Annotated in this window: 49 protein-coding genes, 1 other RNA gene and 1 pseudogene (2 of these 51 cut by a window edge); 25 read left to right on the forward strand and 26 right to left on the reverse strand. The window is 27.7% G+C overall.

The window, feature by feature from the left end:
* Window positions 1-15 carry the 3' portion of a hypothetical protein gene (locus CRV03_RS01450; RefSeq protein ID WP_129083362.1) on the forward strand. It extends 987 nt beyond the left edge of the window, so the window shows 15 of its 1002 coding nt (coding positions 988-1002); its start codon lies off the left edge, out of view; it ends in the stop codon at window positions 13-15.
* Here the strand turns inward: CRV03_RS01450 and CRV03_RS01455 are convergent.
* Genes CRV03_RS01455 through CRV03_RS01470 form a run of 4 tightly spaced genes read right to left on the reverse strand, consistent with a single transcriptional unit; the run spans window position 5 to window position 5292 of the window.
* Window positions 5-1666 carry an efflux RND transporter permease subunit gene (locus CRV03_RS01455; protein WP_258238971.1) on the reverse strand — a complete coding sequence of 554 codons (1662 nt, stop codon included), beginning with the start codon at window positions 1664-1666 and terminating at the stop codon, window positions 5-7. The two genes, CRV03_RS01450 and CRV03_RS01455, sit on opposite strands and share 11 nt — an antisense overlap.
* Before the next feature lie 8 nt (window positions 1667-1674).
* Entirely contained in the window at window positions 1675-3204 is a 1530-nt protein-coding gene (locus CRV03_RS01460; RefSeq protein WP_129083363.1) for an efflux RND transporter permease subunit, read from the reverse strand.
* Window positions 3197-3952, reverse strand: coding sequence for an efflux RND transporter periplasmic adaptor subunit (locus CRV03_RS01465; RefSeq protein WP_129083364.1), 756 nt, complete (start codon window positions 3950-3952; stop codon window positions 3197-3199). The genes CRV03_RS01460 and CRV03_RS01465 overlap by 8 nt, the downstream gene beginning before the upstream one ends.
* A complete protein-coding gene (locus tag CRV03_RS01470) occupies window positions 3949-5292 on the reverse strand; it encodes a TolC family protein (protein ID WP_129083365.1) in 1344 nt (447 codons plus the stop codon). The genes CRV03_RS01465 and CRV03_RS01470 overlap by 4 nt, the downstream gene beginning before the upstream one ends.
* Before the next feature lie 228 nt (window positions 5293-5520).
* On the opposite strand from CRV03_RS01470, the gene CRV03_RS01475 reads away from it, so the two are divergent.
* Together CRV03_RS01475 and CRV03_RS01480 are read left to right on the forward strand one after the other, a co-directional pair.
* A complete protein-coding gene (locus CRV03_RS01475; RefSeq protein ID WP_129083366.1) occupies window positions 5521-5868 on the forward strand; it encodes a cupin domain-containing protein in 348 nt (115 codons plus the stop codon).
* A gap of 77 nt (window positions 5869-5945) precedes the next feature.
* Window positions 5946-8567: a transporter substrate-binding domain-containing protein gene (locus CRV03_RS01480; RefSeq protein ID WP_129083367.1), complete on the forward strand. Its 2622-nt coding sequence runs from the start codon at window positions 5946-5948 to the stop codon at window positions 8565-8567.
* Window position 8568: 1 nt separating this feature from the next.
* On the opposite strand, the pseudogene CRV03_RS01485 reads toward CRV03_RS01480, so the two are convergent.
* The 13 genes and pseudogenes from CRV03_RS01485 to CRV03_RS01545 form a co-directional block, all read right to left on the reverse strand.
* A pseudogene (locus CRV03_RS01485) lies at window positions 8569-8676 on the reverse strand (flagellar biosynthetic protein FliP); the annotation flags it as partial.
* Window positions 8677-8749: 73 nt separating this feature from the next.
* On the reverse strand, window positions 8750-9799 hold the full coding sequence (locus CRV03_RS01490; RefSeq protein ID WP_164968593.1) for a site-specific integrase: 1050 nt from the start codon (window positions 9797-9799) through the stop codon (window positions 8750-8752).
* A gap of 147 nt (window positions 9800-9946) precedes the next feature.
* Window positions 9947-10489, reverse strand: coding sequence for an antirestriction protein ArdA (locus CRV03_RS01495; RefSeq protein WP_129083370.1), 543 nt, complete (start codon window positions 10487-10489; stop codon window positions 9947-9949).
* Between the two features lie 261 nt (window positions 10490-10750).
* Window positions 10751-11146, reverse strand: coding sequence for a hypothetical protein (locus CRV03_RS01500; RefSeq protein ID WP_129083371.1), 396 nt, complete (start codon window positions 11144-11146; stop codon window positions 10751-10753).
* 203 nt (window positions 11147-11349) lie between these two features.
* A complete protein-coding gene (locus tag CRV03_RS01505) occupies window positions 11350-11976 on the reverse strand; it encodes a hypothetical protein (protein ID WP_129083372.1) in 627 nt (208 codons plus the stop codon).
* Window positions 11977-12011: 35 nt separating this feature from the next.
* Entirely contained in the window at window positions 12012-13424 is a 1413-nt protein-coding gene (locus CRV03_RS01510) for a S1C family serine protease (RefSeq protein WP_129083373.1), read from the reverse strand.
* A gap of 52 nt (window positions 13425-13476) precedes the next feature.
* Entirely contained in the window at window positions 13477-14190 is a 714-nt protein-coding gene (locus tag CRV03_RS01515) for a hypothetical protein (protein ID WP_129083374.1), read from the reverse strand.
* A 578-nt stretch (window positions 14191-14768) separates the two neighbouring features.
* A complete protein-coding gene (locus CRV03_RS01520) occupies window positions 14769-16853 on the reverse strand; it encodes a hypothetical protein (protein WP_129083375.1) in 2085 nt (694 codons plus the stop codon).
* A gap of 209 nt (window positions 16854-17062) precedes the next feature.
* Window positions 17063-17800: a flagellar type III secretion system pore protein FliP gene (fliP, locus tag CRV03_RS01525; protein ID WP_129083376.1), complete on the reverse strand. Its 738-nt coding sequence runs from the start codon at window positions 17798-17800 to the stop codon at window positions 17063-17065.
* Between the two features lie 65 nt (window positions 17801-17865).
* A complete protein-coding gene (gene mrdA / locus CRV03_RS01530; protein WP_129083571.1) occupies window positions 17866-19644 on the reverse strand; it encodes a penicillin-binding protein 2 in 1779 nt (592 codons plus the stop codon).
* Window positions 19644-20084 carry a hypothetical protein gene (locus tag CRV03_RS01535; protein WP_164968594.1) on the reverse strand — a complete coding sequence of 147 codons (441 nt, stop codon included), beginning with the start codon at window positions 20082-20084 and terminating at the stop codon, window positions 19644-19646. The genes mrdA and CRV03_RS01535 overlap by 1 nt, the downstream gene beginning before the upstream one ends.
* A 57-nt stretch (window positions 20085-20141) precedes the next feature.
* Entirely contained in the window at window positions 20142-20447 is a 306-nt protein-coding gene (locus CRV03_RS01540) for an EscU/YscU/HrcU family type III secretion system export apparatus switch protein (RefSeq protein WP_129083378.1), read from the reverse strand.
* Window position 20448: 1 nt separating this feature from the next.
* A complete protein-coding gene (locus CRV03_RS01545; RefSeq protein ID WP_164968595.1) occupies window positions 20449-22320 on the reverse strand; it encodes a flagellar hook-length control protein FliK in 1872 nt (623 codons plus the stop codon).
* Window positions 22321-22462: 142 nt separating this feature from the next.
* Between CRV03_RS01545 and fliW the strand changes: the two genes are divergently transcribed.
* From fliW to ftsZ, 6 genes are all read left to right on the forward strand, one after another.
* Window positions 22463-22837, forward strand: coding sequence for a flagellar assembly protein FliW (gene fliW / locus CRV03_RS01550; RefSeq protein ID WP_129083380.1), 375 nt, complete (start codon window positions 22463-22465; stop codon window positions 22835-22837).
* Window positions 22838-22855: 18 nt separating this feature from the next.
* The gene (locus tag CRV03_RS01555) at window positions 22856-23209 is read left to right on the forward strand and encodes a hypothetical protein (RefSeq protein ID WP_258238972.1); all 354 of its coding nucleotides are present in this window, start codon (window positions 22856-22858) and stop codon (window positions 23207-23209) included.
* Window positions 23210-23211: 2 nt separating this feature from the next.
* Complete coding sequence (locus CRV03_RS01560) at window positions 23212-25512, forward strand: AAA family ATPase (RefSeq protein WP_258238973.1); 2301 nt, start codon at window positions 23212-23214, stop codon at window positions 25510-25512.
* A 68-nt stretch (window positions 25513-25580) separates the two neighbouring features.
* Complete coding sequence (locus CRV03_RS01565) at window positions 25581-27044, forward strand: peptidylprolyl isomerase (protein WP_129083382.1); 1464 nt, start codon at window positions 25581-25583, stop codon at window positions 27042-27044.
* Window positions 27045-27047: 3 nt separating this feature from the next.
* Window positions 27048-28457 (forward strand): cell division protein FtsA, encoded by a 1410-nt coding sequence (ftsA, locus tag CRV03_RS01570; protein ID WP_129083383.1) that lies wholly within the window; start codon window positions 27048-27050, stop codon window positions 28455-28457.
* Window positions 28457-29599, forward strand: a complete 1143-nt coding sequence (gene ftsZ, locus CRV03_RS01575) for a cell division protein FtsZ (RefSeq protein WP_258238974.1) — start codon at window positions 28457-28459, stop codon at window positions 29597-29599. The genes ftsA and ftsZ overlap by 1 nt, the downstream gene beginning before the upstream one ends.
* A gap of 11 nt (window positions 29600-29610) precedes the next feature.
* Here ftsZ and CRV03_RS01580 read toward each other — a convergent pair whose 3' ends face one another.
* Window positions 29611-29991: a heat shock protein transcriptional repressor HspR gene (locus CRV03_RS01580; protein WP_129083384.1), complete on the reverse strand. Its 381-nt coding sequence runs from the start codon at window positions 29989-29991 to the stop codon at window positions 29611-29613.
* A 16-nt stretch (window positions 29992-30007) separates the two neighbouring features.
* The gene (locus tag CRV03_RS01585) at window positions 30008-30892 is read right to left on the reverse strand and encodes a DnaJ C-terminal domain-containing protein (protein WP_129083385.1); all 885 of its coding nucleotides are present in this window, start codon (window positions 30890-30892) and stop codon (window positions 30008-30010) included.
* 271 nt (window positions 30893-31163) lie between these two features.
* Between CRV03_RS01585 and CRV03_RS01590 the strand changes: the two genes are divergently transcribed.
* From CRV03_RS01590 to CRV03_RS01605, 4 genes are all read left to right on the forward strand, one after another.
* Complete coding sequence (locus tag CRV03_RS01590; RefSeq protein WP_129083386.1) at window positions 31164-31481, forward strand: hypothetical protein; 318 nt, start codon at window positions 31164-31166, stop codon at window positions 31479-31481.
* 4 nt (window positions 31482-31485) lie between these two features.
* Complete coding sequence (locus tag CRV03_RS01595; RefSeq protein WP_129083387.1) at window positions 31486-32652, forward strand: FAD-dependent oxidoreductase; 1167 nt, start codon at window positions 31486-31488, stop codon at window positions 32650-32652.
* A gap of 56 nt (window positions 32653-32708) precedes the next feature.
* Window positions 32709-33302 carry a hypothetical protein gene (locus tag CRV03_RS01600; protein ID WP_129083388.1) on the forward strand — a complete coding sequence of 198 codons (594 nt, stop codon included), beginning with the start codon at window positions 32709-32711 and terminating at the stop codon, window positions 33300-33302.
* Between the two features lie 126 nt (window positions 33303-33428).
* Window positions 33429-34007, forward strand: a complete 579-nt coding sequence (locus tag CRV03_RS01605; RefSeq protein WP_129083389.1) for a superoxide dismutase — start codon at window positions 33429-33431, stop codon at window positions 34005-34007.
* Window positions 34008-34039: 32 nt separating this feature from the next.
* Here the strand turns inward: CRV03_RS01605 and CRV03_RS01610 are convergent, their stop codons facing one another.
* The 5 genes from CRV03_RS01610 to mltG all read right to left on the reverse strand — a co-directional run bounded on the left by CRV03_RS01610 (window position 34040) and on the right by mltG (window position 39284).
* Window positions 34040-34420 (reverse strand): STAS/SEC14 domain-containing protein, encoded by a 381-nt coding sequence (locus CRV03_RS01610; RefSeq protein WP_129083390.1) that lies wholly within the window; start codon window positions 34418-34420, stop codon window positions 34040-34042.
* Between the two features lie 67 nt (window positions 34421-34487).
* The gene (locus CRV03_RS01615) at window positions 34488-34778 is read right to left on the reverse strand and encodes a heavy-metal-associated domain-containing protein (RefSeq protein WP_129083391.1); all 291 of its coding nucleotides are present in this window, start codon (window positions 34776-34778) and stop codon (window positions 34488-34490) included.
* 55 nt (window positions 34779-34833) lie between these two features.
* Entirely contained in the window at window positions 34834-35781 is a 948-nt protein-coding gene (gene mdh / locus CRV03_RS01620) for a malate dehydrogenase (protein WP_129083392.1), read from the reverse strand.
* 91 nt (window positions 35782-35872) lie between these two features.
* Complete coding sequence (locus tag CRV03_RS01625; protein WP_129083393.1) at window positions 35873-38065, reverse strand: NADP-dependent isocitrate dehydrogenase; 2193 nt, start codon at window positions 38063-38065, stop codon at window positions 35873-35875.
* 118 nt (window positions 38066-38183) lie between these two features.
* Window positions 38184-39284 carry an endolytic transglycosylase MltG gene (gene mltG / locus CRV03_RS01630; RefSeq protein ID WP_258238975.1) on the reverse strand — a complete coding sequence of 367 codons (1101 nt, stop codon included), beginning with the start codon at window positions 39282-39284 and terminating at the stop codon, window positions 38184-38186.
* A 64-nt stretch (window positions 39285-39348) separates the two neighbouring features.
* On the opposite strand from mltG, the gene CRV03_RS01635 reads away from it, so the two are divergent.
* Entirely contained in the window at window positions 39349-42129 is a 2781-nt protein-coding gene (locus tag CRV03_RS01635) for an AsmA-like C-terminal domain-containing protein (protein WP_164968596.1), read from the forward strand.
* A gap of 7 nt (window positions 42130-42136) precedes the next feature.
* On the opposite strand, the gene CRV03_RS01640 is transcribed toward CRV03_RS01635, so the two are convergent.
* Window positions 42137-43345, reverse strand: coding sequence for an ABC transporter permease (locus CRV03_RS01640; protein WP_129083396.1), 1209 nt, complete (start codon window positions 43343-43345; stop codon window positions 42137-42139).
* A gap of 1 nt (window position 43346) precedes the next feature.
* The gene (secA, locus tag CRV03_RS01645; protein ID WP_129083397.1) at window positions 43347-45965 is read right to left on the reverse strand and encodes a preprotein translocase subunit SecA; all 2619 of its coding nucleotides are present in this window, start codon (window positions 45963-45965) and stop codon (window positions 43347-43349) included.
* A gap of 96 nt (window positions 45966-46061) precedes the next feature.
* On the opposite strand from secA, the gene lolA reads away from it, so the two are divergent.
* From lolA to CRV03_RS01700, 11 genes are all read left to right on the forward strand, one after another.
* Entirely contained in the window at window positions 46062-46589 is a 528-nt protein-coding gene (lolA, locus tag CRV03_RS01650; protein ID WP_129083398.1) for a LolA-like outer membrane lipoprotein chaperone, read from the forward strand.
* A 25-nt stretch (window positions 46590-46614) separates the two neighbouring features.
* Window positions 46615-46942: RNase P RNA component class A (gene rnpB, locus CRV03_RS01655), an RNA gene on the forward strand.
* 140 nt (window positions 46943-47082) lie between these two features.
* Entirely contained in the window at window positions 47083-47361 is a 279-nt protein-coding gene (locus tag CRV03_RS01660; protein WP_129083399.1) for a hypothetical protein, read from the forward strand.
* An 82-nt stretch (window positions 47362-47443) separates the two neighbouring features.
* Window positions 47444-48154 carry an endonuclease gene (locus CRV03_RS01665; RefSeq protein ID WP_129083400.1) on the forward strand — a complete coding sequence of 237 codons (711 nt, stop codon included), beginning with the start codon at window positions 47444-47446 and terminating at the stop codon, window positions 48152-48154.
* A gap of 1 nt (window position 48155) precedes the next feature.
* A complete protein-coding gene (locus tag CRV03_RS01670; RefSeq protein WP_129083401.1) occupies window positions 48156-49490 on the forward strand; it encodes a site-specific integrase in 1335 nt (444 codons plus the stop codon).
* Entirely contained in the window at window positions 49480-51351 is a 1872-nt protein-coding gene (locus tag CRV03_RS01675) for a hypothetical protein (protein ID WP_129083402.1), read from the forward strand. Before CRV03_RS01670 ends, CRV03_RS01675 begins: the two co-directional genes overlap by 11 nt.
* Before the next feature lie 3 nt (window positions 51352-51354).
* Window positions 51355-53265: a hypothetical protein gene (locus tag CRV03_RS01680; RefSeq protein ID WP_129083403.1), complete on the forward strand. Its 1911-nt coding sequence runs from the start codon at window positions 51355-51357 to the stop codon at window positions 53263-53265.
* The gene (locus tag CRV03_RS01685; RefSeq protein ID WP_129083404.1) at window positions 53258-53635 is read left to right on the forward strand and encodes a hypothetical protein; all 378 of its coding nucleotides are present in this window, start codon (window positions 53258-53260) and stop codon (window positions 53633-53635) included. Before CRV03_RS01680 ends, CRV03_RS01685 begins: the two co-directional genes overlap by 8 nt.
* 214 nt (window positions 53636-53849) lie before the next feature.
* On the forward strand, window positions 53850-54776 hold the full coding sequence (locus CRV03_RS01690; protein ID WP_129083405.1) for an SIR2 family protein: 927 nt from the start codon (window positions 53850-53852) through the stop codon (window positions 54774-54776).
* Window positions 54773-57484, forward strand: coding sequence for a hypothetical protein (locus tag CRV03_RS01695; protein ID WP_129083406.1), 2712 nt, complete (start codon window positions 54773-54775; stop codon window positions 57482-57484). Before CRV03_RS01690 ends, CRV03_RS01695 begins: the two co-directional genes overlap by 4 nt.
* Before the next feature lie 99 nt (window positions 57485-57583).
* A protein-coding gene (locus tag CRV03_RS01700) for a DUF2971 domain-containing protein (protein ID WP_129083407.1) crosses the window boundary here: on the forward strand, window positions 57584-57671 show its 5' portion. The gene runs 809 nt beyond the window's last position; the window shows 88 of its 897 coding nt (coding positions 1-88); the start codon lies at window positions 57584-57586; its stop codon lies off the right edge, out of view.

Raw genomic sequence — 57671 nt, forward strand, 5'->3', positions numbered from 1 at the left:
CAGTTTAAACAATAATCTTTTTTACATGGTTTTTGATAATTACTGGAACAAAGAACATTGATACAACATAAGACATCAATGTTCCTCCAATAAGAGCAACACCTAAGCCACCAAATACTGCATCTGTTGCAAGTAAAGTTGAAGCAAATACCATTGTTAAAACAGTTAGAATAATAGGTTTTGACCTTGTTGCAGTAGCTCTTGCTATTGCTTCATTTATACTAAGGCCTTTTTCCTCTACTAACTGTTTAGAAAAATCAATTATAAGTGTTGAATTTCTTGAGTTAATCCCAATTAGACCAATGAATCCAATCAAAGAAGTTGCAGTTAAATAGAAAGTATCTGTTGTTATAACATCCATTATAATATGTGCAAAAATAACTCCAATAATAGAGACAAAAGAGGCTAATACAATTCCACCTGAAAGAGCAAAGCTTTTATAATAAACAACCATTAAAAAGAAGATTAATACTAAAGCTATAATAAATGCTCCACCTAAATCAATAAAAGTATCTATAGTTACCTTTAACTCTCCATCCCATATAAGTTTGAATTTTTCTTTTGTTAGTTTATGGGTAAATTCAAGGTTTAACATATCTATTTTTGTAACTTCATAGTTATCATCAAAATCTTTTAAAAACTGTGTTCTAGCGTCTAACAGAGGGTATATTTGACTATCTTTATTTGTTTCAGCAATTACATTAATCATTTTTGCAAGATTCTTAGAAGTTAGTGTTGCTTCTTTTTCTACTTCTTTAATACGTACAAGTTCACTAAGTGGTACTTTAAAGCCATGTTTATTTATTAGTTTTAATTTTGAAAACTGCTCTAAGATAGCTTCTTTGCTATTTTCATTAAAAATTCTATTATTATCAAGTCTTAAAAATATAGGTATCTGACTTTGTTTATCTTCTTCATTTACAACAGCAACTTCTAAACCTTCAAAGCTTAAATATAGAGTGTTTTTTACTTGTTCTAAAGAAAGGGCACTTTGGATTATCTTATTATTATCTAGACTTACTTCAAACTTACTATATAAATCATCAGCCATAACATCAACATCTACTAAAGTCTCTTGATTTTCTAAAACTTTAGCAACTTTTTGTGCAAATTCTCGTCTATTTTCAAAAGAGTTTCCTCCATAGATTTCAGCAACAATAGAGGCCAAAACTGGTGGTCCAGCAGGTAGTTCTATAAGTTTGATATTTGCCTCATACTTTGAACACTGGTTTTGAAGTTCTTCCCTAATATTACTTACAAAATTGTAGCTTTGTATATTTCTATTTGAGGCTTTTTTTATATTTACCATTATCTCAGCTTGAGATTGTTTATCTTTTAAAGCACTTTGTTTAACAAGAGCAGCAAAATCTAAAGGTTGACCCTCTCCTATAAAAACAGAGATATTTGTTACAAGCTCTTTATTTATAAGTATCTTAGAAATACAAGATGTTACTTCTTTTGTCTGTTTTGTTGATGAACCATCTTTTAAATCAACATATACCGAAAAAGTATCTGAGTCTTTACTTGGAAGCATTTTAGCTTTTGTGATTTCTGTAGGAAAGGTTAAAATACTTAAAATAAAAAGTCCTAAGGTTATTGCATAAACAACAATAGATTTAGAAGGATTTTCAAGTATATTATAAATAAATTTTTCTAATTTCATCATCTAAATCCTTACAGAAACTTTTTAACTAAATATGGTGTAAACACATATGCAACAACTAATGACACAACAAGTGCAATAGGAACAAAAACAGGAAGAGGGTGCATAAATTGTCCCATCATTCCTCCAACAAAAAACATAGGAATAAAAGTCATGATAATGGCTACTGTTGCAATATTTGTAGCATTCCCAATCTCATTTGTAGCATTTATTGATAAGGCTTTTATATCAAGCTTTTCCTTATCTTCTTTTTTGTGTCTAACTATATTTTCAATTACAATAATAGCTGCATCTACAAGCATACCAAGACTTACTATTAGTGCAAATAGTGTAATTCTATTTATGGTTTCATCTAATAAAAATCCTACAAATAAAGTTAGAGATAAAATCATTGGTACAAGAAGTGAGACTATCATTGCTTCTTTTACTCCTAGTGTAAAGATAAGTAAAATAGCAATGATTAAAATAGAAATTAATAGATTTTGTACTAAAGAGTTTACAGCATTGTTTGCTGTATATCCATCATCCCTTGTAATAACATATTTTATACCTTTTTTTGCTAACTCATCTTTTTTTGTTTCCATGTAAGAGAATATCTTTTCATTTATAGTAACTGAGTTTGAACCTTTTAATTTTGAAACTGTAAGAGTTGTTTGAGAAATACCATCTTTTAACTCTTTTGTATAAAGTATTGCTTCTTTTTTATTTTGTATATCATATGATTTTTCAATATTTGCAACATCTTTTAAATAGACAGCCGCACCATAGTTGTATGAGATAATTATGTTTTCTAAATCCTCTTCTGACTCTATTGCATTTTTGATATTTAAAATTGTTAAATCATTTTGCAAGTTGTCACTTTTTATGCTTGGCATTGTATGAGCTAAGGCTTTTATTCTATTTGCAATTTGTCCTATAGATAGGTTATATTGAGAAAGTTTATTTGCATCAATTTGTACATTGTATTGATCTTTTTTCTCTCCTTTTAAATCAACTAAGGCTACATTTTCAATCTTGTTTATTTCATGGCCTAATTTATTTACTTCATTATATAGTTCTGCTTGGCTTAAAATCTTATCATTTGTATAAAAAGCAAGGGTTGCAATAGGAATATCTGTATCAATATCCATTGTTTTAACTATCGGAGGTAAAGCTCCTGTAGGTAGCATATCTATATTTTTCATGATTTGGTCATATAGCTTTAGGTTTGATTCTTCTTTATCTTCTCCAATATAGTATTGAACTTGTACTATTCCCACTGAGTCTTTTGCATATGAATAAATATATTCAACCCCTTTGATTTCTTTAGTTTTCTTTTCCAGTGGTTCTATTATTACCTTTTGTATTTCATTAGGTTTTGCTCCTGGAAGTGCAACTATAACTGCTCCTCCACTAACTTTTATTTGAGGGTTTTCTTCTCTTGGCATAAACTCTAAAGAGATAAATCCTAGCATAAGTATAAAGATTGATAAAATAAGTGTAAGCGGGTGTTCTATAAAGGTTTTTGCTAGTTTCCCTGCAATATTTAAATTATCATTCATTATTTAGCTCCAAGTATACCTTTGTATACATTCCTGGATAGACTTGTTTATCTTTTTTATCAAATGAAAGTTTGATGATAAAAGAGTGAGTCATACTGTTTGTATCTGGAATTATAGAAGTTACTACACCTGTAGTTTGAAGATTGATTGATTCTATATTAACTTTTGCCTTATTTCCTATTTTAACTACTTGTAAAGCTGATTCTGAAATTGAAGATTTTATTTTTAAAGAGTCTAAATCTGTAAGAATAAAAGCAGGCATAGAGGGTACTGCTATTTCTCCTTGTTTTACACTTTTTTTAATGATTAAACCATTATTTGGAGCTTTTACCTTTAAATAATCATACTGTTTTAGAACTTCTTTTACCTTTGCTTTTGCAATATTCAATTGACTTTTTGTATTTTTGAATTTAAGTTCTAATTGCTCTAAATCATATTTTGATACTAAATCTTTTTTATATAATCTTTCATATCTTTCATAGTTTAGTTTTATATTTTCAAGACTATTTTCTAAGATTTGTTTATTAAATAGGGCTTCTTTTTTTAGACTATCAATATTTGAAGAGTCTATTTCATAAAGAGTTTGTCCTTTCTTTACGAACTCTCCTTCTTTTACATTTACTTTTTTAATTAAACCCATAAACTTACTTGTAATCACTTTTTCATTGTCTGAAATGACTGTACCAGTTATTTCAAGTGCTTGTAGATTTATAATCAGTAAAATAGTTAATATTAGTATCTTTTTCATTTGTTCCCTTTAAATAAGTCATTTCCTAAAGCTAGATTAAATTGTGCCATAGCAAGTGAGTTTTCATATTTTGATAAAATTAATTCAGCTTCATTTTGTCTATAAATAGCTTCTTGTTTAAGTAGTTCAGACATAGAGATTAGTTTATTTTTATACATCAGCTTTGATTGTTCTAAAACTTCATATGCTAACTCTTTTGCTTTTAGTTTCTCTTCTAATACTTTACTTTTTGCATTAAGATTTAGTTTTGCTTTTTTTACTTCTAATTTAATACTATCTTCTAACTCTTGTTTTTGAAGAAGAGATTTTTTATATTGTAGTTTACTTTTTTGTAAGTCATGTTCTCTTGTTTCATCAAAAATTGTAAATTTAACTCCAACAAGAGCCATGTAGTAATCTTTCTCATCATTTGACGTGATTTTATTGTCATTAAATCCATATTCAACATATGAATAAACAGATGGATAATATGTGGCTTTATTTAATTGGATATTCTTTTTATAAAGGTTATTTGTAGTTTTTAGTATTTTTATTTCATCTCTTTTTTCTAAAGCAGAAGAAGTATCTATATTTTTATTTATCTCATATTTTTTAAGTTTTTTTACATCTGTTATATTTTCAATTCCGGTTAAAAAACTAAGATAAGCTAATGATAATTCAAAATTGTTTTTTGCTTGAATAAAACTACTTTGTGTATTTAGTCTTTTAACTTGGGCTTGTTTTTTATCAATCTTTGTTACCAAACCCTCTTTATAAAACTCACTTGCAGTATCTTCATATTTTTTTACAGCAACTAAGGCATTTTTAGAAGCTTCTAAAAACTCTTTTGCAACAACTGCATTATTATAAGCTTTTAAAACCTCTAGTGATAAATAGTTAATATCTATATTTAGTTTTATTTGCTCTGCTTTTTTTTGTAAAGATAAAATATCTTCTTGGCTTGAAAGTTTAAAACCTGTAAATAAAGGAATAGAGTAGGTAAGTTTTGTATTAAAGTTTTTTCTACTATCTGGATAGTTTAAGTCCTCTGGTTCTGTTGTGATTGCTTGTCCAAATTGCGAAAATCCAAAGTCCTCAAAGGTAGCTTCCCTTGATGAAAGTTTTGAATTAAATACATGACCAGCATGGTTTGTTTTACTTGCTTCATGTATTAAGTCAATATTTCCATAAGAGAAAGATTGTACTTTTTTTAAGTCTTCATGTTTTTGTTTTATCTCTATTTCTTGCTGTTTGATTTTTTTACTATATTCAATAGTTGAACTTAATGCTTTATCAAAGCTAATTGTTTGAGAAAAACTAAGTGTTGATAGTAATAATATATATAATATCAACTTATGCATATATACTCCTAGAGTTTATTTAGTGGGATTATACATTAAAAATTTAAATAAAACAATTATAAGAAAAATTTATTTATATTTATCTTCTGTTTTTTTAGTCAATAGTGCCAAAAGTAACACAACAATAGCAATAACTATAAAGCTTATAATTTCATTCTGTAAGTTTTCCATTTAATTAAATCCTTTTATTTATAGTATAATATTTTTCATAAATTTAAAAGGATAAGTATGTATTTAAAAGATTCAAATAGTTTTGAACAAAACCATATTCCTAAAACGGACAAAGCTAGTATCGCAGTTTTAACACCAAATGAAGATAAAGATTTTATTGTTAGAAAAATAGTTTTAAAAAGTGGTGGATCAATGCCAAATCATACAAATATAATACAACATCAACAGTTTGTTTTAAGTGGTGAGGCAAAAGTAGTTGTAGGAACTGAAGAGTATAAAGCAAAGCAGGGTGACTTTATTTATATTCCAGCAGGAGTTGAACATTACTATGAAGCCTGTTATGGAAGTGATTATGAATTTTTATGTATGATTACTACTAAAGAAGATGAAATAACTTTTATATAAAATAACTTTTTTTTTATTACTTATTTATAAGGAAGAAGTATATACTATAATATAACATTATTATAAAAGATTATATTATGATTAAGTTACTTTCTATTTTACTTTTTCTTTCTAGTGTTTTATTTTCTAAAAGTATCTTCAATGATGAAGAACTAAAATATATAGAAAATAAGAAATATATAACTGTTTCCAATGAGTTTGATTATGAACCTTATGATTTTAATCGAAATGGCAAACCATCAGGATACTCAATTGACCTATTGGAACTTATTTTAAAAGATAGTGGCCTTAAGATTAAATATTCAACAAAGCCTTGGACTCAATTACTAGAAGACTTATACAGTGGGAAACTAGATATTATTCATACTATTTATAAAACTAAAGAAAGAGAAAAAACAATGTCTTTTTCTACTGGTTATTCTAAAGTTATTCAAAGTTACATAATTAGAAAAAATGAAAAAGATATCGATAATATAGATAAGCTTTTTGCTAAAAAAGTAGGTGTTTCAAAAGGTTGGGGTGAAGTAGAGTTTTTTAAAAGATTTCCTCAAATTAAAATGGTATTTTATGAAAATATTGAAGAGAAACTAAATGCCTTAAGTATTGGTGAAATTGATGCCATAGTAAATAGTAATAATGTAGCTAACTACTATATCAAAAAGTATGGATATACTAATTTAAAAATTTCAAACTCTGTTAAAAATATGTATGGAGCAAGACTTAATAATCATCATTATGCTGCACTTAAAGAAAATTCTATTTTAATTTCAATAATAAATAAAGCCTATGATAATACTTCAATTGATGATATTGAAGAATTAAATAAAAAGTGGTTTGGAAAAGCTAATAGTTCAAATGTTATTTTTAATGAAAAAGAACAAGAGTACTTAGATAGGAAAAAAAGTATAAATCTATGTATTGATCCAGATTGGTTACCTTATGAGAGTTTTGATAAAAGAGGTAATCATATTGGTCTTAGTGCCGATTATTTTAAACTTTTTTCACAAGAGTCTGGATTGAAATTCAATACAGTAAAAACAGACTCATGGAGTCAATCCTTAGAATATATGAAAAATAAGAAATGTGATATGGTATCTTTTATAACTCATACAAAAGAGAGGGAACAATTTTTTAACTTTACATCTGCATATTTAAAAATACCAATTGTAATTGCCACAAAATTAGATATTTCATTTATTGATAACTTTAACAATTTAGGAGATAGAAAAATAGCAATTGTAAAAGGTTATGGTGTAGCAAAGAGTTTATTAGAAAAATATCCTAATCTAAATATTGAGTATGTTGATAATATTTCAAAGGGTTTAGACTTAGTAGCAAAAGGAGAGGTTTTTGGATATGTAGACTCTTTTGCAACAATTAGCCATACTCTTCAATCAGAGCAAAAAACTCAGCTAAAAATAGCTGGAGAAGCTGATATATATTGGAATCTAAGTTCTGGTGTAAGAAAAGATGAACCTATTTTAGTTGATATTATGGAAAAACTAATAAATAGTGTAAGTGTAGAGCAAAAACAGAAAATACTTAATAACTGGATTGTTATAAAATATGAGAAAACTATTGATTACAGTTTGATATGGAAAATTCTTTTATTTTTCACTTTGGTTCTTTTACTTTTTATCTATAAACAATACCTAATGAAAAAATCTATTAATGAGTTTTCTCAATTAATTGATTCTACAATGGAAGCAATACTGATTTTTAAAGAAGATAAGTTAGTAGATTCAAATGAAAGTGCGGTAAAGATATTTGCTTATCTTAATAAAAAAGATATGAAAGGTATGACTTTTGATGATTTTATTTCAGGGGAATCAAAAGAATTAGCATATAAAGAAAGAGAAAATGCAGAGGATAATATTGAGCTTTTAGCACAAAGAAAAGATGGAAGTAAGTTTCATGCTTTATTTAGAGACTCAAGCTTAAAAGATAAGAATATTAGAGTAATAAGTGTAATTGATATTACTCATATAAAACAATTAGAGTCCCAAACAAAACAAGCACAAATGGGAGAAATGATAGAGAATATAGCTCACCAATGGAGACAGCCTTTAAGTACAATCTCTACTATTTCTTCAGGTATTAGTTTGAATATAGATTTAGGAAATAAACCTGAATATAACACCATATCAGAGGATATGAATCGTATAGTTAGTACTACAAAATATTTATCAAATACAATTGAAACCTTTAGAAACTTTTTAAAAGAGAAAAAAGAGTTAAAAGAGGTTGTTTTACAAGATAGATTAAATTTAGTAATTAGTATTGTAAGTGATTCATTAAAGAGTAGACATATTCAATTAAAAAATAATATAGATGAAGAAAAATTTACCTTTACTACAATAGTAGGAGAGTTAGACCAAGTACTTATAAATATAATAAATAATGCCAAGGATGCAATTAAAGAAAATGATATAAAAGAGCCATGGGTAGAACTAAATTTAGAGAAAAAAGAGAAATACTTTTTATTAACTATTGAAGATAATGCAAAGGGAATTCCTGAAAAGATAATTGATAAAATTTTTGATCCATATTTTACTACAAAACATAAATCTCAAGGTACAGGTTTAGGATTACATATGAGTTATAAAATTGTTACTGAGAGTTTAAGGGGAAAACTTTATGTAGAGAATACAAAAAATGGTGCAAAGTTCTTTATAGAAATACCTTACACCTTTGAATAAGTCACTTAAAGGACTGGGCGAGGTTTCCAATAATCAATGCCCAACCATCAATTACAATAAAGAAAATAATCTTTATGGGCAGAGAAATCATAACAGGTGGAAGCATCATCCTGATAATTTATTCTCTGTAAGTACTATGAAATCGTAGTTCTTAATTTTATGTGGATATTATTGGATTTATTTTATTCATAAATATTGATATTAAGAGAGAAACTATTCTTCTCAGATTCAATATAAGCTGAGTATACATTAAATAAATATTCAGTAGTAGTATGTCCTAACATTCTAGCTATTTCTGTAACTTTAAAATGACCTGAGTTTAGCATATTTGTAGCAAAGGTATGTCTCATTTCATATAGTCTTCTTTTCTTTAAAGCTAAATCTTTAAGTAGTGGATACCAATGATTTTGTGCAATCCATTGTGTATCTGACCAAGGTAAGCCATTAGGTCTAGGGAATACATATTCTGAATGACCACTTATTTTTCTTTGCTTATCAATAAATTCTCTTACTTTTGCAAACATAGGTAAAGTTCTAATTGAGCTTTCAGTTTTTGGTGTTGTATCTTGATTAAAGTCTCTAGTTCTTCTAATGTAGATTTCTTTGTCTCCAATGTCAATCCACTTTAAAGCTATTAGTTCTCCACTTCTAAGACCTAAGCTTGTTGCAATACCAATATAATTATGAAACCATCCAAAGCTGTTATCTAAGAGTAATTTAACTTCATCAACAGAGAAGGGTGTTATCACTGGTTTCTTTTTCTTTGGATGTTTGATATTTTTAAAAAGGTTACTAGATAATACTCCATCATATACAGCTTCTTGAAGAATACCACTAAATACAGTTCTATAAAGTTCTACTGTTTTTGCAGTTTTGCCCTCTTCAAAATGATTGTTTAAAAATTGTTTTAAAGTACTTATTTTTATATCTTTGATTTTCATTTTACCATATTCAGGAAGTATCCATTTATCAATCATTTTGCAGTATCTAATATATGTTCTTTCTTTTAGGAAATGCTTTTTCTCTTCTTTAAACCTTTCAATGTAGTAGAAAAGTTTTACATTACTACTTTTATTGTTACTAACTTCTATGATAAAGTTTGGTAGAAGTTCTCTTTCAACGTATTTTAGATTTTTCTTTGTATTATTCAATCCTGTTGAACGTTTTCTTTGTTTTCCATTAACTTGTACGCTCATGTAGATTTTGTTTCTATATATAAATGTTGAAGCCATTTTATTTCTCCTTGTTCTAGAGAAACAATCTTTTTTAGTATGTTTTAGTTTATATTGTCCCATTTCTTATATATATTTAATAATATATAATATGAGATTATCTTGGTTTTTTAGTTAGTTTAGATATTGTTCACCTTTCCATAATTATTAGTTTATATACTCTATTAAATCGTCATCCATCTCATAATAGATGCCTTCATATGATAGGTCTATAGCAATACTTTCATAATCTATATTGTTAGATATAATAGAAGGAATAGACTTTAAATCATAAAGTTCTTCTATTAAAGTATAAGAATACTCTTTTAGTGAAGTGTTTTCATAAATTACAACATCTTCATATTTATCTAAAGCTTCATCTATATTTGAAACAATAGATTGTTCTATTAGAAACTTTATTGCTTTTAGTTCTATAACACTTAAGCTTTCAAGTTTTTCAATAGTTGAATTTAACTCAAAGATATTTTCATATTCACTTATATCCCATAAGCTAATCTCTTCCCATTCCCAATCTGTTATGAAGTACTCTTCATGTTTTTCATAACCGTAATTTAAAGCACATAAATTTTCACCACTAGTAAGTATCTTACTCACAATTTCCTCTAAATCATCACAAGGTAAACTAATCCATTCTCCATGTAGATGGCCTTTGTTATAAGCACTTAAGTCTGTAATAAATACTTTTAACATCTTAAACTCCTTTTTTGATATTAAAGTACATTAGATGTACTTTCTCATAGTATTAAAGAAAAAGTTGTGATATTAGAAGTAGATAATGTAAGGTAATGTAGTTTAGTCAATTAAAAAACTCAGGTTAATAAGTATATGAGGGGGGTATGTTTTGTTTATATCAAAAGAGTTTGAAGTATAGGGCTTAGAATAAATCAGATAAATTTCTATAAAGAAAATAAGTATATTATCTAATGAGTTATATTTGAGACAAAGTTTAGTTTACAGTCCCTGATTTTGTTTAGTTTCAATACATTTTCCATTAATTTTTATATTCTTATTATTAGCAAAGCCATATCCTTTTATATTATATGGAGAAGTTTTTGAAAACTCAACAGTAACATTAATATTTCCATCCTCAACTTTAAAAAGTGAAATTTCTTTAGAAAACCAATCAATCTTTGATTGTATATTTGGTAATATCAATTCTATTTTTCCAGAATCTTTATATAAAATTAATGCAGATGGTTTTCCATACCATTCTTTTTCTAGCGATAACTTTGCTTCTTTTTTAGCTCTTAATTCACCGTTAAATTCACGTGTTATTATGCAAGTATAATCTATTGTTTTCGAAAATAAATTAGTTAGTATAAATAGTGTAATTAAAATTGATTTCATATTTTATATGCCTTTTTAAATAATAAGTTAGATTATAGTATAAAAAAAAATTAGTATTCTGTAAAATAAATAATTATTAACTTTTTTATAAAAAAGATATTTTATATTAGGTTTACATAAGAGAAATATAAAATAATACCTATACATTATTGTAGATATTAATATGAAATAGAAAGATTAATGATGTACTAAGTTACAAAATATTATAAATTTTCAAACTCTTTTTTTAATAAATTTAATTTTTCATATTCATTTTTAGGTAAATCTAAAGCTAATAGTTTATCTAGTACTTTAATTTTATAATAGTCAATTTCAATAATATTTAAATAGTTTAAAGCTTCTTCAATACTTTTATTTTTAGCTATTGAAAAAACAATATCTACTGATAGATCTAAAGTTTCATGTGGTAATTCTCCAAAAACTTTATAAGTATTATTTATAAAATTAAGTATATCTAATGCTTTAAAAGGGTAGTTTTCAGAAATAGAAATGCCTACTTCTAGAATATAGTAAATATGGTATTTCATTTGTTTTTTATTGTAGTTATTCTTTAAAAGTTTAATTATATTATCAATTTCTACTTCTTCTTTATTGATTACTTTTTCATAAGCTTTCAATCCATAAAAATATTTTTCACTTAAATTATTTACTATTTCAAATGATTTAGTTTTATTTATGTGCAATAGTTCTTTTGAAATTTTATATAGAGTTAATTCAAACAATACACTATCATCAATATTTTCAATTAATTTAAAAGACTTTTCTAAATCTTTTTTAGCATAAGAGATTGCCTCTTCACTAATTTTTAATAATGTTTGATAATTCTTCACTTAAACTTATTCCTTACTTAAGTTAATTTAAAATCTTAATCAAGATGCCTATCTGTATTTAGTCCATAAATATTTTTAATCTCTTCAAAACTATTTCTTGCTTTTTTAGTTTCAAATACATATTTTTTTAGCTTAATATCTAAAAAGTCTATAACAGTATATTTATCTTTTGATTCATCTATTAATTTAACAAAGTGTTTGAAATCAACTATATTAACTCCATTAACTGATTTAACTAAATATATATATGGATTATATCCATCATTTATATTGTGGTTGAATTTTTCTACTTGTATTATCACACCTTCTTTAGCATGGCTTGCTTTCTCGTTAAATTTATAGAAGGTTTCAAACAGTGTAGCATTAAAACCATGTGTTGAAATATAATTAGATGTAAGAGGACTAAAAACTAATCCTGCAAAAATTAAGTATCTTGGTTCTTTAAATCTTTCATATTTAACTAATCTATTTCTTTGTTTTAGAGTATAATTTAAATCTATTGTTTTCCCATCTCTTAAAACTTGAATAGATACCTTTTGTCCAACAGGTTTTTTATGTAGTGCATAATTGATATTTTGAGCTCCATATTTAGTTTGAACTGTTCCATTATCAATGACTTTTTCTCCATCAATTTTTAATAGTATATCACCAAGCTTTAAATCTTTTTCACTATCTTCAATATCAGTAATTACTACACCTTTATCACCTTTCATATTGTAATAAGACTTTAAACTTTCATTTTGTAGATTTTGAAATGAAGTATCACTATTTTCAAATCCATCCACTTTTCCATCTTTTATATCTTCTAAAAAAGTATTTACAATTGTGGAAGGGATTATATAACCAATATTATCAGACTGATTTTTTAAATATGATTGCATCACAATTCCAACAATATTGTTATTATCATCTAATGCAGCACCACCACTATTACCACTATTTATTGAAGCATCAACTTGAATACTTAATAGATTTTCACCACTCCAAACATAATTATGAGTTTCAATTCTTGATACAATACCTTTTGTAGTAGATAAATCATATCCACCTATTGGATATCCAAGAACAGTTATATTATCTCCAGTTTTTATATCTTCTGTAAAATTAAGTGGCTTAGTATTTTTAAATAGTGATTTATCTTTCACTTCTAATATAGCTAAGTCTGCTTGATTAGATATATATTTTATATTAGCAATATATTTTTTTGAACTTTTATCTTGTGATACTTGAATAAACTTAGCATTAGAAACGACATGAGCATTTGTAATAATATAGTTATCTTTAATAATTACACCCGAACCACTTACTTGTATCCTTTGGCTTGTTTGCCAAGGATATTTATAATTTGGTATTGATGCTGAAACAAATACTTTTACAACTGAATTAATTGGTAGGTTTTGAGCAAAGCAAAATATACTTAGAGTTAGAATTAGCAGTAGTTTTTTCAATTTTCCCCTTGTGATTTTTAATTATGGTTAAATTTATGAGATAAGAATAAATTCATTGTTGAAGTTTTAGAATAATATTTTCAAATTGAATTCTATCATATATTCTTCTAGCAAGATCATCTGCATGGTATGCTAGTTCTTGATTCTCTTCTGGATTAATAGAATATCCTTCTTTTTCCAAAGCTAAACCAATCATAATAAATATATAATTTTTTACGTTAAAAGTATTAGTTGACTTTGAATTGTTTTTAACAATTAATATCATTTCTATAATTTCTGAGTTACTCATATTTTCAAATTCTATTGCCAATTTTTTCAAACAATTTTTTGCATTCTCCATAGTATTTTCAGTTTCAAGTTTTGCTATTGCTAATTTATATTCTTCTTCCAATTCTTCATCTGACATTGCATAAAGATTTTTTTTTGTATATTCTTGTTCAGATATATTTTCATTATTCTTTTGTACTAATTCGTAAATTTCATTTACTGTAGCATTAAAGGTATTTGTTGCTTCCAAATTGGCAGGTATATAGTCATTCACATTATGACCTAATTGAGAAAGCGCTAAATACAATGTTGTTGTGATTGATTGCTTAATTTCATCTTCACTTTCATTTTTATTGAACCCTTGAGTATATCTTGACGGATTTCTTAATGCATTTAGTCTTACTTGATTGATATCATTAATTAGATTTTTACTTTTACCCATAGATTTAATTATAGCCCATATAAACAATAATACAACAATACCTATTATGATTTCCATTTCAAATTTCCTTTTAGTAAATACTATAAATGTCTTTTTTATAGTACAAATAATTATATTAAATAAATGTTTTAAATGTCTTTTATTTGATAATAAATCTATAAATTAATAAGTAATTTTATTAAGTATGTTTATGTATGCTACAAAGAGGACTAATTTGTGTATGTTTTTATATATAAGAAAATACTAAATATTAAGATAATGTAGTTATATAAGTTATAGTTTTGTAGGTTTGTGTATGTATTGATTAAATGAGTATTTTTATAAATAGTGGTAAGTTTAAAAATTTCTATAGAGAATTATTTTATTAGTTGTATACATTAGAGTTATTTGTCACTTCTTAAAAGTTAAAAGACCTTTTATTAAAGTTCAGTCAATCGTTTTCAGTACTCAGTCGCAAAGCTCCTTCCGTTCTTCAAACTCTTTCCTTCCTTTATAAGGTCATTTAACTTTTATTGAGAGAAAGCTAAGTGCAATTAGTTTTAGTTGAAGTTTGTTATTTGATATAAAATATTAAAAAATACTTAATTGTCCCATTTCTCATTAATATAGAAATATATATTATAAAAGTGGGACAATTAGTTTAATATAAATTTATTAGTTTTCCCATTTTTTTCTATTAATGCAAAGTTTTTACTTTTAAGAGCTTCTAAAAATTCTTCACTTTTAGTTATTCTTGAAAAAGTCTGTTTTGGTATATTTAACTCTTTTCTCACTTCTGGTTGGTCAATTTCCATGACTTCTTTCTTTTTATCTTTTAAATATTCTATTATGGTTTCAATTTTTCCAGATACTTTAGTTTTCTTTACAAAGAATTCTGATTTTTTAGGAATCCATGAATTTATTTTAGATTTAGGGAATTGTGAATTAAATAGTTCTAACACTTGATTTGATGAAGGAGTATTGTTGTGAAACATATAAATTTCTGTAACTTTACAATCTAAATCATCTGTACTAATCTTTCTAGCTCTTGATCTCATTACAGCTTGTACTAAGTCATCCGCAATTTGTCTATTCTCATACTCTACTAAATCATTTTTATGAATTAAATCTAAACTTGCTTCTGTACTTCCTACAGCATTTACGATTTCATTTATATGGACTACTGGGTCTAGGTAGTTCCATCCTACTATCATTACTTTATTGCAATCACTCCATTCGTTTTTCCCTATATGATTTCCCCAGTGAGTAATTTTTACTTTATCATTATGACATTCACTTATTAAATATCTTTTAAATTTTTTATGACAAACTATCAATAGTTTATCTTCATTTTCTGATAGTATATTTTGAGCATATGAGGTATACAATTTTGCGTTATTAATAATATCATTATCTTTTAAATCTTTGTAAATAGCTGACCTAGATTGTGCATAGCCTATTGCTTGATATATTTTTAAATTTTCATATTTCCTAATTTTGTTTGCTTCAATATATGTTATATTCCCACCATATCTATTAGCTATATTGTAAAAATTATTGATGGTAGCAGTAGCATCTAATACTATATTTGCTCCTATCTTATTAATGATATTTTCAACGCTTACTAGTTTCTTTTCTCTTCCATATTGTAAATAATATACACCACTTATAAGTGTTTCTTTGATGTTACGAAGTAAGCTTTTAATTTTATAACCAATTGTTTCATAGAATGATTCATTATCCTTTATACCTATATCTTTTAGTTCTTCCAATAATTCTTTTTTTCTTGCTTCTAATAAAAGGTGTAAGGCTTCAATATTTTCATTGATATTTAGAGTTTTTATAAAACTTTCAATATATCCATCACATACAGAAATTTTTTCTTGATTAATTTTTTTATTATCCTCAATTGTTTTATTTAACATATTAAAATATTCTTCAAGTTGTAAAAAAAATTTTAAAGGATTATAAGTTATATTTTCAAGAGTTTTAGATTTTAAAATAATTTTGCTAAAGGTTTCTTTTAAATATATTAAGTCATATTTAGAGAAATTGTGTTGTTCATAAAAAGATAATTTTTCATCAATTGCTATTAGATCTCTTTTTTTGTTTTTATATAGTTTAAAAGTGTCAATATCAACTTTCTGATTAATAAGTTGAAACATTTTATGAGTTATAACAATACATCTATAGTTGGATAAATCCTTTTTCTCAACTCTTAAATCATTTTTAGGATTTTCAGAAGTTATTGTATAGCTACATCTAGCATATAATGGGTTTCTACTCATTTTATTAATAAATTTACAATATTCAATTGCTTCCTCAACTTTTGATACTACAATCATTGAAGACTGTTCTTGTAGTAGAGAAACATACATTTGTAGAGAAACACTTTTACCTAATCCAGTTTGTGCAGGATATATATACGATTGAGTTGAACCATTTGCATTTGCAAGAATTGAAAAATTAAATACTTTACAAATATCTTCTATTGATTTCGTTAATTTGTCTGATATATGGACATTTTGAGTTTTTAAGTATGATACAACTTCAGTAGATAAAGTATAAGGGCTAATAGGTGAAGAAGGAAATTTTAAGGGTGATAAAGCCTTTTTTAAATTAGGTTGATATAGTGCATCTTTTTCTACTAAGAAGTCTATATTTTTTTCTTGAACTTCATTATGCTTTAAAGCTATTTGCTGCTCATAATCAAGTAATTCTTGATATTGTTCATTGGTCATTAATCCTCCTTTTAAAAGGTATGTTTTAAGTTAGTTATATTTTATTTAGATAAGTAAAAATAATTTTCCACACTCTATTCTGTGGATAGAATGTGGATGATTTTGGATAAAAAGTGACTAAAACTACTAAGTCTTATAAAATTGTTTCTTTTTGTTAAATGACTAATTTTAATAGTCAAAACCAATTTATTCTAACCTCTACAAACCCGTCACTTAAAGGACTGGGCGAGGTTTCCAATAATCAATGCCCAACCATCAATTACAATAAAGAAAATTATCTTTATGGGCAGAGAAATCATAACAGGTGGAAGCATCATCATACCCAAGGACATTAAAATAGATGCTACAATAATATCAATTACTAAGAAAGGTAAGAAGATTAAGAAACCTATTTCAAATGCTGTCTTAAGCTCACTTACAATAAATGCAGGCATTAAAAGAGTTAATGGCACATCATCAATATTTTTAGGGTTTTCTTCTTTTTTTATTCTATAAAATAGCGCTAAATCTTTCTCTCTAGTATTTTTAATCATAAACTCTTTGAAAGGTTTAACTCCATTTTCAAAGGCTACTTCATAACCTATTTTTTCATCCATATAAGGAACAATAGCATCATCCCAAGATTTTTTAAAATATGGTTCCATAATAAAAATTGTTAAAATTAAAGATAATGAAATGATAATTTGATTAGGAGGTGTTTGCTGTAGTCCTAATGCTTGTCTAAGTAATGAAAAAACAATAATTAGTCTTGTAAAGCTTGTAACCATTAAAAGTAAAGTAGGGGCTAAAACTAAAAGAGTTAAGATAATAGCAATGTTGATTGTTTTAACAAATTGTGCTGGTTCTTCTAATGCTGCAATAGAAAGATTAATAACAGGTGGTGCAGCTTCTTCTTGTGCAAAAAGTAATGAAATAGAAAAAATTAATAAACTAAATATTAGTTTCAAATATCGTCCTCAAATAAAATAAGAAATTACTATATCGAAAAAGTTATTAAATCTCCAAGATATGCTTATTTTGGGTCTTTTATATAACCAAACTCATATAGTTTTTTATAAATATTTTTAACTAAAAAACCAGCTGCACTTCCACCATGCCCACCATGTTCAACAATTACTGTAACAACATATTTTTTGTCACCTTTAAATGGACCATACCCTGTAATCCAAGCGTGAGATCTATGATAGTATTCTAGTTCACTCTCTTTCATTCTTTTTTTCTCAGACTGAGGAATAGATACAACCTGTGCAGTTCCTGTTTTCCCCGCCATAGTAATAATACTATTTCTTGAATATCTGTATAAAGTTCCTTTTCTATGGTTATTTACTTCATACATTCCTTTTCTAATAAGTTCAAGATGTTTTTCATCGTGAGGAATCTCTAATGGTTCTTCATAACTATCTTTTGAAAAGTGTGGTTTAGGAAGTTTACCTGTTGCTAAAAATGCTGTATACCTAGCAATTTGCATTGGTGTTGTAAGCATTTCTCCTTGACCAATTGAAGTAATTACCGTCTCTCCTACATACCAAGGAAGATTATGTCTTTGTTGTTTCCACTCTTTGTTTGGATTTGTTCCATAGTGTTCATTATCTAAATCAATACCAGTCTTTTGTCCAATACCATATTTAGCAAGTGTTTCAGAAATATTATTTATTCCTATTTTTAGGCTTCCTTTATAGAAAAAGTCATCACAACTCTCTCTAATTGCTTTAGAGAAGCCAACTTTTCCATGTCCTCTTTGTTTCCAACATCTAAAGTTTCTTTTTCCTAAAGTAATAGCTCCTGTATCAAAAACAGTATAACTTGGTTTAATTCCATTTTCTAAGAAAGATAGAGCAACACCCATTTTTATAACAGAACCAGGAGGATATTTACCATTAATCAGTTTATTTGTGAAAGGGTGGTTAAAGTCATTTCTCATTTTATTCCACTCTTTTACTGAAATACCATCAACAAAGATATTATTATCAAACTCAGGGAAAGATCCAGCAGTAAGAAGCTCTCCTGTTTGAGCATCCATTACTATAACTGCTCCACCTTTTCCAGGGAAGTTTTCTTGGATATATTTTTGAAGTTCAATATCAATTGAGATAGTAAGGTCATTATCACTTGATGGTTTCTCTTCTTCTAATACTTCAAGCTCTTTATTTAGGGCATTTACTTTTAAGTTTTTAAACCCAAGTTCCCCTTGAAGTTTATCATTATAATATTTTTCAAGACCAATTTTTCCGATAATACCACTATGTTTTGAGAAAGGGTTTCTTTCAATATCTAATCTTGAGGCTTTACCTACATATCCAATAATATGTGAAGCATTTTGTTTATAAGGATAAACTCTTTTTACCTCAGATTTAATTTGTATATCATCAAGGGAGTTAAATAGAGTATATTTTTTAAAGAACTTATCATAAGGAATATACTTTACAACTTTTACAAAGTCATGTTTATAGGGTGAATCTGTTTTTTTATACTCTTTATAAAGCTTTTCTTTTTCATATTCTGGGAAGTGTTTATTTATTAGAGTAATTAGTTTTTCTAGTCTCTCTTTATTTTTATATGACCTTAAGTGAGGTTTTAAATTAATTGAGAAACCAAGCTTATTCATAGCTAAGGCTTTTCCATTTCTATCTTTTATGATTCCTCTATTTGGAACTTCATATACTTTTTTAATATAGTTTCTTTTTGATAGTTCTTCATAATAAGTATTTGATTTGATACTTAGAAAATATACCCTTGCAAGTAAAGTTAGTAATACAACAAGAATAAAAATAAATATTAATTTTAATCTAATCAAATGAACACTCCAAAGATTATTAAGTCAATAACTAAGTTTAAAAGTAAAATAAAGTTTAGTTGAATGCTCATTTCATTATTTAATGTCCATAAAAACACTAAACCACAATAAAAAACTACTAAATAAACATATAGGTTAGTTCCATCAACTGACAATACTCTTGATACATAGGGAATAACAAAGGCATAAATAAAAAAGCAAAGTAAAATTACAGAAAAGGGTTTAAATCCATTGTTTACCTCAATTATAACAGTTGTGATTCCAAGAAAAAATAGGGTGTAGTTGTAGTTTTTTTCCATACAAACATAAAAGGCAATAAATACTATACCAAGTAACATTATTGGAAAAAAGTATATAGATGAAACTGTATTAACAATCAATGCAAAAATACAAAATAAAAATATATAAAAAGGATTGTCTAGGTTGTTGATTTTCATTAGTAATATAGTTCTTCGTTTTTAAGGGATTATATTAAAACTATACTTACATAAATATCAAATTGTATCATTTGTTTTTTCAGAGTCTCTTTTTTTTCTTTCAAGAGCTGTTAAGTCATAAATAAAAGCAAAAATCTCAGATACTGCTTTATACATACTAGGAGGAATCTCTTTTTCTATATCAATAGCAGATAGAAGTTCAATAAGGTCTTCATCTTTTTTTATAGGAATATCATTATCTTGGGCAATTTTAATAATATTATTAGCAATTTCTCCCTTACCTTTAGCAACTACTTTAGGAGCATTATCTACTTCAATATCATACTCTAAGGCAACAGCTTTTTTTATCTCTCTTTCATTCATTTTATGCCTTTATATCTACCCCGAAACCAAGATTTATATTTTGATTATAAACATCAGTTTTTTTAACTTCTTCTTTTTTATCTTTATCAAAATCTAAAATATGGATATTTACAGGAATTAATTCAACAGAGTTCATAGCTCTTTTTAATTTAAAAATATTCTCTTTGATAGCTTCTTTAAAATGATCTTTTGTTGCATAGATTGTTAAGTCAAGTTTATTTTTATCATAAAGTCCAAGTAAAAGCTTTGTTTCTCCAAACTCTTTTAGGTTTAGATTAATTTCACAATAAAACTTTTCATCTTTTCCTTCTTTCATGGAAATAGAACCATCTTCTAACATATCCCAAATAAAAGGTATGTATACACTATTGCTATTTGAAACTAGTGATAAAAGTTGGTGATACTCTATTTGTGTTAGTACCTTATCAACTTGCTTTGCTGTATCACTTGCTTTGGGGTCTGTTGTATTTGTTGTTAGTTCTTCTTGCACCTTTAACAAAATAGCTTTCATATCATTTTGTAAGTTTGCATTTGCACCTTTGGGATTTTCACCTCTATTTAGAGTTTGTATAAAGTTTTGTGCTGTTTGTTCAAGTTTTACTAAGGCTTTATCTATTTTTTCAAAGCTTGCTTGGTTTGTATTTCCTTGATTTAGTTGTGCAACAGTTGTTTTTAAATCCTTCAATAAAGTTTCAATATTTGATGTTAGATTGTTAATGGTAGGTTTTAAATTTAAAGAATCCATATTTTTGTTTTGAAGTAGATTATCTATTTGATTTAATAAAGCTTGTTTATTAGGTAGATTTTTATCTAAGATAAGCTCATTTTTTAAATTTTGTAATATCTCTTTTACTTGAGTTAATGCTTCATTTTTCACTTGATTTGTTTGAAGTTGAGTTGCTAAGTTTTGTAAACTATTTACAATCTTATCAGGATTTACTGACTGCTTGTTCTGTAATGAGGCAACAACCTCTTTTAATGTAGCTAAGGTTTCACTCGCCTGGTTTGGAGTAGCTTTTAAAGTAGAAGTATTTATATTTGTATTAAGCTCTTTACTTTGAAGTAAATTATCTATTTGTTTAAGTAGATTTTGTTTATTTGGTAGATTATTATTTTGTAAAATCTCATTTTTTAGGTTTAACAATACATCTCTTGTATTTGAAAAGGCTTCGCTTTTATTGTGCATAAGCTTTTCTACTTGAGTTGAACCATTATCTATTTTTGATTGAGTTAATTGTACTTGGTTTGATATATTTTTTAAACTATTTGTTAGTTGTTCTAAGTTTGCAGTTTGTTTATTTTGTAATGATTTACCAAGAGTTTCTAACTGTGAAGTTAAAGTTTTTAAATCTTTTACAGTTTCGCTAGGATTGGTTTCTAGTCCTTTTAAATTTTGATTTAACAGTTTATCAATAGTTTGGGAAATGTTTTTTGCTTGTGGTAAATCAATCTGCTTTAAAATAGTCTTTATTTGATTTAAAATATTTTCCAACTCTTTTGGTAAAGAAGTTTTACTTTGTGTTTGAGAAAGCATCTTTGCTTCTAAAAATACTCCTGATTTTTCAAGGGAGTTCTTTAATACTTTTTCATCAATATTTCCAAGGTTTTTTAATAAAGCTTCTAGTTGTGGTTTAAACTTTTGAAGGCTCTCGTTTTGAGAAGTTTGTTTTAAAAGTGTTTCTATGTTTTTACTAAAATTTCCTAAGTCCTTAAATACAGTAGAGTTTTTTAGTAAGTTTTCAATTGAAGCATTTGTTTTAGTTCCTGTTTTAGCCTGTGTAAAAAGGTCTTTTAATATATCATCTACACTAATATCACCACTTTTTATATTTGCTAGAGTTTTTATATCAGCTTGTTTTAAAGCATCTTTCAAAACTTTATTATCATTTGGCAAAAGAATTTTAAGTAAATTATTACTAGAAACTATCATAATTTTAAGTATATCATAAAATATTATATATATTGACATCAAATTTTTATTTTTGTACAATCAAATTGATTAATAAAGGTTGAAGATGAAATTTGAAGTAGTTACTCCTATTGATGGCTTTGAAAGAGAAAAAGAGTTTGAATTATCTAAATTAGATGACTTCTTTTTTATGATAAAAGGTGTTGAAACTGGCGAAACTATTAGACTTATGAGCTTTGGAGCCCTAAAGTCTTTGGAGTTTGAACTTCCTGAAGATTTTGTAGCAAAGCTAGAAATAGAGAATATTTCTGATATTTCTATTTTTTACATATTTGTATTACAAGCTCAAACTTCTGATTCTTCAATGAATATTTTTGCCCCATTAATAATGAACAACAAATCAATGAAAATGGGACAAATACATTTAGATTTACATGAACTAGGTTTAGATAGTCTAAATGATATACTGCCAAAATTTTAAAAAAAGATTCGAATATTTATGCACGAAAAACAACTAAGAGTTAGATATATAAGAGTATTAGAGAAGTTCTTTACTAGAACTGTTTCTCTACTAAGATTAGAAAATTTTGATAAAGAGCTTTTTAAAGAGCGAACTAAAAAAAACTATGAAGATATAAAAAGAGTAAAGGCTGTTGACCTTAACTCACCTTATCTTACTCAGTTAATCGCATTTATCAATAAAACACTTCAATATGCTGAAACTTCTAGTGAAGAGTTTGAAGAAGAAAGAGCAACTTTGCTAAAAGAGGCTAATCATATTCAAAAAGAGAAAAAAAGAAGTACTTACAAAAAAGATAAACACAAGAAATCAAAATTTGATGATGGATATTAAGATTGTCAGAATCTATTAATGAAGAACACAAAACCTTTAATCTTTCGGGGGTTTTGAAAAAAGTTCTATATAAAAATGAAGAAAATAACTACGTAATTGCAGTCCTTGAAAACAACCAAAAAATTTGTGGTAACTATTATGATACTGAGATTGAGAAAATAGTTGGAGAAGAGGTTTTATTAAGGGGAAACTGGACAACACATAAAAAATATGGAGTTCAGTTTGAGTTTGAGACTTTAGAGTTAAAAGAAGCAGAGATGTTTTTTTTCTTAACTAAAATAGTAAAAGGTGTTGGAAAGAAGTTTGCAAAAGAACTTTTAGAAAAATACACAGAAGATGAACTTGTAAAAATACTAAATGAAAATCCAGGGGAGCTTTTACAGTTTAAAGGAATAAAAGAGAAAAAACTAGAAAAGATAGTTGCTTCTTGGCAAAAGTTTAAACACTTAAGAGAGCTAGGGAAATTTCTATCAAAGTTTGGTGTAACTTCAAATTTAATTAATAAAATCTATTCTCACTTTAGTGAAGTAGATAATTTAATTGAAAAAATAAAAAACAATCCATATATTCTTATAAATATAAAAGGTATTGGTTTTAAAAGAGCCGATGAAATAGCAAAAGCTTTAGGTATTGATCCAAGGTCTGATTTTAGAATTAGTGCTTGTGTAAACTATACTTTAAGAGAGTTTTGTGATAACAATGGAAACTCTTCAATTGATAAGTCACATTTATATAGACTCTTAGATGAAAATCTACATTTTAAAAATGAAGAGATTTTATATGAAAAAGTAGTTTCTGATATGCTTGTTGAAGAAGAAGTATTTCAAACTAGTGAACATAGAATCTCTCCTTCAATGTTATATTTTGCAGAGAGAAGGATTTTAGAGTTTTTTCAAAGAAGAGAAAACGAAAGAAATAAAAAGATAATTGCTTCTTTTGATGAATATATAGAAAAAAAAGAGAAAACTTTAGGTTTCACTTTAAGTGAAGAGCAGAAAAAAGCAGTTGAACTTATAAATGATGGTCATAAAACACTATTTTTAATTGGTTACGCAGGAACTGGTAAATCAACTTCAAGTAGAGCAGTTTTAGAATTACTTGAAGAAATAGTTGCTTATGATGATATTATAACTATTGCTTTAAGTGGTATTGCTTCTCAGCGAATATCTGATACAACAGGTTATAATAGTTCAACAATACAATCTTTATTTGTAAAACATGAGGATAAAGAGTTTTTCCCCCATAAAGTAATTTTACTTGATGAAGCTTCAATGGTTAATTCTGTTATGTTTTACAACCTTATTAAAAAAATCCATGATGATACAATACTTATAATTGTAGGTGATGATGGACAACTTCCTGCTATTGGTGCAGGTAATATTTTAGCAGATGCTATTAAATTTGATTTAGCACCAATTTGTAAACTAACAAAGATTTATAGACAAAGTGAAGACCAAGCTATTGCTGTTATAGCAAATGATATTAGGCAAGGGCAAGTCCCTGAATACAAAAGTGACTATAAAGATTTTGAATTTATTGATGTTTCTATAAACAATTATTATGCTGTAAAAAATTCAAGCTCTCAAAATGAGTTTTCAGATGTAAGAGCAAGAATAGGTGAGTCAATTTTAAATACAATTTTAAATATTTCTAGTCATTATATACGAAAATATTATGAATATATAAAGAAAAAAGAGATTTCTTCAGCTTTAACACTTTTTCAAGTAATTACTCCTATGAAAGCAGGAGTTTTAGGTGTGGAAAATCTTAATATGCAGCTTCAATCACTATTTAATCACTCTAAAAAAGAGGGCTATAAAAGTAAACTTTATGAGTATAAAATGAGTGACAAAGTTATTCATATTAAAAATGAGAATATGAAAGCTCAAACTATGCATATGTATAAAACTGGGTCTACTGATTTTATGGAAAAAAGAGTTTTCAACGGTCAACTTGGACTTATAATAAAGCTTGATACAGAAGAACAGAAATGTATAGTTTTATATCCAAATGATGATATGGTCGTATTTTATGAGTTTGATGAATTAAGCTCATTATTATCACTTGCTTATTGTCTAACGATTCATAAAACCCAGGGAATGGAGTATGAAAATGCTTTAATTCCAATGAGTTTTTCTCACTATATTATGCATAATACAAAACTTTTATATACGGCAATTACAAGAGCTAAAGATATGTGTTTTATTGTTGGAGAAGAAGAGGCTTTTAAGAGTGCTTGTAAAAGAATAGAAACAACAAAACGTGAATCTGTAATAAATGACCTTCTTTCAAAAAAACTTTAAAATAATTTTACCTTTATAAAAGTAATCTTTATGTATTATATCTAAAATTTTTTAGAGGATAATATTTTATGATAACGTGGATGCAAAGACACAAAAAGTGGCTTGTTATAACTATTTGGATAAGTACAATAGCTTTCGTAGGAGCTGGTTTTGTAGGATGGGGGTCTTACGACTACGGTTCTAAAGGCGGTGCAGTAGCTGTTGTTGGTGATAGAGAAGTAACTGTTGAAGAATACCAAAGAGAGTATTCAAGTCTTTACGACCAATATGCAAGAATGTTTGGTAATCAGTTTAATCAAGAGATGGCTGATAAACTAAAATTAAAAGATGCAGCATATAAGTTAATTATTCAAAAAAATCTTATCTTATCATTTGCAGATGAATTAGGTCTTGATGTTACTAATGAAGAGATTGCAAAACAATTAGTTTTAATCCCAGCATTTTTAAAAGATGGTAAATTTGATAAAGACACATACATCAAAGTATTACAACAAAATAGATCAAACCCAACAGAGTTTGAAGCTTCAGTTAAAAGAGATTTACTTTTACAAAAAGTTGAATCATTATTTCAAATTCAAGCAAATGATAAAGAGTTAGAAAACTTAAACAAACTTTTATTTGCAGAAGATAAAGTAAGTATCAAAATTCTAAATGCAAACAATGTAAAAGTTAATGTGACAGAAGAAGAGTTAAAAAAATATTGGGAAGAAAACAAAAATAGTTATGTTTCTGAACCAACTGTTAAGTTAGCAATTGAAGAAATCAATGTTGAGCAAGGAACTTTTTCTGAAGATGAGTTAAAAGAGCATTACAATAACTTTAAAACTGATTATAGACAAGAAGATGGAAAACTTAAATCATTTGATGAAGCAAAAGAAGAGATGATTCAAGTGTTAAGTGAAAAAGCTACAAAAAAAGAAGCTCTAAGAAAATATTTAAAACTTAAAAAAGGTGAAGAAAACTTCACAAAAGAGGTTGAAGTAGAAGAGAGCAAATTAGCATACTCTGCAGAAGGTTTAGAAAAAATTGATGGTGCAGTACCAGGAGATATTTTAAAACCATTTATTAACAATGGAAACTATGTAGTAGTTAAAGTTTTAAATAAAGGTCTTCCTAAACCATTATCATATGAAAAAGCAAAAGAGCAAGTAGCTCAAAACTATGAAGCAGTTGCTTTAAATAGAGCTTTAGAAAAACTATCTAACGAAGAGTTAGAAAACTTCTCAGGAAAAAGCTTAGGTTATGTATCAAGAGACTCTTATGAAAAGATTCCTGAACTTCAAGCACAGGAGGCTTTAACATTCTTAAACAAACTTTTCTCAAGCACTGAAAAACAAGGAAAAGTTAATTTAGGAAATAAAATTGTATTATATAAGATAGAAGATACAAGATTAGCACAATATGATGAATCTAAAAATGAAGCTGTTAGGTCAACAGTAGATAAATTATTAAATCAAGAGTTAATTAATAACTTAATAAAAAATTTAGAAAATAGGTATGAAGTACAATCTTCAATCTCTTTAGAGGAGTAGTAATTGAATAAAACTCTTTTAGCAATTGACATTGGTTCGTCTAATATAACAGCAGTAATTGCTAGAAATAACTTAGATTATAAAATAAATATATTGGGAACTGGCTCATCAAAAAGTAGTGGGATAAATAAAGGTGTAATATCAAACATTGAGGCTGCTTCAAAGAGCATAAAAGATGCTGTATTGATTGCTAAAAAAAATACAACTGAAGAGTTTGACTCTACAATTGTATCTATTTCTGGGGCTTATACTAAAGGTATTAGAAGTGCAGGAAGTGTAAATGTACCAAATGGATTAATCACTGAAAATGAGATTAATCAGGTACTTCAAATGGCACTTTATAATGCAACAATAATTCCTGAATATGAAGTTGTTCATGTTATACCTATCTCATATAAGATTGATGACTCATCAGATGTAGAAAACCCACTAAATATGAATGGTTCAAGACTTGAAGCATCTGTTTTTGTATTAACTGCAAAAAAAACAGCTCTAACAAATATCAAATCTGCAATGAAAATTGCAGGTCTTTCTGTAAATAACTTTATATTAGATGGTTATGCTGCTGCTATTTCTGTTTTAGATGAACAGCAAAAGAAGTTTGGTGCAACTGTTATTAATATAGGTTCTACAACTACTGAGTTTGTATGTTATAGAGGTCACTCTATGATTTATAATGGGTTTATTCCTGTAGGTTCAAATCACATTACAAATGACCTTTCTGTAATGTTACATACACCACCATTAGCAGCTGAAAAGATTAAGACTGAGTATGGTGATTTATTAAAAACTAGTGAAGAATTAACTAACAAAAAGATTAGAACTCCAAGAATTGGAGATGAAAAAAACTCTTCTGAAGTATCTTTAGAATATGTTCAAACAATTGTTCATGCAAGAGTTGAAGAGACACTATCTTTAGTTAAAAAAGATTTAAAGAAAAGTGGAATTCATGAAAGCCTTGGTGCAGGGATTGTTCTTACTGGTGGAATGAGTAAACTAAATGGTCTTAAAGAGTTAACGACATTAGTTTTTGATAATTTTCCTACAAAGATTTCAAATCCAGTTAATATTGAGAATGGATATTTGAGTTTTGAAGACTCAAAGATGGCAACTATTGTTGGTATTTTACTTTACTCTTTAGAACCTAACAGAGGTTTTGAGTTAGATTCAAATAAAAACTTAATCAAAAAAAGAAAAACAAACGAAAATACAGCTAAGATGGAAGATGATATTGCTTTATCTACTGCTAAAGAAAAAGTTGTTCAAAAAGAGCAGCCAAAAGTTAGAAGAGAACAAGATACAAGCGCATCTAAAACTAATCCAGATAGTGCAACTACACTTACTAGGTTGCCTGAAAACAGTAAAAAGAAAGGTGTAGGTAAGATCTGGAATATGATCACGGAGTGGTTCTAATGGATAATAACTTATTTAAGGTGGATGATATTAAAGTGGAAATGCCAAACAAAACTCTTTCAGATAATGTAGCCAAAATATCAGTAATTGGTGTTGGTGGCGGTGGTTGTAATATGATCAATCACATGATAAACGAAGGTTCTCATAAGATTGATTTAATTGCAGCTAATACTGACTTGCAAGTATTACATATATCTAAAGCACCTAAAAAGATTCAGTTAGGACTAAAACTAACAAAAGGTCTTGGTGCAGGTATGAAACCTGAGATAGGAAGAGACTCGGCTGTTGAAAGTTATGAAGATATCAAAACTGCTTTAAAAGGAGCAGATATTGTATTTATTGCTGCTGGTCTTGGTGGTGGAACTGGAACAGGTGCTGCTGCTATTATTGCTAAAGCTGCAAAAGAGATAGGTGCATTAACAGTTTCTGTTGTAACTAAACCTTTTACTTGGGAAGGTAAAAAAAGAGCAGGTCTTGCAAATCTTGGATTAGAAGAGATTAAAAAAGTATCTGATTCGATTATTGTTGTTCCAAATGATAGATTACTTGAGATTATTGATGAAAATGTAGGAATGAAAGATGCCTTTAAAATCATTGATAATATTCTTTATCAAGCAGTAAATGGTATGACAGAAGTAATTCTTACTCCTGGTAACTCTGATATCAATACTGACTTTGCTGATGTAAAAACAATTATGCAGCATAAAGGTATGGCTTTAATGGGTATTGGTAAAGCTAAAGGTGATGATGCTGCTCAAAGAGCTTTAGAAGATGCAATTGAGTCTCCATTACTTGATAAAGTATCATTAGGTGGAGCAAAAGGTATTTTAATTCACTTTAATATTCACCCTCAAGTATCACTATTTGCAATTAATGATGTTATGTCAAAAATTCATGAAACAATCGATTCAAATGCAGAGATTATCTTTGGTACAACATCTGATAACACACTAGAAACAGATGAAGTTAAAATCACTATTGTAGCTACAGGTTTTGAGTCTAAAAATGATGATCCAATAGTAGAGACAGAAGAATCAAGTGACAATAAAACTAAACAGTTAAATCCAGATGATGAAAACTATTTAGATATCCCACCTTTAATGAGAAACTATAGAATGCAATATAGTTTAAATAGAGAGTAGAAACTTTTTTTCTACTCTTCAAATATAACTACATCATAAGAGCTTTTTTTAATAACTAATGCTTTAGAGTTTGGAACAATTCCAAATTTATTTATATCTTTCATTTTTGCCTGATAAGAAGTAACTTCATTTTCAAGCTTTTCTATTTTTTTATTTAACTGTAGTATTAAATCCACACCTGCAAGGTTGATTCCTAACTCTCTTGTTAATGTAAGCACGTACTTAATATGGTCTATATCTTTTTGAGAATATAGTCTTATCTTTCCATTTGTTCGAGAAGGCTTAATTAAACCTTCTCTTTCATATTGTCTTAGTGTTTGAGGATGAATATTTAATATCTCTGCAACTGCCGAAATCAAGTATACTGGTTCATTATATGCATTAGTATCCATAATATTTCTCCTAATATTAGTTTTCAGGAAGTTTTTCTTTTAAAACTTCTTGGAAGTCTTCATCTAAATCTTCAACTTTTGGTAAAACAATATTTGCTTTTAAATGAAGATCTCCTTTTGTTGATGTTTTTCTATCTAATACTCCAAGCTCTTTTACTCTGAACTTTTGATTTTGTTTAGTATTTTGTGGCACTTTTAAAGTAATTGTTTTATGAATAGTCTTTATCTCTACTTTTCCACCAAATAGTGCAGTTTTAAGTGGTATATCAAACACTTTAGTTAGTGTTGAACCATCTCTTTCATACTCTGGGCTAGAAGCTACATTTATCTTAATGATTAAATCTCCTCTTTGTCCTTGGTATGATTTACCTTTTCCTTTAGCACGTATTTTTTGACCATCATTAATTCCTTCTGGAATCTTAACATCAAAAGAGTCACCATTTAAAGAGATATGTTGTTTACCACCTAAAACAGCTACATCAAAGGCAACTGTAATTTGTGCTTGAGTATCTAAGTCTGGTTCATCAAAACCTTGGTTGAATCCACCAAAACCTCCAAAACCACCTTGAGAGAACCCAGAAGAACCAAATCCTCCTCCTTGTTGTCCAAACATTTGTCTTAAAATCTCATCTAAATCAACACCCTGTCCTTGACCTCTTGCAAAGTCATGGAAGTTTTGACCACCAAACATTGAATCACCAAATTGGTCATATTGTTGTTTCTTTTCTTGGTCACTTAAAACTTCATATGCTGCATTTATCTCTTTGAATTTATCTTCAGCTCCTGCGTCTTTGTTTACATCAGGGTGATACTTTCTTGCTAATTTTCTATATGCTTTTTTAATTTCATCAGCGCTAGCATTTTCACTAACTTCTAATGTTTCGTATAAACTTTTTGCCATTTTTTGTCCTTAAAAAAGTCCCTTTTTTAAAGGAACCAAATAATTTATGACTACTTTTAGCGATGGAAGTAAATTCCATCTAAAGTAGCAAACCCTAAAGGAACAACGAGTTGTTCTTATATTAAGGCTTGATATATTGTCTATATTTTACCATAAACTTGAGTCAAAGTCAATCAAGTTTATTTACAAAATAGTTTAACTTGAGTCATAAGTGCTAAATGAAAAATAGAGTTTTAAGAGTTTTTAATCATATTTTAGTAATGATTCACCTATGTTTGAAAAAGATGAATGGACACAGCAAGAGCTGTTTAAATATACAAAAGAGTTAGATAAACAAGGTATCAAAGTTGTACTTATTGATACAGTTTTAAAACCCTTAGAAAAGATTGAGACAATAACTTATAACCCTTATGAGATGAATGATTATCCAAAAGGCAGTGTATTTGTCTTTTACTGTGATACTGGAAAAACAACTAAAGAGAGACTAAACTACTATAGAAATAAATTCCCTGATTACAAATGTATTAGTCTAAGAGGTGGAAGAGGTTATTGGCGACCAAACTATCAATTATTAGAAGAGATGAATTAATAAAATGAATAAAACCTATAAATATATAATTATTGGAGCAGGAATTGCAGGTTGTAGCACTGCTTATTTTCTATCTAAATACAGTAAATCGATTTTACTTATAGATAGAAATTGTGATTTAGCACAAGGAGCAAGTGGAGCAGCTGGAGCATTTCTTTCTCCTTTATTAGGAAAACCAAATAAATTTAAAGACTTGGTTACTGAAGCTTTAAAGTTTTCAACAGAGTTTTATAAAGAAATTACCCCTAAAGAAATTACTAATTGTGGAGTAGTTAGGATACCAAAAAATAACGAAGATGAAGAAAAATTTCAAACTTATAAACCCTATATGGATTTTGAATTTTCTCAAGAAGAGAAGGGCTATTTTTTTGAAATTGGTTCACAAGTTAACTCATATAATATCTGTAAAATATTAGCAAATGATATAGAAAAAAAGTTTAAATATGAAGTTGAAAGTTATAAAAAAGAGAATGAATTTTGGCTTATAAATGATGAAATAAAAGCAGAGAATTTGATTATCTGTACTGGTGCAGATGTTTCATTAATAGAAGAAAAATATTTTAATATAAGAGCAGTCTGGGGACAAAAGATAGATATAGAATCTACAACTTGTATATCTAAAAACTACCATAAGGCTTGTTCACTTTCACATTCAACTAAACTTGAAGATAAAAACACTTACTTAACATCAATTGGTGCTACACATAATAGAATAGATTGTGATTTAAGGGTTTGTAACTGTTGTTTAAGAAAAAAAGAGTTAAGTGATATAGAGCATGATACTTATACAAAAGAGCTTGTAATGAGTAACACTAAAGAGCTACTAGAAAAAGCAAATGATATAAAACTTATACATGAACCAAAAGTTGTTGATGTTAAGATTGGACCAAGAGCTTCTAGTGTTGATTACTTTCCAATGGTTGGAAAACTTGTTGACTCTAAAAAAACATTAGAAGAGTTTCCTCATTTAAAAAATGGCTCTCATATTAAAGATGAGATGATTAGTACAATTGATAACTTATATGTACTAAATGGCGTAGGTGGAAGAGGCTATGTTTTATCCCCTTATTTAGCAAAAAAGTTAGTTGATAAAATAGAAAAAAATAATTTTTTGAACGTGGAGATTTCTACACATAGATTATTTAAAAGATGGGTTAAAAAATTATTTTAATAAATCATTAATTTTATATTGATATTATCTTGTGAATTTTTTTAGGAAGGACTAAAATGGCAAATTTATTAAAAGTGATTTTTTTAGGTTTAGTTGGTTTTGCTCTACTTGTTTTCTTTACAGCAGAGAAACCAAAACAAATTGTAGCAAATGAAAATGTAGTTAATATTGTAAAGTATGATTCTTTACCTTCGGTTTTTGAAATTGTAGGAAAAGAAGATAAAGTTAAAAAAGAAGACCTTATTAAAAAAGGTGAAAAGACTTTAGTTGTTGTTGGTAATCATGATTCTTTATCAGTAGTAAAAGAGTTACCAAACTACTTTGAATTAAAAACTCCATATATCATGGTTGCAAATATTTCTGCTGCACCTTGGTTTGTAAAAAAGATGTTTATCCCTGGTAAACTTGAAGAATTAAATGAAGGTTCAAATGTTCCTATGATTTATGACTTTGAAGGTGATATGGTAAATACTTTAAATGTAGTTGATAATTCAAAAACAAAGTTTGTTGCATTTGTTGTTTCAAAAGAGGGAGCAATTTCAAAACTTTATGAAGGTCAAGTAAAAGAGGGTGCTTTAGATGGTTCTATGACAGAAGAAGAAAAGAAAAAAGCACTACAACCACTATTTAACTCACTAAATAATATATAAGCTCACATTAATCTAATTAAGACAATTTTTGTCTTAATTAGAAAATCTACATAATTTTTATTAATTTCTTTTTAAGTTAATTTTGTATTATACTTGTACAGATAAAATATTTTAAAAGGATTATAAATGAAACACGAATTAATGAAATTACCATATGAACTAGATGCTTTAGAGCCACAAATGTCAAAAGAGACTTTAGAGTTCCATTATGGTAAGCACCACCAAACATATGTTACAAAATTAAATGGTCTTATTGAAGGAACTAAATTTGAAAATCTTTCTTTAGAAGAGATTGTAAAGAGTTCTGAAGGTGGTGTATTTAATAACGCTGCTCAAGTTTTAAATCATGATTTCTTTTGGAATGGATTAACTCCTAATGGTTCTGAGATTCCAGCAAATGTAGAAGCAGCATTAACAGAAACTTTTGGTTCTGTAGACGGATTTAAAGAAGAGTTTACAAATGCAGCAGTTAATAACTTTGGTTCAGGTTGGACTTGGCTTGTTAAAAATGCAGAAGGTAAGTTAGAAATCGTTTCTACTTCAAATGCAGCTACTCCTGTAACTTCTGGATTAACTCCATTATTAACATGTGATGTGTGGGAGCACGCATACTATATCGACGTAAGAAATGCAAGACCAGCATACTTAGAAAACTTCTGGGCTTTAGTTAACTGGAACTTTGTAGCAGAAAACTTAGCTAAATAAATATAATTTAAAATAAAAGAGGATTTCCTCTTTTATTTACTTAACCATTCTATTGCATCATCTTCTTTTTCAAAAGTCTGTATTTGACCACTAATAAACCAAGATGATACTTTTGCACCAACTTCTATCCAAGTTTTATTTGTAATAATAGCAACTTTATCAAATTCGTTACCATGTTTTAATCCAAGCTTTAAATCATCCCAAGCAGCTTGAAATTCCCAGCCTTTTAATTCACTACAATCTATTAGTGCTTTTATTTTTGGTTCATTTATCTCTTTTAGTGCATTTTCAATCATAGGAGTGATTGTTTGATAGTCTTGGTGGGTTAGGGTACCTATTGCTTTTAAATAAAGATATAGCTTAGTATTTGTTCTTTGTAGACCTATTGACAGACCATGTTTAGATACGCTCATAATAGACTCCTTTAAGATGCTCTATTATGATTGTATATTTTATTTGTTTAAAATATTAGAAAGTGATTTATTTAGAAGTTGCTACGTTAAATTTACCTACAGCACAAGAAACAAAACTTTTAGCTGTAGTAGCTGCTTTATCAAAGCCTGATAGTTCATCACTTGTAAGAGGATATCCTAGCTTTCTAAGGCTTAGTTTTAACTCTTCTTCTTTATTATCTTCTATCTCAAGAGTAATTTGCCTTGGCTGTACATCTAGGTTAACTTCAACTTCTCCAAAAGTTTCTTTTAAAGAGTTTATTAAAGTGTTGGCACAACCACCACATTTTACATTGTGTACTTCATATGTTTTCTTCATATTTATACCTTTTTTAAATTTTTGTAATCTTATCTAAGAAGTGTGAAAAATATCTTTAATCTTTAAAAAACTTATTTTCTAAAGTATCTATTAGTTCTTGAACTGAAGAGATAGACTTATCAAAAAGCTTTTTTTGTTCATCATCTAATTTTAGTTCAAAAATCTTTTCTACTCCATTACTTCCAAGCATTACGGGAACACCACCAACTACATCTTTATATCCATATTCTCCATTTAAATATACTGAACAAGGATAGATTTTCTTTTGGTTGTTTAAAATAGCTTCTACCATTAAAGAAGTTGCGTGAGCAGGTGCATAATATGCTGAACCTGTTTCTAGTAGTTTTACTATTTGAAGACCACCATTTTTTGTTTTTTCAACAATCTCTTCAATCTCTTCTTTTGGAAGTAGTTCTGGAATAGGTACACCTGCAACAGTTGAGTAATTTGGAAGTGGAACCATGTCATCTCCATGTCCACCCATTACAGATGATTCAATTTGTCCTGCTCCAAAGCCTATTTTTTCTAGGATAAAGTGAGACATTCTAGCACTATCTAGAATACCTGCCATTCCAACAATTTGATTTGCAGGAAAACCAGATGTTTTAAGTGCAGTATAAACCATAGCATCAAGTGGGTTTGATACGATAATAACAATTGCTTTTGAAGCATAAGTTTTAATATCATCTATTACACTTTTCATAATTTTTGCATTTGTAAGAAGTAAATCATCTCTACTCATTCCAGGTTTTCGTGGGATTCCAGCTGTTACAACTATAACATCACTATTTTCTAAATCTTTTCCATCACGTGCTGCTTGAACTACGGTATGAGATTTTGCAGCATTTGCACTTTGAGAAATATCTAATGCCATAGCTTGAACTATATTTTCACGTATATCTTTTAGGACAATAGAAGAGCAAATACCCTTATTTGCTAAAGCATATGCTAAAGTTGAACCTACATTACCAACTCCAATAATACTTACTTTTTTGTTAATCAAGATATTTCCTTTTATTTTTTGAAATTATAACTTTTTGGGCATAAAAAAAGGCAAAGCCAAAGCTTCGCCTTTTATTTTTAGAACTTAATTATTAACCAATAATTGAGTTTAATGTAGCAGATGGTCTCATTGCAGCAAATGCTTTTTCATCATTTGGTAAGTAATAACCACCAATATCAGAAGGTTTACCGTGACCTGCAACTAATTCAGCAACGATTTTTTCTTCATTTTCAGTCATTGCTTTTGCAATTGGTTCAAACTCAGCTTTTAAATCTGCATCATCATTTTGTGCAGCTAATTCTTGAGCCCAGTACATTGCAAGATAGAAGTGAGAACCTCTATTATCAATACCACCTAATTTTCTTGAAGGTGATTTGTCATTTTCTAGGAAGCTTCCAGTAGCTTTATCTAATGTATCAGCTAATACTTTTGCTTTTGCATTGTCTTGAGTATTTGCTAAGTGCTCAAATGAAGCAGCTAATGCCATAAATTCACCTAATGAATCCCATCTTAAGTAAGACTCTTCAACGAATTGTTGAACGTGCTTAGGAGCAGAACCACCAGCACCAGTTTCAAACAATCCACCACCTTGCATTAATGGAACGATTGATAACATTTTTGCAGATGTTCCAAGCTCTAAGATTGGGAATAAGTCAGTGTTATAATCTCTTAATACGTTTCCAGTTACAGAAATAGTATCAAGACCTTTTCTCATTCTCTCTAAAGATTTTTTAGTAGCTTCTAATGGAGCCATAATAGAAATATCTAAACCAGAAGTATCGTGGTCTTTTAAGTACTCATTTACTTTTTTGATAAGTTCTGCATCGTGAGCTCTATTTTCATCTAACCAGAAAATAGCTGGAGTATCAGATAATCTAGCTCTAGTTACTGCTAATTTAACCCAATCTCTAATTGGAGCATCTTTAGCTTGGCACATTCTAAAGATATCACCTTCTTCAACGTCAAATGTAAATACATCATTTCCATCTTTATCAGTAACTTTGATAGTTCCTTTACCTTCAGCTTGGAAAGTTTTATCATGAGAACCATACTCTTCAGCTTTTTTAGCCATTAAACCAACATTTGGAACCGTTCCCATTGTAGTTGGATCTAATGCACCATTTTCTTTACAATCATCAATAACTGCTTGGAAAGATTTTGCATAACATCTATCTGGAATCATTGCTAAAGTATCTTCTTCTTTATCTTCAGTATTCCACATTTTACCACCACCTCTAATCATAGCAGGCATAGATGCATCAATAATTACATCTGATGGTACGTGTAGGTTTGTAATTCCTTTTGCAGAGTTAACCATAGCAAGTCTTGGTTGTTTTGCATATACTGCATCAATATCAGCTAAAATTTCAGCTTTTTTGTCTGCATCAACTTCATCTAACTTAGAGTATAAATCACCAAGACCATTGTTGAAGTTAACACCTAATGAATCAAATAATTCACCGTGTTTAGCAATTAAATCTTTGAAGTATACTTTAACAGCATATCCAAACATAATTGGGTCAGAAACTTTCATCATTGTAGCTTTTAAGTGTAAAGATAATAATACATCTCTTTGCTTAGCTTCATCAATTGCTTTTTGGTAGAACTCTTGTAATGCTTTTGCACTCATTCTTGTAGCATCAATAACTTCACCAGCTTCTAATGGAGTTGAAGCTTTTAATACTTTTTCATTTCCATTTTCGTCAACAAAAGAGATTTTTACATCATTTTCAGAAGTCATAGTAGTAGAAACTTCAGCACCATAGAAGTCATCAGCATCCATATGTGCTACGTCAGTTTTAGAGTCTTTTACCCATTCACCCATTCTATGAGGGTTGTTTTTAGCATAGTTCTTAACAGCTCCTGGAGCTCTTCTATCTGAGTTTCCTTCTCTAAGTACTGGGTTAACAGCAGAACCTAAGATTTTTGCATATCTTGCAGAAATCTCTTCAGATTCGTCATAGTTAGGTACTTTGTAACCTTTTGATTGTAGCTCTGCGATCGCTGCTTTTAATTGTGGAATAGATGCAGAGATATTTGGTAATTTTACAATATTAGCATTTGGGTCTTGAGTTAATTCACCAAGTTCGCTTAAGTGATCACCAATTCTTTGTTCTTCAGTTAAGTTCTCTGGGAAGTTTGCGATAATTCTTCCTGCAAGTGAGATATCTTTTGTTACCATTTCAATACCAGAGCTTTTTGTGAAAGCTTTGATAATAGGTAAAAATGAATACGTTGCTAAAGCAGGTGCTTCATCAACTTTTGTGTATATGATTTTTGACATGTCTATTCCTAAGTTTTGATTTTAAAGTAGAAACATCATATCACTAAATAAATTTATGATAAATGAAATTGTTACTTAAAAACCTAAGGAAATAATCTTTGTTTCAAAATTTCACATACTATTTAACATTATCCCAAAGAGATTTGATTGTAGAAGGTTTTTGTTTACTCACATCAGTATTCATTATTTTTTTAGCTTCTTTATCAAATTTATTTTCAACTTTTTTCTCTTTAGTATAAGTTTTTGCTACGCCTCTGTTTGCATTTATATTTTTAATATGCTCTTTATAAGAGCTAGTGAATTTATGTAAACCAGTAGTATTATCTCTTACAAAGTATAAGTAGTTACTTTTTACTGGAAAAATTGCAGCTTTAATAGCATTTAGACTAACTGCACTAATAGGATGTTCTGGAAGGCCTCTATTTTTATATGTATTATATGAAGAGTTATCCTCTCTAATTCTTTGTGCTGTTACTTTAACATGAGAATATTTTCCATAATTTAAAGTTCCATCCATTTGTAAAGCCATACCTCGTCTAAGTCTATTATAAATAACACTTGAAACTAAAGGCATCTCATCTACACTTGCAGCTTCTTTTTGAATAATAGAAGCCATAACAATATAGTAGTACCATTTTTTCTTATCATAATATCCAAAGATTTTTTTAGAAAACTCTTCATACTGTTTATTTGTATTTGAGAAAAGATAGAATAGTAAATGGTCTTCTTTCATTCCATATGGTAAGGAGTATGTTTCTGCTAAGATATTTCCATCTGCTTTATAAGCATGCTCATTATAGATTTTATTTAGTTTTTCTTCTGAAAGGTTGAACTTTTTTGCAATATCTTTTAAAAATACATATGAAGTTTCACCTGGAATTAAAGTGATATTTTTTAATGCTGCTTTTGAAGTTGTTAATTTATATAAAAAATCTGCTTTAGTCATGTATTGTGTTTTAAGATCAATCCAACCACTTTGAGGATAACCTAAAAATTTAATAATATATTTATCTACACTATTTAATTCATATCCTGTTTTGTTTAAATGTGATATAATACTGTTTGTACTACCTTTAGGAATATGTAATACCTTTGTTGAACTTACTGGAATATTTATATAAAATAGTACTGCAATTGCTGCAAGAAGGATAAACTCAATAATGCTAAAAGTTATTAAACTACTTATAATAACTCTATTAATCTTTTTTTTATTTTCCATTTCTCTCATTTTTACTGGGATTAAAATTGATTCTTTTTCGTTAGGTAATTTTTCAATTTCGAAATTGTATTTAAAATATGATAAAAAACTTATTTTAGAACTTGAAGAATTAGTTTTTGACTATGTTTCAAGTGATGAAGAAGTAAGTAGTGAAGACCTTAAGAAGAGGTTTCTTCAGGTACCTAAGATTTTAGACTATTTTGAAAAAATAGATATTGAAAGATTAAAGATAAAAAATAATGAACTTACTATTTTAATAGATAAAGAAGAGTTCTATATTGATAATAAAGATATGAACATCTCTGCAAATTTAAAATTTATAGATGATGAATTACATATGCAATTATACTCTTTATATGTAAAAGATTTAAATCTAACACTATTTGGTGAGTCTAAAGTTGATGCATCAAAAGGAGTTATCAACTTCTTTGGTTATTTCAATAAAGACAATATTGATGGAGAATTAAATCTAAATATAACAGAAAATATTTTAGATTTTTATGTAAATACAACTCATTCAATTAAATCAATAGGCTTTTTAAAAGAGATGTTTAGACTTGATGAAGTTGCAGAAGCATGGATGTATGATAATGTTGAAGGTGATATTGATTTAAACTATTTATATGGACAAGTTGATTTAAAAAAACAAAATGCAATCTTGAACTCTATAAAAGGTGAAGCTATTATTAGTGATGCCAAAATTAGATTTCATAAAGATGCAAAAACAGTTGATACTCCTAAATTAAAAGTTACATATGAAAACGATACCCTTTCTTTTGATTTAGAAAAACCAAAGTATGGTAACAGTGAAATTTATGGAAGTAGGGTATATATTCCATATCTTACAAGTTTAGAAAAAGGTTTAGTTGTAGTTGATTTAAAAACTAATTCAATGTTAAATGATGATATTTTAGAGATTTTAAAAGCATATGAGATAAAACTACCACTAAAACAGTTTTCAGGTTCTGCAACTTCTACATTAGTTCTTAGAATACCTTATTTAGCCTCTAAAAAGATGGATATTGATGGAAGATTTATTTTAGATGATGCAACTTTAAAATTAAATGATTTTGAATTTTATACAAAAAAAGCAGATGTTGTTTTAAAAGATAATGATGTATATGTAAAAAAATCACAAGTAAAACATAAAGATTTAATAGAAGGTGTTTTAGATTTAGATATAGATACAAAAAGCTTAACTGCAAAGGGTGAAGTTGATGTGTCATCATTTAACATACTTGCTGATGAAAAAAGTTTAATTAACTTAACAGGTCAAAAAATACCTTTAAAAATAGACTTTAAAGATAATACAAAAATCTCTTTAGATAGCTTGAATTCAAATATTTTGATAGAAGATGAACTTTTTAAGTTAACAGTTAATGATTTAGGTATTTTATATCCATATTCAGAGCTTTTAAAAGAGTTAGGAACAAAAGTAGGTAATCTAGAAGTTAATATAAAAGAAGAGAATAATATTTCTTTTAAAACAAAACTACAAGAGTTAGATTTTCCTTTTGAGAAAAATGGAAAGAAAATAACTGAACTAGAAGCAACTGGAGTTATAACAGATGCTTTTACTGAAATTAAGACAGATAATTCAGATATTGATATTATCCTTAAAAAAGATGAATTAGCACTTTTAAAGTTAGATGGAATAGATATTGTATTAAATAAAGATGAAAACTCTTTAAATGGTAAAATACCTTCTTTAAATATTGAGTTAAAAAACTCTAAAATTAAAGTTGATACAAATAGTACTTATAAAGTTGAATGGGCAAATATAAATCTTGATAATAATCAAGTTAAATTTGATGCAAAAGCTCTTGATTTGAGTTTGCCTTTTGAAAAAGAGGGCAAAGCTGTAAAAGACTTAGTTTTAAGTGGTCTTTATAAAGATAGTGTCTTAGAGTTAAAATCAAAAGATAAAAATTTAAATATTAAATATCTTACAGATAAAAGTAAGGTTTATATTGATTTAAAAGATTATAACTTAGTTTATAATACTGATGAAGTAGATAATGAAGACAAAACTTCTTATTATATAAAAGGTATAAACTCTAATATAGTAGTAAATAAAGACTATATTATAAAAGCTGAAGATTATGACTTTACTTTTGCAGAGCATTCAACAAATGTAGAGTTAAAGTATAAAGATACAAGTTTTCTTTATAATCAAGATTTTAATGGTAATTTAAAGCTAGAAGCTAAAAACATGAGTGATGAGTTTTTAAACTCTTTATTAAGTAAAGATTTAATAAGTGGTGGAAATGTAAATATAAGTGCCTATGGAAAAGATAAAATAGTAAATGGTACAGCCTTTATACAAAATAGTAAAATTAAAGACTTAGCAATATTAAACAACTTACTTATCTTTATAAATACTTCACCAGGACTAATTAATCCTTTATTAGCGATTCCATCTGTTGTAGGAATGGCTACAAATGGTGGCTTTAACATAAATGGTTATAGAGTAACAGATGGAAGAGTAGATTTCTCTTATGATTTTGATTCAAAGATTTTAAATATGTATAAAATCTTTACAAAAGGAAATGGAATTGATTTTGATGGAGATGCAAGTATCAATTTTGAAACTTCTCAAATTGACTCTAAATTAAAACTGATTTTCTTAAAAGATTATTCTAGAATAGTTGGAGAGATTCCAGTATTTAACTATTTATTCTTAGGGGATGAAAAAAGAGTAGATACGCAAGTAGAGATATATGGAACTTTACAAAACCCAGAGTATAAAACAAACTTAGCAAAAGATGGGATGAATGCTCCTGTAAACTTCTTTAAAAGATTGATAGAAGCACCAAAAAAGATATATGATTCAATAAGTGAGTAGAAAAATTCTACTCATTTCTTAAAACATCGATAACATCAATGTTCGTAGCTTTTTTAGCTGGATAGTATGAAGAGATTAAAACAATAACTGCGGCTCCAATTACAATTGATACAAAATCAAAAGTAGAAAGGTCTAATGGTAGTTTAGATGTCCCATAAACGTCAGCAGGTAGGGAAATAATTTCAAAGGTATCAAGAATCCACATACCTAAAAATCCTAAGCCTATTCCAATAATAATCCCAGAAAAACCAATAATAGTTCCTAGTTTTAAAAATATTTTTTTAATTTCTTTAGAAGTTGCACCCATAGATAAAAGTAGGGCAATCTCTTTTCTTCTACTCATAACTGTCATAAGTAAAGAAGAGATGATGTTAAGTGATGCAACAAGGATAATTAGCATTAAAACAATAAATAAAGCTTTTTTCTCCATTTCCATTGCAGCAAAGAAGTTTCCATTTTGTTGCCACCATCCAACAACTCCAGCTCCACCATTTAAAGCTAAAAACTCTTTTAAGGGTTTAATATCTTTCATAGCATTATCAGAATAAACATGAATCCCATCATAAATAGTTTTAGGCTTTTTAAGAAGAGTTTGTAAAGCTTCTATAGATGTATAAACATAAGTTTTATCATATGCATGAAGACCAGATTTAAATGAACCTTCATAGGTGAATCTTTTTAGTTTTGGCATCATTGAAAGACCAGTAGGGCTTAAAGAAGTAAAATAAAGAGTAACTTTCTCTCCTTGTGCTAAATACAAGTTCTCTTTAATACCATTTCCAACTACGATATCATATTTATCTAGTTCTAGATTTTTTACAGCTTTTTCATAGATAGAGTTAATAGGAGCTTCTCTTTTTGGGTCAACTCCAAAAATCATACCACCATTCATAGATTCACCACTTTGAAGTATAACTTGAGAACTTAAATATGGAGAAAATTTTAAATTGGGAAACTCTTTTTCTAAAGATTTAAGAAGGTCATTATCAACACTATTTTGAAACTTTGGATAGATAGATAGAGGATAGTTCATTGTAAAAAGTTTGTTTTCAAACTCTTTAGCCGTTCCATTCATTATTGCCATAGTTATGATTAGAACCATAACACCAATTGCAACACCAATAAATGCCAAAATGGCACTTATTGATATAAAAGGGTTTTTCTTGTCAAATTTTAGATACTTTTTGACAATAAAATTTACTAATTCTTTATTCAAATTAGTTTCCTGCCACTAAACCTCTTTTAGGTCCACTTTTTCCATGGCAATGTTTATATTTTTTACCACTTCCACAAGGACAAGGTTCATTTCTAGCTATTTTTTTCTCATTTGAAAGAATTTGTTCTTCTTCAAGGTTTGTAATAGCACCTTCGTTAGCTTCTTCCATTTCAGCTTTCATCTTCTCTAAAGCTTCTCTCTCTTTTTGTGCATCATCTTGGCTTTGTAATTGAACAGTAAATAATACTTTGATAATCTCATTTTTAATATTTGAAATTAATTCAATAAACATATTATAAGACTCTTTTTTATACTCAACTAATGGGTCTTTTTGGTTATAACCTCTAAGTCCAATACCAGTTTTAAGAGTATCCATAGAGTATAAGTGCTCTCTCCAAGCTTTATCAAGAATTTGTAAATAAAGAATTCTCTCTATTTCACTTTTTTGCTCAGGAGCTGCAACACTCATTTTTTGTTCATAGACTTCTTTAATAATAGAGATTAGTTTTTCTTCTAATGCAGGATAATCTTCAGCTACAATATCCTCTTTCTCTACTAATAAGTTAAGCTCTTCTTTGAATTTAGTAATAATAAACTCATAATTAAAGTCTTCTGATGGCATACCATCAATAATTTCTGCATTCATAAGAAGGTTTTGAATGTATTCAGCTCTATTTTCATCAAGTTTAGAGTTAATATCATAATCAGGGTTTAATAAGTCATTTCTAAAGGCATAGATAACTTTTCTTTGTTCATTTGCAACATCATCATATTCAAGTAGGTGTTTTCTACTTTCAAAGTGCATAGATTCAACTTTTTTCTGTGCATTTTCAACGGCTCTTGTAACCATCTTTGATTCGATGTGTTCACCTTCTTCAATACCAATTCTTTCCATGATACCTTTTATCTTATCACTTCCAAAGATTCTAAGAAGGTTATCTTCTAGTGAAAGGTAAAATTGAGACTCACCAACGTCACCTTGTCTACCAGATCTTCCTCTTAGTTGGTTATCAATTCTTCTTGATTCATGTCTTTCTGTACCAATAATTGCTAACCCACCTAAAGATAAAGTTTCTTCATTTAGTTTAATATCAACACCTCTACCAGCCATATTAGTAGCAATTGTTACTGCACCTTTTTGTCCAGCATCTGCAATAATCTTACCTTCTTTTTCGTGTTGCTTAGCATTTAATACTGTATGAGGAATTTTTAATTTTGATAATAGTTTATTTAAGTGCTCAGATTTTTCAATTGAAGCAGTACCTACAAGAACAGGTTGTCCCTTTTCATGGTACTCCTTGATCTTTTTAGCTACAGCATCAAACTTTTCTACTTCACTTTTAAAAATTAAGTCATTTCTATCAATTCTTTGAATCTCTACATTTGTAGGAATAGATACAACATCTAAGTTATAAATCTCTGCAAACTCTGTTGCTTCAGTTTGAGCAGTACCAGTCATACCTGCTAGTTTATCATACATTCTAAAGTAGTTTTGGAATGTGATATCTGCAAGAGTTTGAGACTCTTCTTGAATAGTAACACCTTCTTTTGCTTCTAAAGCTTGGTGTAAACCTTCAGAGAATCTTCTTCCTTCACTAAGTCTTCCTGTAAATTCATCAACAATAATTACTTCATTGTCTTTTACAACATAATCAACATCTTTTTCAAAAATATAGTTTGCTTTTAAAGCTTGGTCTAGGTTGTGAGATAACATTGCATTCTCTAATGAGTATAAGTTATCTACACCATATAGTCCCTCAGCTTTTTCAATACCTTGTTCTGTTAATAAAACTGATCTATTTTTTTCATCAACTGTAAAGTCACCAGTTGAGTATGGCTTTTCACTTGGGTCTTTAGGCTCAATTAATTCACCTTTTTCTAATTGCATTGCAATTTGTTGTGATTTTACATAATCGGCACTTTTATGATTAGTAGGTCCAGAAATAATTAAAGGAGTTCTTGCTTCGTCAATTAAAATAGAGTCAACTTCATCAACGATTACAAAGTGATGTTGTCTTTGAACTTTTTCTTCTAAGTCATAATGCATATTGTCTCTTAGATAGTCAAAACCAAACTCATTGTTTGTACCATAAGTTATATCAGCATTGTATTGTTCTTTTCTTGCTCCATCATCTTTTAAATCACCAGTGATAGCTCCAACTTGGAAACCTAAAAAGTTGTATAAAGGTTCTAACTCTTGTGCATCTCTACTTGCTAGGTAGTCATTTACTGTAACAACATGAACACCTTTTCCTGTCATTGCATTTAAAATAACTGGTAAAGAAGCAACTAATGTTTTACCTTCACCTGTTTTCATTTCTGCAATTCTACCATCATTTAGAACCATTCCACCAATTAGCTGAACATCATGGTGTCTCATATTCAGTGTTCTTCTACTAGCCTCTCTTGTAATTGCAAAAGAGTCATTTAAAACTTCATCTAGTTTTACTTCTTCATTTTGAACTTTTTGTTTTAAAGCATTAAAAGAAGATTGAAGCTCTTCATCACTCATAGCTTGGTATGTTGTTTCTAAAGCAGTGATTTGATTAGCTCTTTTTCTATATCTTTTTACTTCTCTGTCATTTGATGTGCCAAAAATTTTTGAAAACATATTAATCATAAAATAAATTCCTTTTTACCAAATCCTTCGCCATACATTTAGTTTAATTTGGTATTCGTTATAATCGAAAGATTATATAAAAAACAAGGTTAAAAAATGGTTTATAAACTTTTACTATTTGTGATAATTACATTTTCAAATTTATTAGCGGTAGATGAATTAAAAGAAATTAAAACTTTTCAAGCAGATTTTGCTCAAACAGTTACCAATGAATCAAGTAAGGCTATCTCTTATGAGGGAAAAGTATTTATAAAAAATAATGATAGAGTATTATGGAAATATCTCTCTCCAATTGAGAAGAATGTATTTTTATTAAATGATATTGTTGTTATTGATGAACCGGAGTTAGAGCAGGTTATTTATACACGTTTAAAAGAGCAGTTAAATATCCTAAGTATTCTGCAAGATTCAAAGAAGTTATCAGAAAACAAATATGAATCTTTCTTTTATAATAGAAAATATGAAATTTTAATAGATGAAAATAAAATTAAACAAGTTTCATATAAAGATGAATTAGATAATTACATTGTTATTAAATTTACAAATGTAGTTCAAAATCAAGAGATTCCACAAGACTTTTTTAGATTTATTCCTCCAAGTCACTATGACATTATAAAAAAATAAACATTTTTTAGCTACTATTTCGCCTAAGGTACAACAGACAATAGCTTGAAAGCTTTTCAAGAGGAAAGTCTGGGCTGCAGTGAAGCATGGTTCCATTTAAAGAATGGCTAGGGTAACCTAAGGGACAGTGCAACAGAGAGTAAACCGCCAATTTTATTGGTAAGGGTGAAAGGGTGGGGTAAGAGCCTACCAGCACTTTAAGTAATTTTAGTGGCTATGTAAACCCAACCAGCAGCAAGAAGAGCTTGGTAATAAGCTTCACGCTTATGTTCTTCGCAAGATTGCTTAAGTAATTTAGCAACTAGATAAATTATTGTCAAAAACAAAATCCAGCTTACCGTTGTGCCTTATTTTTTTCTTACTAATTTTAAAATAAATAAAAATAACAAAAAAATCAATCTCTAAAACTACTATAAATACAGCTATTGAACTAAATTAAACTTTCTTTTGTAAAATTCCAGTCACATTATCGTCACATTATTTTGGAGAAAATATGGATTTTACAAAAAAAGTTTTTTTATTAACATCTTGTCTATTAGTGAGTATATCTCTTAATGCAAATGAAACTATTGAATCTTTTTCAAAAGCAAAAAAGCTTATGAAAAAAGTATATAAATCAAATCAAACTACTTTTTATGGAAATTGTAATTATAACTATAAAGATAAATCAAACATGATTGTAAGAGAAAGTTGTGGATATAAACCTAGAAATGAGTACACAAAGAAGGGCAAAAAAAATCAAAGAGCAAGAAGAATAGAGTGTACATGTTAGTTTAATTAAAATGTAAAATATCCAATATTTATTTTAATGGACATTTTGATGTGATACAATAAACTTTTTAAAGGATATATCAATGTTAAAATCAATATTACTTTTCTTTCTACTTTTTTCATTTGCTTTTAGTCTTGGCAATGAGAATATATCTAGCTTTTCAAAGTCTAAAAAAATACTTAATAAAAAAATTTATAATATAGAAAAACTACGTTATGCATTTTATTCAAATTGTAAATATAATTATGAAAAATACAAATATGATAGTGGAAAAGAAAGATGGAAGCTCGTAGTAAATAAAGAGAGTTGTGGTTACATACCAAGAACAAAATCACAAAGAGCTAATTTTATTGAGTTTGAACATATTGTTCCTGCACATGCATTTGGACAGTATCTACCATGTTGGAAAAATGGAGGTAGAAAAAACTGTAGAAAAGTATCTAAAAAATTTAGATTTATGGAAGCAGATTTATATAATTTAGTTCCTGCGATAGGAGAATTGAATGCAGATAGAAGTAATTTTACTTTTACAGAACTAGTCGGTGAACCTAGAAAATATGGAAAAGTTGATTTTGAAGTTGATTTTAAAATGAGAAAAGTTGAACCAAGAAGTAAAGTTAAAGGACAAATTGCAAGGACTTATTTTTATTTTCAAAAAACATATAATTTGCCAATTAGTAAAAAGCAACTACATCTTTTTAATGTATGGAATAAACAATATCCTGAAACAACTCAAGAAATAGAAGTTAATAAAATAAAAGAAAAGATCCAAGGTAATAAATTTATATATTAAAATGAAAAAAATAATACTTCCAAAGTTAGATATCTATACTCCATTGCAAAAGAGTAACCAAATTATTAATGAAGACTATGATATTGACAACTACTTACATTACCCAATCTTAATTGATGAAGATGGAATCCCATGGAAGTATGGAAACTTATATCTATTATCAAAGTTGAAGAATTATAAAAAGCCATCTAGTAAAACATTAGACTCTATTGCTAATGACCTTAAAGACTTTATGTTATGGTGTAAACAATCTGATATAGATTATTTAACAGCAAAAAGAAAAGTTCTAACACCGACCTATAAATACAGAGGTTATTTACAAACATTATATGAAAATGGAAAAATATCCTCATCAACACTTAAAAGAAAAATAGGTTCAGTTATAGGGTTTTATAGATATTTAATTAATGAACAATATATAAAATTTAAATTTCCTTTATGGGAAGAAGGAATTACATCAATAACTTATTTTGATAATAAAGGGTTTAGTCAATCTAAGAATATTATAACTACTGATATTGCTAAGGCACCACTAGTTCAAAATCAAGAAATTACAAATGAAGAATTTATAAAAGATGGTGCTAATCTAAAACCATTAACAGAAAATGAGCAAGTATCAATTGTAAAAGCTTTATTGCAAATTGATAATAAAGAAATGACTTTAGGCTTTTTAATATCTATATTTACTGGAGCTAGAATAAGTTCTGTATATTCATTGAGACTTAAACATTTTAAGAAAAATATTGATTTTGAAAGTAAAGATGATATTACAGTGAAAATTGGTTTAGGAACAGATTGTGATACAAAAGGTGATAAACAATATTTACTTTATTTTCCACTATGGTTGTATCAAATGATAAAAATATATATACAATCTCCAAAAAGTGTTATTAAGAGAGAGAAAGCAAAACATATTTTTGAAGATAATGACAAGCAATATGTTTTTTTAAATAATAGAGGAAGACCATATTATGTATCAAAATATGATCCTTATAAACAAGATTACAGAAATATTCCAAATGGTAATACAGTTAGACTATTTATACTAAATACCTTACAAAAAGTATTGAAAAAAAACAATAAAAATATCAAGTTTTCTTTTCATGATTTAAGAGCTACTTTTGGAATGAATACATTAAATAGATTGTTACCATTAGTTAAAAGTGGTGAAATAGATATAAGTTTTGCACTTCATTATGTTAAAGAACGAATGGGTCATAGTAGTCTTATAACAACAGAGAGATATTTGAATTTTCAGAAATTAAATCAAGTAAAACTAAAAATCCAAAATGGATTCGAAGATCATTTATCAAAGTTAATTCTCAATGAACTATAAAAAAATAGAAATAAATTATATTAGTATTGATGAAGTAGAAAAACAATATATTGATAAAAGTTTATTATATAATAGTTTAGGTATAAAACTTAATCACAATTTTGCAATATGTCAAATTATTTATCCTCGCTCGATTAAAAAATCAAACTCAAAATTTGTATTAGTTGAATCTGAAAATTATGATCAAAGAAGATGCAATATATTGAATTATTTAATTGAAAATATTGTAATTAAGAATAGACAACTTGGTTTAAAACCTGCAACTACAATGAGAAGAATAAAAGAAGTTAAGTACTTTATCGAATATGCTGATAATGCTAATTTAAATTTTATTAATGATATCAATCAAGCTAGAAAAGCTTTTTTAAGATATACTAAATATCTTCAATCATCTATCCAACAAAGTAAATACACTCAAAGAACAGCCAGTAAACTGCAAAAAGAAGCCTTAAAGTTACTCTCAAATTTATTTAGTGTTAAGCCTATAGAAATAAAACAATCAACTATGTTAGTTCATTCAGGTAATGAAACTAGAACTACAAAGGCAATGAATGAATCTGATATTCAATTTTGTTTTAATTTTTATCATGATTTATTTGAAAGTATTTATGATTTTATAATTAATAATGCTACCTATCCATATAAAGCAATCATTACAAATACTAACTATTGGTTTCTTCCCTATACAAAAGGATTTATTGCTAATGAATTAAAAGTAATGAAAAACAGCGCTTTTGATTGCCACACAGGGAAAGTTCTAACGTATGAAGACTTATACTATGAACCATATTTAAATATTAATAAACGAAAAAGAGACACATATAAAAAAGCTATAAGAGTTTTTAATCAATATTTGCAAAATGCAAATAATAATCAGTTTAGTTCTGAGCGTTTAGCAATAGCCCAATTAGGAGTTCAAACCTACTATATTTTGTTTTTATTTACGACAGGAATGAATGATTCAACTGCATCCACATTAAAATGGAATGAAAACTATATTGTTCAAAAAGAAATGAAAGACTTTAAAAATATAAAATATCGTGCAGGAGATAAAATAGTTAAATTCCAAATTGCTTCAAAATTTTTGAATTTGTTTAAAAAATTTCTAGAGATTAGAAGCTATTTGCTTTTGCATAATTTCAAGAGTGATTATTTGTTTTTTCAAGGATATGGTGAAAGTACCTATTCTTCAACTACAGCTAAAAGTGGTAATTTGTCATCTTCAATCAATAATCGAATAAGTAAAATTTTTAATACAGAAAAGTTAAAATTTTTAACCTCAAGAACAATAAGATTATATAAAACAAAATATTTAATAAGGCACCATGGAATAATCCAAGCAGCGAACACGGCTCAAGTAAGTGTAGTTACATTACTAAAGCATTACACTGGAGAAAACGAAGAAACTAGTGCAGAACAAATGACAAAATATTATAATAATTTAAATAAATCTGCATTAATACACTCATCTAATGATAAAGAAATTACTGCTGGCCACTGTTCATCTTTTGGTAATCCTGATAGTGATATAAAATTAAAATCTATAAATATTGATTGTGAAAAAAGTGAAGGTTGTTTGTTCTGTAAACATTTTCGATGTCATGCTGATAGTGATGATGTAAGAAAATTATTGAGTCTTCTGTATATTATTGAAGAAACAAAGAATAAAGCTGATTCAATTGAACATTTCAATTCAATTTACTTAGTTGTTATTGATAGAATTAATTATCTCTTGGAAGAAATCTCTAAACACCAAAAGGATTTAGTTGAGAAAATTAGAGAAGAGGTTTTTGAACATGAAATATTATCCTATTATTGGGAAAAAAGATTAGAAATGCTTATAGAAATTGGAGTGTTGTAAATCATGGTTGAACAGAAAATAATATCTAACTCTACTTATTGGTATGATAAGGTAGGTAAAACACAGGAATTTTCAAAAGTAAATGATTTAACAATTATTTCAGCAGATAACACTGGAAATACTATTTCCTATTTTTATGATGACATATGGGACTTAAGCTCATATTCCATCAACTCAACTAGAACAGATAGTAAATTAGATTTTGGCCAAATTGAAAAAGCCCTTAGAAAACAAGCAAAAACTATTGCTTATATGATTTTAATGTATGGTAAAAGTCGTTTTGGAAGACAACTTGAAGCTAAGACAATTAAAGGACAATATTTTAGAGGGTGTATTGTCCCTATATCAAAATGGCTTACAGAAAAGAATTTAAATTTTAGTGACTTTTTTTCTGATGAGAGCATATTGTTTCAATATGTTAAACATCAAATTTCAATGAAAAAAGATTTTATACACTTGCCAGCTTTTTTTAAATTTCTGTCAAATACTTACCATGAAAGTTTCCCCTATAAAATAGTAATCAACAAAAAAACAAAAACTTATTTAGATGAAGCAAGAAAAATTAGAGAAAAGAATAAAAAGCAAACCCCTATTATTCCATCAAGAATATTATCTTATGCAATAGAAGCAAGATGGAATCATATTGATTATATTTTCAATCATATTGATGAGTTATCTAATTTTATTGAAAATTATATGAATCAAAAAGCAGATCATGAAAAACCTCAAAAAAGGTTTCTTAATGCTGTAAACTTTTATAAACTAGAAGATTTATTCAAAAAATATAATATTAATAATCGTGCAGAATTTATTACATTTATAAAGCAATTACAAGCAACTTCTAAAAATTTAATTCATACTTATAGTGGAATGAGAAGTGAAGAGGCTTATAGTTTAAATATAAATTCTTTTAAGCAATACAATTCAAAAAGTTTTATAATTGGATTCACAACAAAATTAGATGGAAGACAAAAAGAAACTAGATGGGTAACTTTAAATAAGATCAAAATTATATTTAAAATTTTTAAAAAAATAAACATTTCAATTCTTAAAAAACATAAAAATTTTATAATTCTAAATAATCCTCCTTTATTCCTTTCTGTTAATTTTTTAAGATTAAATAATATGGAATCATTATCATTATGCAGTTTAGAGGTCAATAATGAGTTATATTTAGATGAAAGTAAAGTTATATTAACACCAAAGGATTTAGAAGAATTAGAGTCTATTGACCCTTTTAGGAATTGGACAGAAGAAGACAAGTTTCAACTTGATTCAAGATGGTGCTTTACAACTCATCAGTATAGAAGATCTTTATCAGTCTATTCAATAAAAAGTGGTCTTGTTAGTATCGGTGCATTGCAAATTCAATTAAAACACTTATTTAGAGATATGACATTGTATTATTCAAATGGAGCTACAAATAACGTTAATATTGATAAATTGTATAGTGAAGATTTAATTAAAACACTTAAAAATACTAAACCAGAAATTAAAACATTAGAATTTATAAAGAACGTAATTTTTAGCGATGAAAAGCTATTTGGGAGTTATGGTAAAAAAATAGAATTAAAAAAATCAGCAATAACAAGTAATTATACATCATACATTTTAGAAGATAAACAGAAAACCTTAAAATTATTTCAAAATGGAGATTTGTATTACAAAGAAACTGCATTAGGTGGATGTATTTCGGTAGATCCTTGTGATTCTTTTTTGACCAATTCATTAACAGAGTGTTTTTCTTGCGATTGTGGTATTTTAAAAAAGAGTAAAATTGAAAAAGTGATTACCAAGGAAAAAAATCTTTTGGCACAATTTGAACGTGAATCTATTGAATATAAAACAATTAATATGGAATTAAATCAGTTGAAATCCTTATATCAAAAAGTTAATGGAGAAAATAATGAGTAATGAAATAATAGATGATTACTTTGAAGCGTTAGAAAGACTTAAGAATAATGTACCTATACGAATACCAAAAGGTAGTAAAATTAACAATGATAATGTATCTCTTGAAGCTGGTAGAAAAAAAGGGACGATTAAAAAATCACGACCTGTTTTTGATGAGCTTATTGAAGAAATCAAAAAAGCTAATGAAAAAGATATCAAGCCTATCCTAGAATTACAAAATAAGTCAGATAAGTACAAAGAGAAGTTTCTTCACTATAAAAAATTATATGAAGAATGTTTGAATAGAGAGCTAATGTATTTAGAAAGAATTGATAAATTAGAACAATTACTCAAAACAAATAGACCTATAAATAATGAACATTTTAATTAACTGATGTATTATTATCAAATATATATTAGATACATAAAAAAATTAAAATAATATTATTAGCTTTAAAGTGTTAGTCATTATTTTAATATATTATATTTTTTTATATATTATTTGCTATTTTTTAGGCTAGCTTATATATAATGGGCTAGAGTAAATGTTTAATATAAGGGTTAATAATTAATGATAATCTCTATTAATTTAGATAAGAAAACTGATGAACATTATTGAAATACCTGAACTACCAACACGCATAAAACAAGCTGCCGAAATAGGTGAATTGGTAATATTTATTGGTGCAGGTATGTCTTATGAGTTAGGTTGCTCAGATTGGAATGGTTTAGCAAACGATTTAATCAAACGATGTGAAAATACTTTAGGAGAAGATGAACCATTACTAAATAATTTTGAATCAACACAACTAAGAAATATGCTGGAACAAAGTGGTAACAGCAAAAAAGTAATTACCATATGCAATGGCATTTTATCTAAGAGTGGAAATGATGAACTATTTTTGGAAGAGATGAAAAAATCATTGAACGATGAAAAAGTTGTACCAACAAATCCAAAACTAAAAACTTACAGAGATCTCTTTAATTTAAATGGTATCTTTGTCACTACTAACGCTGACAGACACATAGACCAAATATTTAGCCCTCAAAATATCATAACAAGTAAGTTTACGGGAAGCACGGCTCTTGTAAATAAGAATCTGTACAAAATACATGGAAGCATAAATGAACCTGCTAGTCTAATATTTACGGTAGAGCAATATTTTACAAGATACAAAGACAAGGAGTTTATAAAGTTTTTAGAATCACTTTTTACTAAAACAGTGCTATTTGTAGGTTACGGGCTTGGAGAATTTGAACTACTGGAGCATATGTATAAAAATATTACCCTTAGTGAAAATCATTATTTTTATCTTGGTGGATACTATACTCACGAAAAAAGACTTTGTGATTTTGAACAGATATATTTTGATCAGATGAAAGTGAAGCTCATACCATATTCAAAAGATAAAAAAGGGTTTAAGCAGTTGCCTATAGTGATTGAAGAATGGGTAAAGCAAATTCAAACCACAACCAATGTCTTACAAAACAATTTTGATGAGATAGATGAAGTGTTAAGGAATCCATTTTGAATAAAATCGAATCAACTATCCAAAAAATGAAGTTAAATCCAGATTATGAAAAATACTTTTTTCAAAATGCTTCTAAGTATCAAAATCTATATGTTTGGCTTGAACCTTTGTATAAAGAAAACTATTTTAAACCGAAAGAGGATATGAAAATTTTCTTGAGTTTTTTAGAAACAGTTTCTTTGCAAAATAAAGAAGAAGAGAGAATTGACACTACAAATATTTTACTTGATATAGTTAATGCATTTTTTGATTTTAGAAAAAAGCATAAAAGTTATGATTATTATACTGATTATTCTATTGTTAAAATATTATTCAATCTTCCAAAAGAAAACATAACATTGGAGCATATTGATATGATTCATATGCTTCTAAAAGATTCAGGAGGCCGTGGTCTATTAAACAGCGAAATTGAAGAAGTTGTTTTACCTGTGCTAATTGATAATGGCATGAATGAATATGTATTAAGTCTTTTAATGGTTATTTTTGATTATGAAATTCAAGATAAAGGAAAATCTTATCAGGAAAGAGAGCCATTACTTGAAAAATATTGGTTAAATAGCCTTTTAGAGAAACACTCTCAATCAATAGTTGAAATGATTGATATATCTGGACTTGAGATATTAATATCTATTGTAAAACAGGTTATTGATGAAGATGAGGCTGCATTTAACAATGTTTGGATAGCTTCTATTGAGGAACATCCTCAAAATAGTTCTCCCGATAGGTATGATAATCAGATTATCTCTTTTTCAAGGGATTTATTAGAGTATCTTGATGCAGATAAAGTAAAAAGCTTTATAGAAAATTTTTTAGATGAAGAGCATCCTATTTTTAAAAGATTAGCATTTCATACTATCAACAATAAGTATGATGAATTAAAAGAGTTATTTTGGAACTGGTTTGATGCTTATAAAAATGCAATAAACACTACCTTCAAACATGAACTTTATAAACTTTTGGAAGATAATAATAGGAAATTTATTGAAGATGAGTTTGACAAGCTTATTGCTTGGATAGAAAGCTTGGATTATTCCAAGTATTATGATGATGTATCTGCTGAACAGTTGGAAATTGTTACGGCTTATAAGAAAAAAGAGTGGTTGTTGAGTATCAAAGTATCAAGTGCAAAAGCACAAGAATTGTATGAAAAATACAATTCTATAAACTCTTATGAGCTTGAACATCCAGGGTTTGATATGTGGACTTATGGGGTTACAGCTGTTGGTCGTGAAAGTCCAATTGAAGAAAAAGATGCTTTTTGCAATAAAACAGTAGATGAAATTATCCAAGATATCAAAGCATTTGATCCATCAAAAATAGAAAAAAAGAGATTTACTAATGATAGCGATCTTATAGAAGGACTGGCTAATGATTTGGCAGATTGTGTAAAAGAAAATCCAAATAAGTATTCGTTAGAATTAGAAAAGTTTATAGAGCTTGACTGGATCTATAAATATCATCTTATATACGGTCTCACAAACGCTTGGAAAGAAAAGAAAAAATTTGAGTGGAGTAAAGTTTTTGATTTTATTTTAGACATTTTGGATGAAGATTTTTTTGCATCAGATAAGCAATATGTATTGTGGTTAAAAGGTCAAATAGCAAGTTTAGTCAAATATGGTACTCAAAATGATGAGAATGCGTTTGATAAACAGTATCTTCCAGAGGCAAAAAAGATTCTTTTTCTACTGCTAAAACATAAGGAAGAGGAGCAAATAGAATATGATAATGATATGAATACTTATGTATTAAATTCTATCAATGGCAAGGCATTACATGCGCTTATTAATTATACACTAAGATACGGTAGATTAAACAGTTCTCATAGTGTTAAGTGGGAAGATGATGTAAAAGAGTTTTTTACAAAACAGCTTGACGAAAATACTGAGTATTCAAAATCTATATTTACAATTTTAGGAGATTATTTACCAAATCTTAGCTTTTTGGATAAAGAGTGGGTAGATAGCAATTTTAACCGAATTTTCCCTACAGAAAACGATAAGTTGTGGGAGATTGCCATATCTGGATACTTTTTATACTCATCGACAGTTTATACAGACATATATGAACAATTTAAACAATATGGGCACATTGAGAAAGCACTAAATTTTAAATTTAAATCTGATCGTACAAAACGAAAAGTTATTCAGCATATTTGTATAATGTACAATTCTTCTAAAGACAATGAAACTATCTTTGATGTTATAGAGTCAAAAGATCAAGAATCTATACTTGAGGTGATTAGATTCATGTGGCAAGTAGATAGAAAAAATATCACTGAAGAATCACGAACAAAAATATTTAGTCTATGGCAAAAAATATATGAAGTGTTTAAGGAAGATGATTCGAGTGTTACTCAAGAGATTTTTTCAATTTTATCAAAATGGTTTGTTTTTATAGATGATATTGATGAAAAAATATTGCCCTGTCTAAAACTTACTGCAAAATATACTGAGAAAAATCACAACTCTTATTTTATTGTAGAAGAGCTTGAAAGACTTGTTAAAAACAATCCTAAATATGTTAGTGAGATTTATATAGAAATGCTTAAAAATGAGATTTTTCCAATGTATAAGCAAAAACAAATTGAAAATACTATTGAATCATTATATATGCTTGGTGAAAATGAAAATGCTACGATAATTTGTAATTTTTATAGAAAAAAAGGGATATATTTTTTGAATGAAATTAGTAAAAGATATGTATAGTATTTTATATATTGACATATAGTTTAATTTATTCAGTGGCATAATAATAACAAGTCAACGGTTTGGCTATTAATATAAAATTATTTAAAAAGGTGTAAATTGAAGCCTGAAGTACTTTATAAATATCGTGAGGACTCCATACGTACTGAAGAAATAATTAAAAATCAGAAAATCTGGTTATCTTCTC

This window comes from Arcobacter sp. F155 (assembly GCF_004116455.1).
In the GTDB taxonomy this organism is placed as follows: Bacteria; Campylobacterota; Campylobacteria; order Campylobacterales; family Arcobacteraceae; genus Halarcobacter.

What these genes read in the sequence shown, in the direction of transcription:
- lolA (WP_129083398.1), top strand. Translation starts at nt 46,062, where the DNA reads ATGGTTTATAAACTTTTACTATTTGTGATAATTACATTTTCAAATTTA.
- CRV03_RS01680 (WP_129083403.1), top strand. Translation starts at nt 51,355, where the DNA reads ATGGTTGAACAGAAAATAATATCTAACTCTACTTATTGGTATGATAAG.
- CRV03_RS01565 (WP_129083382.1), top strand. Translation starts at nt 25,581, where the DNA reads ATGATAACGTGGATGCAAAGACACAAAAAGTGGCTTGTTATAACTATT.
- CRV03_RS01585 (WP_129083385.1), bottom strand. Translation starts at nt 30,892, where the DNA reads ATGGCAAAAAGTTTATACGAAACATTAGAAGTTAGTGAAAATGCTAGC.
- CRV03_RS01460 (WP_129083363.1), bottom strand. Translation starts at nt 3,204, where the DNA reads ATGAATGATAATTTAAATATTGCAGGGAAACTAGCAAAAACCTTTATA.
- CRV03_RS01690 (WP_129083405.1), top strand. Translation starts at nt 53,850, where the DNA reads ATGAACATTATTGAAATACCTGAACTACCAACACGCATAAAACAAGCT.
- CRV03_RS01555 (WP_258238972.1), top strand. Translation starts at nt 22,856, where the DNA reads ATGCACGAAAAACAACTAAGAGTTAGATATATAAGAGTATTAGAGAAG.
- CRV03_RS01595 (WP_129083387.1), top strand. Translation starts at nt 31,486, where the DNA reads ATGAATAAAACCTATAAATATATAATTATTGGAGCAGGAATTGCAGGT.
- CRV03_RS01610 (WP_129083390.1), bottom strand. Translation starts at nt 34,420, where the DNA reads ATGAGCGTATCTAAACATGGTCTGTCAATAGGTCTACAAAGAACAAAT.
- CRV03_RS01495 (WP_129083370.1), bottom strand. Translation starts at nt 10,489, where the DNA reads ATGTTAAAAGTATTTATTACAGACTTAAGTGCTTATAACAAAGGCCAT.
- CRV03_RS01465 (WP_129083364.1), bottom strand. Translation starts at nt 3,952, where the DNA reads ATGAAAAAGATACTAATATTAACTATTTTACTGATTATAAATCTACAA.
- CRV03_RS01605 (WP_129083389.1), top strand. Translation starts at nt 33,429, where the DNA reads ATGAAACACGAATTAATGAAATTACCATATGAACTAGATGCTTTAGAG.
- CRV03_RS01540 (WP_129083378.1), bottom strand. Translation starts at nt 20,447, where the DNA reads ATGAATGAAAGAGAGATAAAAAAAGCTGTTGCCTTAGAGTATGATATT.
- CRV03_RS01455 (WP_258238971.1), bottom strand. Translation starts at nt 1,666, where the DNA reads ATGATGAAATTAGAAAAATTTATTTATAATATACTTGAAAATCCTTCT.
- ftsZ (WP_258238974.1), top strand. Translation starts at nt 28,457, where the DNA reads ATGGATAATAACTTATTTAAGGTGGATGATATTAAAGTGGAAATGCCA.
- CRV03_RS01515 (WP_129083374.1), bottom strand. Translation starts at nt 14,190, where the DNA reads ATGGAAATCATAATAGGTATTGTTGTATTATTGTTTATATGGGCTATA.
- CRV03_RS01520 (WP_129083375.1), bottom strand. Translation starts at nt 16,853, where the DNA reads ATGACCAATGAACAATATCAAGAATTACTTGATTATGAGCAGCAAATA.
- CRV03_RS01590 (WP_129083386.1), top strand. Translation starts at nt 31,164, where the DNA reads ATGTTTGAAAAAGATGAATGGACACAGCAAGAGCTGTTTAAATATACA.
- CRV03_RS01535 (WP_164968594.1), bottom strand. Translation starts at nt 20,084, where the DNA reads ATGAAAATCAACAACCTAGACAATCCTTTTTATATATTTTTATTTTGT.
- CRV03_RS01500 (WP_129083371.1), bottom strand. Translation starts at nt 11,146, where the DNA reads ATGAAATCAATTTTAATTACACTATTTATACTAACTAATTTATTTTCG.
- CRV03_RS01615 (WP_129083391.1), bottom strand. Translation starts at nt 34,778, where the DNA reads ATGAAGAAAACATATGAAGTACACAATGTAAAATGTGGTGGTTGTGCC.
- CRV03_RS01670 (WP_129083401.1), top strand. Translation starts at nt 48,156, where the DNA reads ATGAAAAAAATAATACTTCCAAAGTTAGATATCTATACTCCATTGCAA.
- CRV03_RS01625 (WP_129083393.1), bottom strand. Translation starts at nt 38,065, where the DNA reads ATGTCAAAAATCATATACACAAAAGTTGATGAAGCACCTGCTTTAGCA.
- mltG (WP_258238975.1), bottom strand. Translation starts at nt 39,284, where the DNA reads ATGGAAAATAAAAAAAAGATTAATAGAGTTATTATAAGTAGTTTAATA.
- fliW (WP_129083380.1), top strand. Translation starts at nt 22,463, where the DNA reads ATGAAATTTGAAGTAGTTACTCCTATTGATGGCTTTGAAAGAGAAAAA.
- CRV03_RS01475 (WP_129083366.1), top strand. Translation starts at nt 5,521, where the DNA reads ATGTATTTAAAAGATTCAAATAGTTTTGAACAAAACCATATTCCTAAA.
- CRV03_RS01665 (WP_129083400.1), top strand. Translation starts at nt 47,444, where the DNA reads ATGTTAAAATCAATATTACTTTTCTTTCTACTTTTTTCATTTGCTTTT.
- secA (WP_129083397.1), bottom strand. Translation starts at nt 45,965, where the DNA reads ATGATTAATATGTTTTCAAAAATTTTTGGCACATCAAATGACAGAGAA.
- CRV03_RS01470 (WP_129083365.1), bottom strand. Translation starts at nt 5,292, where the DNA reads ATGCATAAGTTGATATTATATATATTATTACTATCAACACTTAGTTTT.
- CRV03_RS01490 (WP_164968593.1), bottom strand. Translation starts at nt 9,799, where the DNA reads ATGGCTTCAACATTTATATATAGAAACAAAATCTACATGAGCGTACAA.
- CRV03_RS01600 (WP_129083388.1), top strand. Translation starts at nt 32,709, where the DNA reads ATGGCAAATTTATTAAAAGTGATTTTTTTAGGTTTAGTTGGTTTTGCT.
- CRV03_RS01660 (WP_129083399.1), top strand. Translation starts at nt 47,083, where the DNA reads ATGGATTTTACAAAAAAAGTTTTTTTATTAACATCTTGTCTATTAGTG.
- CRV03_RS01480 (WP_129083367.1), top strand. Translation starts at nt 5,946, where the DNA reads ATGATTAAGTTACTTTCTATTTTACTTTTTCTTTCTAGTGTTTTATTT.
- CRV03_RS01580 (WP_129083384.1), bottom strand. Translation starts at nt 29,991, where the DNA reads ATGGATACTAATGCATATAATGAACCAGTATACTTGATTTCGGCAGTT.
- CRV03_RS01675 (WP_129083402.1), top strand. Translation starts at nt 49,480, where the DNA reads ATGAACTATAAAAAAATAGAAATAAATTATATTAGTATTGATGAAGTA.
- CRV03_RS01685 (WP_129083404.1), top strand. Translation starts at nt 53,258, where the DNA reads ATGAGTAATGAAATAATAGATGATTACTTTGAAGCGTTAGAAAGACTT.